Source organism: Thalassovita mangrovi (assembly GCF_009857745.1).
In the GTDB taxonomy this organism is placed as follows: Bacteria; Pseudomonadota; Alphaproteobacteria; order Rhodobacterales; family Rhodobacteraceae; genus Thalassobius; species Thalassobius mangrovi.
On the sequence record NZ_WWEN01000002.1, the window covers coordinates 509,954 to 565,714 of the forward strand.

The window sequence follows — 55,761 nt, forward strand, 5'->3', positions numbered from 1 at the left end:
TCGGGGAGTGTCAAATGCACAATTGGGAATGTTAGCAAAAGCGAAAAAAGACAACCGGAGGAATGGAAGGCCATTCCGCCGGGCCGGTTATTCCTGCGAAAACGGGTCCGCCGTTGGCAACGGGTCCGAGCTGCAGCGCCCTTGCGCTTTGCGCGTGGAACGCTGCAGCCCCGGAAGCACCGAACTCGTTACAATTCGGATGAACTGATTCATCCAAGGCACGGATATATGGGGAAACTCACCCCTGCTGCGCCGGAACCTCGACGCGCAGGCCGTCGTCTTCCTCGGTCAGGGTGATCTGGCAGGACAGGCGCGACCGGGTCTCGTCGGCTTCCCAGGCGAAATCCAGCAGGTCGGCTTCCTGCTCCTCTTTCGGCGGCAGCCGATCGACCCATTCGGGGTCAATGTAAACATGGCAGGTTGAACAGCTGCAGGCGCCGCCGCATTCGGCCAGGATGCCCGGCACATTGGCGTCGCGGGCGGCTTCCATCAGGGTCAGGCCGGGGTTGGCTTCGGTGGTGATTTCCGCCCCGTCGGCGGTGGTGAAGGTGATCTTGATCATAGTCTGTTCCGTCAGGCCGCAAGGCCGGTTGCGAGGGGAAGGGATTTCAGCGGGGTTTCGGGATCGGCCACGGCATCGCGCAGCGGCGAATTGCCCGCCTCGATCAGCCGCTTGCCGGTCATATAGGCGCGCGGGTCGTTCAAAGCGTCCACCGACAGCAGCCGGTCACCGGCGAAGTACCAATGGCTTTGGCTGCCCGGTTTGTCGCCGGGGCGGCGGATCACCGTGTCGAAGCCGGTGTTCAGCCCGGCGATCTGCAGCTTCACGTCGTATTGGTCGGACCAGAACCAGGGCCTGGGCACGTAAGGCACCCCCTGCCCCATGATGCTGGCCGCGACCGCTTCGGCGTGGTCGATGGCGTTGGGCACGCTTTCCAGCCGCAGCCGCCCGGTGCCGTAAGGGAACGAGGCGCAATCGCCCGCCGCAAAGATCCCGGCGGCGGAGGTTTCGCCGAACCCGTCGACGGCAATACCGTTCTCCAGCACCAGCCCGGCCGTTTCGGCCAGTTCCGTGGCGGGGCGCACGCCGATACCGGCGATCACGAAATCGACCTCGATCTGGCGCCCGTCGGACAGGGTTGCGGCGGTGACGCGGCCATCGGTGCCGGTGAGTCCGCTCAGCCCGGTGGATTCGAGGATCTCGACGCCGTGGCCTTCATGCAGGGCGCGGAAATAATCGGCGGTCTCGGCGGAGGCGACGCGGGCCAGGATGCGCGGGGCCATTTCGACCAGCGTCACCTTCAACCCCTTCGAGGCTGCGACCGCCGCCGCCTCCAGCCCGATATAGCCGCCACCGACGATCAGCACGTGACGGCCTGCCACGAATTCCGGCGCCATGGCATCGGCATCGGCCAGCGTGCGCATCACGTAAACGCCGCCCAGATCGCCACCAATGGCGGCAGGCAGGCGGATCGGCGGCGCGCCGGTGCACAGCGCAATCGCATCGCAGGTCAGGCTGTCACCGTTTTCCAGCACCAGAGTGCGGGTCGCGGCATCCAGACCGGACACCCGGCAACCGGTGCGCAGGTCGAACCCCTGCTCTGCATAAAAGCTTTCGGGCCGCAGGTAGAGCCGTTCCAGCGCCATGTCGCCCGACATGTATTTCTTGGACAGCGGCGGGCGCTGATAGGGCGGCGCGGTTTCTTCGCCGATCAGGCTGATCTGTCCGTCGAAGTTCAGCGCGCGCAGTTTCGCCGCCAGCGCCGCGCCTGCCTGGCCGGCGCCCACGATACCGATATGGGTCATGAGGGAATCTCCGGGTAGGTGCCAGGGGGCGGCAACCGCCCCCTGGCACAGGATCAGTACATCTTGTAGGGCAGGAACTTGCCGTCGAGCACGATCTTGACGCGGTCGCCCGCGGGGTTTTCTTCGCGCGAGATGTCCATGGTGAAATCGATCGCCGACATGATGCCGTCGCCGAATTCTTCCTCGATCAGCGCCTTCATGGTGGTGCCGTAGACGCTGATCACCTCATAGAGGCGATAGATCAGCGGATCGGTCGGCACGGCGGTCGGCAGCGACCCGCGATAGGGCACGGTCATCAGCAGCGCGACCTCTTCGTCCGAGAAGTTCAGACCCATGGCGTTGCCCGCCTTTTCGATCTGTTCCTTGGACAGCGAAATCTGACCCATCAGCGCGGCGGTGGTCCATTCCTTCGACTGACCGACAGCGGCGGCCACATCAGCCCACTTGATGTCGTTGAAGGTTTTGTGCGCGACGATTTTCTCGGTCAGTTCAGCACGTGTAGTCATTGGGGTAGTCTCCAGTCAGTAGTTAAGAATTCAGGGGATGATCAGCCCGTGAAGGGCAGACCTTCTTCGATTGGCAGGGACGGATCGCGCGACCATTCGTTCCACGACCCGAAGTAGATCGACACATCCTTCACCCCCGCTTCCTTCAGCGCGAGGAAGGTGTTCGAGGCCCGCGCGCCCTTGAAGCAATAGAGCTTCACCGGCGTGTCGGGGGTGATGCCCACGGTGGCGCATTCGGCCAGCACCTCGTCTTTCGACTTCAGCATCGAGCCAAGCGCGGTGGGTTTCATCATGCGGTACCATTCGATCCAGACGGCACCGGGGATGCGGCCCTTGCGCGGGCAGAAATCGACGCCATAGGGCGACGACGACGCGGCGATCCATTCGTCGATGTCGCGCACGTCCAGGATGACCGCGCCGTCATCTTCGATGGCGGCCTTCATGTCCTCGACATCCATCATGATCGACGCCGCCTCTTCGTCGATGTCGAACCCGGCGGGCACCGGCGCGACCGCTTCGGTCGACACCGGCATGGCTTCGGCTTCCCAGGCGGCGAAACCGCCATGCAGCACCTTGACCGCCGGGTAGCCGAGGAAGCTCAGCAGGTAAAAGCCGCGGCAGGACTGACCGAAACCGGTGTTCATCGACGCCTCATAGATCACGGCGGTCTTTTTGCCATCGAGGCCCGCTGCGCCGAATTCGGCGGCGAATTTGTCTTTCAGTTCCGCCATGCCCGAGGCGTCGGAAGTGGCGAGGAAGGTGAAGATGTCATGCATGTTCACCGCGCCGGGGATATGGCCCGCGGCATAGCTTTCGGGGTCGCGGGTATCGATCACAACGGCGACGTCGCCGTCGATCATGGGCTTGAGTTCTTCGGGAGTTACGAGTGCGCTAGTCATTGTTTTATTTCCCTTTTCTGGTCCCTGTTGGTTTAAAACCGTGACAATCGTTATCCGTTCCCCTGACGCGCCCGGGCGCGTCGGGGGGCAATTCGCACTCCTCCCTCCGGTGTTCGGCTCAGCCCAGTTCGGCCAGCATCTTGCGCAGGTGCTTGGTGGCCGGGGTCACGATGCCGACGAAATAGGCTTCGCGCATGCGCCGCTGCGCCGCGCCGTGGCTGACATAGCCGCGCGCCCCGCAATGCAGCATCGCGTAATGCGCCGCTTCCATCGCCAGCTCGCCGCCCGTCAGCCGCGCCTGCAGCACGCGCTTCCAGTAGTCGGGGCTTTCGTCATAGGGCGTCTTGGACAGGTCCAGCACCTCGGCCACCAGCGCGTCGTATTCGGCCTGGAAATCCTCGGGCTGCTTGTCGAGATACTGGTTCACATGGCCCAGCGGCGTCTTGACCTGCTCCATCAGGTCGATCGAGCTTTTGATCATGCCGGCGGCCATCCCGCATTGCAGCAGCACGAAACCGCCGCGGATGCGCTTGATGAATTCCGGCGCCGGGTCGCCGATGACCTGTTCGTCGGGGATGAACACGTCGCGGAACTGGATATTGGCGGTGGCGGTGCCGCCCATGGCGACGAATTCGTGGTCGAGCTTGAGCTTCACGCCCTTGGCTTCATCGGCATGGGCGATGGCCATGACGGTCTTGACCTTGCCGTCTTCCTCGACCGAGAACATGATCCCGAACCAGCCGTCCTCGGACAGGTTCGACACCCAGGGCAGGATGCCCTTGACCGAATAGCCGCCGTCGACCCGCTTGCCCTTGAGCCGCAGCGGTTCGATCTCGGCGATCGATTTCATCGGGTTCGACATGCCGGTGCCACCCAGGATTTCGCCGGTGGCAACCTTGGGCAGGACATTTTCTTTCAGCCAGTCGTTGTCGGAACTGGCGATATACCAGGCCAGCGCATCCTGGCACCACATGCAGAACCCGGTGGAGAGACATTTTTCCGACGCTTTCGCCATGGTGACGATGGCATCCGACAGGTCGGTCGCCGCATCGGTGCCGCCGATATGGGTGCCGTAGGCGCCTGCCGCGCCCATGGCGCGCATGATCTCTTCGGGATAGAAGCGCTCTTCGTCGATCTTGCGGGCGATGGAGGCGAGGTCGGTGGTTGCGATGCGCTCAATGGCATCGAAATCGGGCGCTTTGGGAGTGGTCGCGATGTTCATGAGGGAGGCTCCTGGTACGGGCATGACGATAGGTAGGGTGAGGGCCCGCCCCCCGCGTCGCGCGGCGCGGGGGACAGGGGGTGTGATCAGACCGCTTCGGCGATCATGTTCACGGGACGCGAGAAGGTATTGAACACCGGTGACCACTGGATGACGTGGTTGATCAGCGCGTCGATTTCTTCCTGCGGGCAGTCGGCTTTCATGTCGACCTTGATGCGCACATCGGTGAAGCCGACCGGCTTTTCCGAGGTGTCACCGGTGCCCCAGACGGCTGTGATGTTCAGGTCGCCTTCCAGTTCCAGTTCCAGCGACTGAACGGTGATGCCGCGGGCGATGGCGTTGGCGTGCAGGCCAACCGCAACGCAGGACCCCAGAGCGGCCAGCGAGGCCTCCGACGGGTTCGGCGCGGTGTCGTCGCCCAGCAGCGCCGGCGGTTCGTCCACGATGTAGGGTTCCAGGTTGCGGATGTAGTTCGCATGGCGGAACCGGCCTTCGGCGACGGTTTTGCATTTCAGCGTCTTGATCGCCTGCGGGTTTTCCTTGCCCTTTTCGATCAGGCCCTGCAGGCCGGATTTGTCGATCGGGTCGAGACCCGCGTCGGGAGCAAGGCAGCCAGTGAGTGCGGTTGCAGGTTCGGACATCTGAGTTCTCCTTTGGTAGTCAGATACTTGGTACAGTTGTGCGGATGCGCTTCAGTGATCTTCGCGCAGCCAGTTGAATTTCTTGATCGCCATCATGCAGAGGTAATCGAGGGTGAAACCGATCAGCCCGATCACCACCACCGTGGCCCCAAGCCGGGCATAGTCGAGAGTGTCGCGGGCATCGTTGATCGCGTAGCCGAGTCCCGAGGTGACCCCGAGATATTCGGCCGGCACCAGCACCACCCAGGCCACGCCGAGCGCCAGCCGGATCCCCGACAACACATCCACCGCGATCGCCGGCAAGATCACCACGAACAGCATGTGGAACGGGTTGGCGCCCAGATTGCGGGCCACCTTGAGCCAGGCCGGATCGATCCGGCGCACGCCCCCGGCGGTGGAAAACAGGATCGGCCAGACCGCGGCCATGGTGATCAGGAAGATGATCGCCCCATCCCAGGTGTCGAAGGCCATCACGGCGATCGGCATCCAGGCCAGCGGCGAAATCATCCGCAGGAACTGAAACGGCACGTTGGCCACTTCGTTCACCCGCTTCATCCGCCCGATGATGATCCCCACCGGCACCCCGATGATCACCGCATAGTTCAGGCCCAGCCCGACCCGCATCAGCGACGGGCCCGACATGTCCAGCACCTCGCCGGTCACGATCATGTCCCACAGCCGCGCCAGCGTCGGCGCCGGGGCGAAATCGGCGAAGGCGAACAGGTCGTCGTTATTGGCAACGATCCAGCCGCCGACCCACCACAGGGCCAGCAGAAGGCCGATGCCGAGGGCGGCGTTCACCGCCCCCCGGGCACGGCCCAGCCTTGGCAGGCTGAACAGTGCGGGGATGTCGGCAAGCGCGCTCATAGTCTCAGGATCTCCGTACGGGTGTAGGGATCGCCGGCGCTGACCGACGGGTCGTTTTTCCAGTCGGGGTATTTTTCCAGCGCGTTCTTGACGAACTCGTAGTTGACCAGGTCATTGGCGACGAATTCCGGGTCCAGCCCCTTGAGGAAGGTGGTATCGCCCGACACAACGGTCTTGTTCATCGCGCCGACGATCAGCTTGGTCGCCGAAGGGTAAGGCCAGGGCTGGAAGTCGATCCGGCCGTTGTGGAATTCGCCTTCGTTCTTGATCGCGCCGGTTTCCAGGTAATCGGCATTGTCGGCGTAAAGCGTCATCGCGCGCTTCACCACCGCGGCGGGCGCGGGCAGGTAACCGGCGCCGTCCTTGGACAGCAGTTCGGCAACTTCTTCCTTGTTCTGCGAGGCATAGACCGACGCCTTGACCACCGCGTTCATCACGCCCTGGGTCCATTCCGGTTTCGCCACCGTGGTCTCTTCGTTCATGCAGACCACGCAGCAGGGATGGTTTTTCCAGATGTCGCCGGTGAAGCGCAGCATCCGCGCGCCCGCCTTCAACTCGCCCAGGGCGTTGAAGGGTTCGGCGACGATGTAGGCGTCGATCTTCTTGGCGGCCAGCGCCGGCGGCATTTCCGGCGGCGGCAGGACCTGAAGGTTGCATTCGTCGGCTGCGATGGCTTCGCCCTGCGCCTTGATCACCGGTTTGATCCCGGCGGCACGCAGCGCGTATTGCAGCACGATATTGTGCATCGAGTACCAGAACGGCACCGCCACCTGCTTGCCGCCCAGACCAGCGAAATCGGCGATGTCGGTATGACGGCCAACCACCAGGGCAGACCCGTTGGTATGGGCCCAGGCCATCACCTTGACCGGGAAGTTGTTGTTGTAGCGCATCCAGACCGGGATCGGTTTCAGGAAGTGCACCAGGTTGAACTTGCCCGCGGCGAAGCCTTCGATCAGCGGCGACCAGCCGCGGATCAGGGTGGGTTGTTCGGCCTTGATACCTTCTTCTTCGAAATAGCCCTTGGCATGGGCCACCAGCAGCGGGGTCGCGTCGGTGATCGGCAGGTAACCGATGCGCAGCACGTCGTCGTCCTGGGCCCGCGCCATCTGCGGCAGGGCGCCGGTCATCCCGGCCAGCATGGATGCCATGCCGCCCTTGGCCAGCAGGTCCAGCGTGGAACGGCGGCCGGCGTCGAAGTCGGTTTCGCCGCCGCAGCACGCGCCATGCAGGTCATGGTCTTTCCCGTGCGAGCAGGTCTTGGTGTGGTGGTGATCGGTCATAGTTCCTTTGGTCCTCTCAGAGCTGCGCGAAATCATTTTCAGTAGGGGTGTCGCCCATGTCGGCGACGTCGGAATACACGCCCATCAGGCGCGAATGTTCTTTCTGGAAAGCCTCGTTACCGCCGTTACGTTCCTCTTCGGTCAGCGCGATCATGGTGTCTTCGGCGATGCGGCCGGGATTGGCGTCAAGCACCAGCACGCGGTCGGCCATGCGCACCGCCTCGCCCACGTCATGGGTCACGATGACCAGGGTCAGGCCCAGGTCCTTGGCGATCTTGCGCACGTCCTTTTGCAGGGCTCGGCGGGTGAAGGCGTCGAGCGCCGAGAACGGTTCGTCCAGCAGCAGCAGTTCCGGGCTCGGCGCCAGCGACCGCGCCAGCGCCACGCGCTGCTGCTGGCCGCCGGACAGTTCCTGCGCGTTGCGGTCGGCGAAATTGGCCAGGTCGACCAGCCCAAGAACTTCGGGCACGCGCTTGGCGATCTCGTCGCCGCGGCGGGTGAAACGCAGGCCGAGCGCCGCGTTCTGCGCCACCGTCATCCACGGATACAGCGACGGCGCCTGGAACATCATCACCCATTTCGGCGACGGGTCCCGCACGGTGTTGCCGTTGATCGCGACCTCGCCCTGGCTCGGCAGGGTCAGCCCCGACAGCATGTGCAACAGGGTGGACTTGCCGCAGCCCGACCGGCCCAGCAACGCCATGACTTCACCCGGGCGAACCTCGAAATTGATATCGTCGAGAACCGGACCGTCTGCTTTGCGGTAGGCGTGGCTCAGCCCCATGACTGCGATATGCGCACCGCGCGGAGCGATCTTATGGGCCTCTGCCTGGGCCTTCGTATCGGCGGTCGTCGCGATGGCGGCTCGAGAAGTCATGTCAGTAATCCACTCCTAAATAAGACGGACAGTTCTGTCTACATTTGGGAGAAAATCACCGTCCCCCGTCAAGCGGGGCATCGGAAAAAATCCCGATGTTCTTTCTCTGCCCATTTTTTAAACGTATTTTTGTTGAATAAAATCGCATTTTAATCGCTTTTCTGCTGCGCAGCACCAGAATCGGGACTTCGAGTGCAGTAAAGCAACAGGAATCGAGTGCGCGAACCGATCTGTCTACTTCTCTTGCTTTCGATGGCACCACCTGTAATAGTAGCTCAGCCATTTCATTGGATATCGATTCATGCACAGCACTCTCGAACAAACCTGTCCTATCCCCGAAACCGGCAGCTGGAGCCTGTCTCATGGTGAACCCCGCGCAGCGCGCGATCGCATTCTCGCGGCCGCCTCGGGGCTTTTTTGTCGCCACGGTTTCGCGGCAACGGGCATAGATACGGTGATCGAGAAGGCGGGAACGGCGAAGGCGACGCTTTATAAGCACTTCGCCTCCAAGCAGGATCTGATCGACGCGGTGCTGGAAGCGGAAGGCGCCGCCTGGCGCAACTGGTTCTTCGGCCGGTTGGCCGAGGTTCGCGGCCCCGCGGATCAACGGATGCTGGCGGTGTTCGACGTGCTGCAGGAATGGTTTTCCGACCCGGGCTTCTATGGCTGCCCCTTCATCAATGCGGTGGCCGAATTCGAAACCGGCGACAATTCCGTGCGCGCCGCCGCCGAGAGGCACAAATCGCACCTGATCACCTGGCTGACCGCTCAGGCGATCGAACTGAAACTGCCCGACGCCAAGGAAACCGCCCGCTCTTTCGCGGTGTTGATCGACGGCGCCATCGTGGCGGCGCAGCACGCCCGCGATGCCAGCTTCGCCCAGACCGCCCGCGCCATGGCCGAAATCCACCTGAATAACGTCCGCCCCTGATCCGCGCACGAATCACACTTTCCGCCTTCGACAGCGCGCCCTCGCGCCTGTAACGTTCCGGCACGGCAATCCCGACCCGCGATTGCCCCTGAAACGGCGACCATCGGAAAGGCAAGACCATGTCCCTATTTGACGAAGATCTGTTCCTGAAAGGGCTGGAGCAGCGCAAATCCACCCTCGGCGCGGAGTATGTCGAGAAATCCCTCGATGCCGCCGACGATTTTTCCCGCCCGTTTCAGGAAGCGATGACCGCCTGGTGCTGGGGTTTCGGCTGGGGCGACGACGTGATCGACGCCAAGACCCGGTCTATGATGAACCTCGCCATGATCGGGGCCCTGGGCAAGATGCATGAATGGGAACTGCACCTGCGCGGCGCGATCAACAACGGCGTCAGCAAGGAAGAGATTCGCGCCATCATCCATGTCATCGCGATCTATTGCGGCGTACCGCAGGGGGTGGAATGTTTCCGCTCCGCCCGCAAGGTGCTGGAGCCCGAAGGTTAAAGCACCAAGGCCACGATCAGCGGCGCGATCAGGCTGGTCAGGATCGCGTTCAGCGCCATGCCGATCCCGGCGAAGGTCCCGGCCAGTTCGTTGACCTGGAACGCCCGCGCGGTGCCGATGCCATGCGCCGCCACCCCCACCGCGAAGCCCCGCGCACGCCAGTCGGTGATCCCCATCGCGTTCATCAGCGGCGTCACGGTGATGGCGCCGATGATACCGGTCAGGATCACCAGAACGGCGGTCAAGGTCGGCAGACCGCCAAGCGCCTCGGAAATGCCAAGGGCGACGGGCGCTGTGGTGGATTTCGGGCTCAGCGACACGATCACCTGATCGGACAGGCCGAACGCCTTGGCCAGCCACACCGCCGACAGCGCCGCGACAACCGATCCGACCACCAGCGCGGCCAGGATCGGCCCTGCCGTCCGCGCCACCGTGCGCAGGTTGGCATGAAGCGGCACCGCCAGCGCCACCGTCGCCGGGCCCAGCAGGAAATGGATGAACTGCGCGCCTTCGAAATAGGTCTCGTACGGCGTGCCCGACAGCCACAGGATCGGCGCGATGATGAGGACGGAAAACAGCACCGGGTTGGCCAGCGCCCGCCGCCCCAGCCGCAGCGCGACCGCTTCGGCTCCGACATAGACCACGATGGTGCAGGTCAGCCAAAGCAGCGGCTCGGTGGACAGGTAGCTCCAGATTCGCGCGACGTCAGTCATGGCCGCCTCCGCTCAGGCGGTTGACGGCGAGGAAGGTCAGCACGCTGGCGATCATCGCGATCACCGTACTGACCACCAGCACCACCGCGATCGGGAACCAGTTGCGCGACAGCAGGTCCAGATTGCCGACGACGCCAACGCCTGCGGGCACGAACAGCAGCGACAGATGCGCCAGGATGCCCCGCGCGGTGCCGCCTATGGCCTCGGCCAGCGCCGGTCGCAGCATCAGAAGGATCAGCAGCAGGACGAAGCCCAGCACCGGCCCCGGCACCGGCAGCCCGAGGCCGCGCGCGGCCACTTCGCCCGCCAATTGGCAGGACAGGATGACGGCGATGGCGTTGATCATGCTTTCTGCTCCCCCTCTGCGACCCGCAGGCCCTTGAAATGTCACGATAGCCAGATGGATATTGCGAGGCGAGGGTTTTGTCTGTCGCCCCCCTGCCCCGCGCGCAAAAGAAAACGGCGCGCCCTGAAGGCACGCCGTTCCCGGATCAGTATGCGTTGCGGATCAGTTGACCAGCGTCGCCGCCGCAGCTTCGGCAATGCCTTCGATACCGAACATGTTGATGATGCCCAGCACCATCACCGCCGCCGAGGCCATCAGGAAGCCCCACAGGACCGGCGAACGGGTCTTGTCCAGCGGCTCGGATTCGGTGCCGAAATACATGTAGTAGACGATGCGCAGGTAGTAGAAGGCGCCGATCACCGAAGCGATCACGCCCAGCACCGCCAGCCATGCCAGACCGGCGTCATAGGCGGCCTTGACCACGTAGAACTTCCCGAAGAAGCCCAGCATCGGCGGCACACCGGCAAGCGAGAACAGCAGCACCAGCATCGCCAGCGCCTTGCCCGGCTCGGATTTGGAATACATGTTCAGCGCGTTGATGTCGGTCACCGGCGCGCCATCCTTTTCCAGCGACAGGATGAAGGCGAAGGTGCCGATGTTCATGGTGACATAGATCACCATGTAGATCAGCAGGGCTTGCACGCCGAAGGCGGTCCCGGCGGCCAGACCCATCAGCGCGTAGCCCATATGGGCAATCGAGGAATATGCCATCAGCCGCTTGAGGTCGCGCTGGCCGATCGCCGCCACGGCGCCGACGAACATCGACAGCAGCGACAGCAGCGCGATCACCTGGCTCCAGTCGGCGGTCACACCGCCGAAGGCGTCGTGCAGCACCCGCGCAAACAGGCCCATTGCGGCCATTTTCGGCGCGCTGGCGAAGAAAGCGGTGACCGGGGTGGGCGAACCTTCGTAGACGTCCGGCGTCCACATGTGGAACGGAACGGCGGAGACCTTGAAGGCCAGGCCCGAGATCATGAAGACCAGACCGAACAGCAGGCCGAGCGAGGCGTGACCGTCCGAGGCCGCCTCGATGATGCCCGAAAACAGCGTGGTGCCGGCATAGCCGTAAACCAGCGAGGCGCCGTAGAGCAGCAGGCCCGAGGACAGCGCACCCAGCACGAAGTATTTCAGGCCCGCTTCGGTCGATTTCACGCTGTCGCGGCGGATCGCGGCGACCACGTAAAGCGCCAGCGATTGCAGTTCCAGCCCCATGTACAGCGACATCAGATCGCCTGCGGACACCATCATCATCATGCCGACCGAAGCCAGCGACACCAGCACCGGGTATTCGAACCGCAGCATGTTGCGGCGCGACATGTAATCCTGGCTCATCACCAGAACGGCGGCAGCGGACAGCAGGATCGTCACCTTGGCGAAGCGCGCAAACGCATCGTCATGGAACATGCCGCCAAAGGCCACATGCGTCCCCTGCCCGCTCAGCCCGATCAGCGCGGCCAGCAGAACCATCACCACGGCGGTGACCCAGGTCAGCAGACCGGCCAGCTTGTCCTTGCCGGTATAGACAGCGGCAAGCAGGCCCAGCATCGCGTAAACCGCAAGCAGGATTTCGGGAAGGATAATGTTCAGATCGGCCTGGATCATCTCTCAGGGCTCCCGTTAGTGCGATGCGGCGACTTGGGTCGCGCCGGGCGCGTCCGCAAGGGCCATGTCATAGTGATGGATCAGCGCCTCGACCGAGGGGCCGGTGATATCGGTGACCAGCGACGGGTAGATACCCAAGAGCAGGGTCATGACAACCAGCGGCGCAAAGATGCCCTTTTCACGCGGGCTCATGTCCTGGATCGTCTTCAGGCTTTCCTTGATCAGGTCGCCGAACACCACCCGGCGGTACAGCCAGAGCGCATAGGACGCCGACAGGATCACGCCGGAGGTCGCCACCAGGGCCACCCAGGTATTGACCTGGAACACGCCCATTAGGGTCAGGAATTCACCGATGAAGCCAGAGGTGCCCGGCAGGCCGACATTGGCCATGGTGAAGAACATGAAGATCAGCGCATAGGCCGGCATCCGGTTCACCAGACCGCCATAGGCGTCGATGTCGCGGGTATGCATCCGGTCATAGATCACGCCGACACACAGGAACAGCGCGCCGGAAACGAAGCCGTGGCTCAGCATCTGGAAGATCGCGCCGTCGACACCTTGCTGGTTGGCGGCGAAGATGCCCAGGGTCACGTAGCCCATATGGGCGACGGAGGAGTAGGCGATCAGCTTCTTCATGTCCTCCTGCACCAGCGCGACGAGCGAGGTGTAGACGATGGCAATGGCCGACATCCAAAACACCAGCGGCGTCAGAACGTCCGATCCCACCGGGAACATCGGCAGCGAAAAGCGCAGGAAGCCGTAGCCGCCCATCTTCAGCATGATCGCGGCCAGCACGACCGACCCGGCGGTCGGCGCCTGCACGTGCGCGTCGGGCAGCCAGGTATGGACCGGCCACATCGGCATCTTCACCGCGAAGGAGGCGAAGAAGGCCAGGAACAACAGCGTCTGCATGCCGCCCACCACGTGGATGCCCAGCAGGCTGAAGCTTTCCGACCCGAACTGGTGGTTCAGCAGCGTCGGGATGTCGGTGGTGCCGGCATCGTTATACATCGCCACCATCGCCACCAGCATCAGCACCGAGCCGAGGAAGGTGTAGAGGAAGAACTTGAACGAGGCATAGATCCGGTTCTTGCCGCCCCAGATGCCGATGATCAGGAACATCGGGATCAGGCCTGCTTCGAAGAACAGGTAGAACAGCACCAGGTCCAGCGCCATGAACACGCCCAGCATCAGCGTTTCCAGCAGCAGGAAGGCGATCATGTATTCCTTGACCCGCTTTTCCACGCCCCAGCTGGCCCAGATGGTCAGCGGCATCATGAAGGTGGTCAGCATCACGAACAGAACCGAAATGCCGTCCACGCCCATCTTGTATTTAAAGCCCAGCAGCCATTCGCGTTCCTCGACATACTGGAACCCGGTGTTGGCCGGATCGAATTCCGCCAGGATGAACAGCGACACCAGGAAGGTGACCACCGTGGCGATCATCGCCAGCCATTTGGCGTTGCGTTGCGCGGCCGCATCTTCGCCGCGCAGGAAGATGGCGAGGATCGCCGCCGCCAGCGCGGGAATGAAGGTGACCAGAGAGAGCAGACTGTCGTTCATTAGTGCGCTCCTCCGCTGAGCGTCATCCAGGTGATCAGGACCACGATGCCGATCACCATGGCAAAGGCGTAAGTGAAGATGTAACCGGACTGCGCCCGGCCCGCGAGGCGGGTGAAGAAGGGAATGATCCCCATCGCCACGCCGTTGATGGTGCCGTCGATGACGTTGCCGTCACCGCGTTTCCAGAAGAAGCGACCGATCGCACGGGCGGGCTGGACGAAGATGAAGTCGTAGATTTCGTCGAAATACCACTTGTTCAGCAGGAAGCGGTACAGCACCGGGTTGGCCTCGGCGATCCGCGCCGGCATCGCCGGGTTCCAGATATAGAACCAAAGCGCGACCACGAAACCCAGCACCATCGCTATGAACGGGCTCAGCTTGACCCAGGTCGGCGCGTGGTGTGCGTCGTTCATCACCTGGTTGTCGGGATGCATGAAGATCGCACCCTGCGGTGCCATGGCGTGATCCGCCGCGGCGTGCTCCTCCGCCCCTGCCGGGGCAGCCTCGCCATGGCCGGTGTCGGCGGCGGCGTGGGTATCGGCTGCGGCGTGGGTGTCGGTCGCGGCGGCTTCGCCATGGCCTTCGGCCGCGGCTTCATGATGGACCGGGATGCCGAAGAAGGCGTTGACCTTGTTATGGTCGCCGAAGAACGACCCGTACCACAGCATGCCCGAGAACACCGCGCCAAGCGCCAGCACGCCCAGCGGCACCAGCATGACCTTGGGGCTTTCATGTGCATGTTCATGGGTGTGCTTGTTGCCGCGTGCCTCGCCGTAGAAGGTCAGGAACATCAGCCGCCAGCTGTAGAAGCTGGTGAACAGCGCCGCGATGACCAGCATCCAGAAGGCATAGCCGCCATTGGTGCCAGCCCAGGCGCTTTCGATGATCGCATCCTTCGACACGAAACCGGCAAAGCCGATCCAGCCGGTCAGCGGGATGCCGACACCAGTGATCGCCAGGGTGCCGATCATCATCGCCCAGAAGGTATAGGGCAGTTTCTTGCGCAGATTGCCGTAGTTCCGCATGTCCTGTTCGTGGTGCATGCCGTGGATCACCGAACCGGCGCCCAGGAACAGCATCGCCTTGAAGAAGGCGTGGGTCAGCAGGTGGAACATCGCCACCGAATAGACACCGACGCCAGCGGCCACGAACATGTAGCCGAGCTGCGAACAGGTCGAATAGGCGATGACGCGCTTGATGTCGTTCTGCACCAGCCCCACCGTGGCGGCGAAGAACGCCGTGGTGGCACCGAGGAAGGTGATGAAGGCGGTCGCTTCGGGCGCGTATTCCATCAGCGGCGACATCCGGCAGACCAGGAACACACCGGCGGTCACCATGGTTGCGGCGTGGATCAGCGCCGACACCGGGGTCGGGCCTTCCATCGCGTCGGGCAGCCAGGTGTGAAGAAGCAGCTGCGCCGATTTACCCATCGCGCCGATGAACAGCAGGAAGGCCAGCAGGTTCGCCGCGTTCCATTCGGTCCACAGGAAGCTCAGCTGGGTTTCCGCCAGTTGCGGCGCGCTGGCGAACACATCGTCGAAGCGGATGGAGTCGGTCAGGAAGAACAGACCCAGGATCCCCAGCAGGAAGCCGAAATCGCCGACCCGGTTGACCACGAAGGCCTTGATCGCGGCGGCGTTGGCCGAGGGTTTCTTGTAGTAGAAGCCGATCAGCAGGTAGGACGCGACGCCCACGCCTTCCCAGCCGAAGAACATCTGCACCAGGTTGTCGGCGGTCACCAGCATCAGCATGGCGAAGGTGAAGAAGGACAGGTAGGCGAAGAAGCGCGCCTTGTAGCTTTCGCCTTCTTTCCAGTTCTCGTCATGCGCCATGTAGCCGAAGCTGTAGAGGTGCACCAGCGCCGACACCGTGGTCACCACGATCAGCATGATCGAGGTCAGCCGGTCGAGCCGGATCGACCATTCCGCCGACAGCGAACCGGACTGGACATAGTCGAGGATATGGATGTGCTTCACCACCGCCGGGTCATGGGTCAGGAACACCACCCATGACAGCAGGCAGGCCAGGAACAGCAGACCCGTGGTCAGGTATTGCGCGCCCTTTTCGGAAATCACGCGCCAGCCGAAACCGGCGATCAGGGACCCGACGAGCGGAGCAAAGAGAATGATCGTTTCCATCGGGGTCAGCCTTTCATCACGTTGACGTCTTCGACGTCGATGGTGCCGCGGTTACGGAAGAAGCAGACCAGGATCGCAAGGCCGATGGCGGCCTCGGCGGCGGCCACGGTCAGCACGAACAGGGTAAAGACCTGCCCGACCAGATCGCCGAGGAAGCTGGAGAAGGCGACGAGGTTGATATTCACCGCCAGCAGCATCAGTTCGATCGACATCAAGAGGATGATGACGTTCTTCCGGTTCAGGAAGAGACCGAAAATGCCGATGACGAACAGCGCGCCGGCCACCGTCAGGTAATGTTCAAGTCCTATCATGTCTGTCCCTCCGGGCCCTGGCCCGTCTCTTCTTTGAGGCGCGCGGCCCCGTTTATTCAGTTTCCCCCTGGCGACGTCCCCGCCACCAGCGCAGCGCGACCCAGCCGAGCCCCGCCTTCACAATCCAGATCGCGGCGATCCCCGCCGCTCCGACCGCCCCGATGGCCGCCTTGGCCTGGACGATCAGATCAATCATGCCGCAGCCCCTTGGGCTTCGGCGAGGGAGGGGCTCAAAGCCCCTGCCCCGGTTTCACGTCCTTCAGCTCCATCGCCTTGGCCGGATCGCGCCACATCTGGGCCAGCACGTTCTGGCGCTTGACGTCCTTGCGGTGGCGCAGGGTCAGCACGATCGCACCGATCATCGCGACCAGCAGGATCAGGCCCGCCAGCTGGAACAGCAGGAAGTATTTGTCGTACAGCAGCATGCCGAGGGCGGCGGTGTTCTCCACCCCTTCGGGCGTCACCGCGGCGCGGGCATCCTGGGCGTGTTCGGCGTAATCCCACACGCCGTAGGCCAGGCCGAACTGCATCAGCAGTACAACACCGATCAGCAGCGCCAGTGGCATGTATTTCGCCATTTCCGCCTTCAGCTCGGCGAAATCGACGTCGAGCATCATCACCACGAAGAGGAACAGCACCGCGACCGCCCCCACATAGACGATGACCAGAAGCATCGCGACGAATTCCGCCCCGAGCAGAACGAACAGCCCCGCCGAGGACAGGAAGGCCAGGATCAGCCACAGCACCGAATGCACCGGGTTTCGGCTGATCACGGTGAACAGCCCCCCGGCGATGGCGCAGATCGCGAACAGATAGAATGCCAGCGCTGCAATCGTCATGTTTCTTTATCCTCTTTGTCGTCCATGACCTCACGGGCCAGTTCCATGCCCTTGGTCATGGCGGGAATGCCGGCAAACATCGACATCTGCGCGATGGTTTCGGCGATTTCATCCTTGGTGGCCCCGGCTTCGAGTGCGTGGCGCACCGTCATCCGGAACCCGGTTTCGTTCTGCGCGCCCTGCATGGTCAGCCCTGCAAGCGTCAGCAACAGCCGCGTCTTGGCGTCCAGCCCGTCCTTGCTAATGCCCTTGCCGAAGGCCATTTCCATCATGTCCTTGGGCATGGTGGGCCACAGCGCCTCGAACCCTTTCGGAGAAAAGGATTCCAGCGCCGGGTTGATGGCTTTCGCCATCGCCTGGGCCTGCTGCATCATCAGCTCGAAAGGGTTGGTGGGGTCGCTCATCTGTAGGGCGCGTCCAGTTCCAGGTTGCGGGCAATCTCGGCTTCCCAGCGTTCGCCGTTCTCCAGCAGCTTTGCCTTGTCGTAGAACAGTTCTTCGCGGGTTTCCGTGGCGAATTCGAAATTCGGACCTTCAACGATCGCATCCACCGGGCAGGCTTCCTGGCAGAAGCCGCAATAGATGCACTTGGTCATGTCGATGTCGTAACGCGTGGTACGGCGGCTGCCGTCGTCGCGCGGTTCGGCGTCGATGGTGATCGCCTGCGCCGGGCAGATCGCTTCGCACAGCTTACAGGCGATGCAGCGCTCTTCCCCGTTGGGATAGCGGCGCAGCGCGTGTTCGCCGCGGAAACGCGGGCTAAGCGGGCCCTTTTCATGCGGGTAGTTCAGCGTCGCCTTGGGGGCGAAGAAGTATTTCAGCCCCAGCCTGAACCCTTTCACGAAATCCGCGAGCAGGAAGTATTTGGCCGCGCGGCCGTAATCGATCTGAGTCATATCAGCCCCCAATCGCCCAGCGGGCATAGGCACCGCCGAAGGCTTCGAATTTTGCAAGGAAGGCCACGATCACCACCCAGCCCAGCGACAGCGGCAGGAACACTTTCCAACCGATCCGCATCAGCTGATCGTAGCGGTAACGCGGGGTGATCGCCTTGACCATCGAGAAGATGAAGAAGACGAACAGCATCTTGCCCACCATCCACAGGATGCCGTCGGGCAGGCCCGGGATCGGCGACAGCCAGCCACCGAAGAACAGCAGCGAGGTCAGCGCGCACATCAGCACCACGGCCACCAGTTCGCCGATCATGAACAGCAGGAACGGGGTCGAGCTGTATTCGACCTGATACCCGGCAACCAGTTCGCTTTCCGCTTCCGGCAGGTCGAACGGCGGACGGTTGGTTTCGGCCAGCGCCGAGATGAAGAACAGGAACAGCATCGGGAAATGCGGCACCCAGTACCAGCTGAACAGGCCATAGCTGCCGTCCTGCGCCCGCACGATGTCACCGAAGTTCATCGAGCCCGAGGAAATGATCACGCCGACGATGATCAGGCCGATCGACACCTCGTAGGAAATCATCTGCGCGGCAGAGCGCAGCGACCCCAGGAACGGGTATTTCGAGTTCGAGGCCCAGCCGCCCATGATCACGCCGTAAACTTCCAGCGAGGAGACGGCGAAGACATACAGGATCGCGACGTTGATATCCGACAGCACCCAGCCGTCGTTGAACGGGATCACCGCCCAGGCGATCAGCGCCATAACAAGGCTGATCATCGGCGCCAGCAGGAACACCGCCTTGTCGGCCCCGGCGGGGAACACGACCTCTTTGACGATGTATTTCAGGAAGTCCGCGAAGCTCTGCAGCAGGCCGAAGACGCCCACCACGTTGGGCCCGCGGCGCATCTGCACGGCGGCCCAGATTTTCCGGTCGGCATACATCAGGAAGGCCAGCGCCACCAGAAGCGGAATGACGATCAGGAAGACCTGCCCGATGATCACCAGCGCCATGCCTAGATATGTGTTCGCAAAGAAGTCTGCCATTTGGTCCTCACACCATCGGTATTCCGTTTTCCGCGCAATGCGCGGCGACGACTTCGGCGTCGATCGTCCGCGATCCACGGGGCAGCGCGGGCGAGATGGTATAAACCGCATCCGCCCGCCACAGGCCGCCTTGTTCATCGACATTCGTGCGCAGGTGGCGCGCGAAGCCATATCCCCGGATCAGCGTGTATTGCGCTGCCGCGCATTCCGCATAATCCGCCACATCCTCACCCGAACGGGCGCCGGTCATTTCCACGAAGAAATTGACCAGATCGCCGTCCAGCAGCCGCGTTTCCACACCCCGGTATTCGGGACGGAATGCCATTTCCTCCGGCTGCGCCTCGACGCAACCGGCGATCGGCATCGCCGCCAGAAGGGATATGAAAGCGGCGTTCCGCATTATTCGGCCGCCACCGGCGTTTCGCGCCGTGCTTTGGCATTGGCGGACAGTTCCGCCATCAGCGCGCTGGCCCGTGCGATCGGGTTGGTCAGGTAGAAATCGGCAATCGCCTCGTTGAAAGCGGCCGGTTTCAGCTTGGCCACTTCCAGCGGTTGCCATTCGTTTTCCACCACCTGGTCGATCTGGGTCAGATGCGGCACCTCGGCGACCAACGCCTGACGCAGCTGGGCCAGGTTGTCATAGGCCAGCGGCGCACCCAGCTCGGCGCTCAGCGCCCGCAGGATCGCCCAGTTTTCCTTCGCCTCGCCCGGCGCGAAACCGGCACGCAGCGCCAGCTGCGGGCGGCCTTCGGTGTTGACGAAAAGACCGTTTTCTTCGGTGTAGGCCGCGCCCGGCAGGATCACGTCGGCGCGGTGCGCGCCGCGATCGCCATGGCTGCCCTGGTAGATCACGAAGGGACCTTCGGCGATGTCGATCTCGTCGGCGCCGAGGTTGTAGACCACCTCTGCCCCGTCCAGCGCCTGGGTCATGCCGCCTTCGGTCACGGCCCCCAGATCCATCGCGCCGACGCGGCTGGCCGCCGTGTGCAGCACCATCATCTTGCCGCCCAGTTTCTGGGTCAGTTCCATCGCGCGGCCCAGCACGGCAGCGCCGTCGCCTTCGGTGATGGCGCCCTGGCCGACGATGACGATGGCGCCCTCGGTTGCCTTGGCGCTGTCGGCCAGGTCGTTCAGCGGCTTGCGGCCGGGGCCGTGCCATTCGAAATCATAGGTCAGATCCATGCCCTCGGTGCCAATGACATGCACGTTGGCGCCCTTGGTCCAGGCCTTGCGGATACGGGCGTTCAGCACCGGCGCCTCGACGCGCGGGTTCGACCCGATCAGATAGATTTCCTTGGCCGTATCGATATCCTCGATCGCCGCGGTGCCGACATAGGCCGACCGGTTGCCGGCGGGCAGGACCGCGCCGTTGGTACGGCATTCGATCTTGCCGCCCAGGCCCTCGGTGATCTGCTTGAGCGCGAACACGGCCTCGACCGGGGCCAGATCGCCGACCAGCGAGGCCACCTTCTTGCCCTTCATCGCGGCGGCGGCAGTGGCAAGCGCCTCGCCCCAGCTTGCTTTGCGCAGCTTGCCGTTTTCACGGATGTAAGGCGTGTCCAGACGCTGGCGGCGCAGACCGTCCCAGATGAAACGGGTCTTGTCGGAAATCCATTCCTCGTTCACGCCGTCATGGTTGCGCGGCAGGATGCGCATGACTTCGCGGCCCTTGGTATCGACCCGGATGTTCGAACCAAGCGCATCCATCACGTCGATGGTTTCGGTCTTGGTCAGTTCCCACGGACGGGCGGTGAAGGCGTAGGGTTTCGACACCAGAGCGCCCACCGGGCACAGGTCGATGACGTTGCCCTGCAGGTTGCTGTCGAGCGTTTCACCCAGGTAGGAGGTGATTTCGCTGTCCTCGCCGCGGCCGGTCTGGCCCATCTGGGTGATGCCCGCCACCTCGGTGGTGAAGCGCACGCAGCGGGTGCAGGAAATGCAGCGGGTCATGTGGGTTTCGACCAGCGGGCCGAGGTTCAGGTCGTCCGCCGCCCGCTTGGGTTCGCGGTAGCGCGAGAAATCGACGCCATAGGCCATCGCCTGGTCCTGCAGGTCGCATTCGCCGCCCTGGTCGCAGATCGGGCAATCCAGCGGGTGGTTGATCAGCAGGAATTCCATCACGCCTTCGCGCGCCTTTTTCACCATCGGCGAATTGGTCTTCACCACCGGCGGCTGGCCTTCCGGCCCCGGGCGCAGGTCGCGCACCTGCATCGCGCAGGACGCTGCGGGCTTCGGCGGGCCGCCGACCACTTCGACAAGACACATCCGGCAGTTGCCGGCAATCGACAGGCGTTCGTGATAACAGAAGCGCGGGATTTCCACCCCCACCTGTTCACAGGCCTGGATCAGGGTCATTGCCCCATCGACTTCGATCTCCTGGTCATCGATGACGATCTTGCGTAGGTCGGACATCTGGCCTCACTTTGCTTTCAACAGGACACCGATCTGGCTGCTGTTGGCAATCTCGGCATGGCCGAGGGTGCACAGGTCGCCAATATCGGCGGGGTCTAGCCCCTTGGATTTCATGTAGGCTTCGCCGCGTTCGCGCATGCGGGCCTTTTCGTCTTTGCTTTTGACATATGCGGTGATTTCCTCTTCGCTGTAGCCCATCGCCTTGGCGCGGTCCTTCAGCCGATTGAGGAACAAGAGCCCGCGCAGGGTGCGCGGCTTGATATCATCGCATTTGTCGCTGATCTCGATGGCCATCGCCACCCACAGCATGTTGTCGTCAATTTCCGGAACGTCGCGCAGCGCCGCCTTGGCGCTGACCGGATAGGCCAAGGCCAGCGAAAGGGCGGCGGCGGTGGTCAGGGTCGAAATCATACGCATGTCACATCTCCTTGCTTCACAGCGTTTCGCTGTGAAGAGATGCGGATGCCGCGCGCTGTTATGCAATAACAGCCCGTGCAACACGTTGATATGACCAGGAAGTTTCTCATCCGCGGCACCGTCCCGCCAAGTTGAGCGTATCGTCGGAAATCACCAGGGCGCCCAGCGGCGCATCCGGCCCGGCGGTCCAGTCGACCTCGGAATTGCCGAAGTTGTTGACGCAGTACTTGGTCGCCTCGTAGCGGCCCGCTTCGCGCGCGGCGGCGATATTCTGCGACGCCCCGGCAACGGTGACGGCAAAGGCCATGTTGTCGGCCTTGTCGGCGGTCAGGTGGGATTTGAAATAGATCCCGTCAAAGGCCACGCGATTGTTGTCGCCGCGGATTTTTTCCTTAACGCCGCAACCGGCCAGAAGCCCCGTCGCCAGAAGAAGGATGATTGCCTTGCGCATAGCGTCAAAGCCCCCTGACCGTGTTAGAAAACTGCAATTGCAGCAGCTGTCCGTCCGAGGTCGAGACAGTCACATAGGCCTGACCATCCGGGTAAACCGTCACCCCGGCGGACCGCGTGTTTTGCGGAATACGGGCGTTCACATCGGTAACGATCTGCCGCCCGTCGGGCAGGTTGCAGTAATAGGTTCCGACCTCGCCATATCCTTTCACATCGACCTTGGGATGTCCCTTTTTCTTGCCCAGCTTCACGTTTCCGGCAGCGCCGGACACACCGCAGACGGTGCCTTGGGGGAAGTTCTGGAACAGGATCGACACTTTCGTTTTCGGCCCTGCCGCGACAGGAGCCGCGAGACAGGCGAAAACCGCAGTGGATATGAGAAGGTTACGCATCGATCACTCCGCCGCCATCGCGCCGGTGCGGCCGGTTTTCTGAGCCTTGATACGGTCCTCGATTTCCTCGCGGAAATTGCGGATCAGGCCCTGGATCGGCCAGGCCGCCGCGTCGCCAAGCGCGCAGATCGTGTGGCCTTCGACCTGCTTGGTCACGTCCCACAGCATGTCGATTTCTTCCGGCTCGGCCTCGCCCTTCACCAGGCGGTCCATGACGCGCATCATCCAGCCGGTGCCTTCGCGACAGGGCGTGCACTGGCCGCAGCTTTCGTGCTTGTAGAATTTCGACAGCCGCCAGATCGCTTTGACGATATCGGTCGACTTGTCCATCACGATCACCGCAGCGGTGCCCAGGCCCGAGCCCAGTTCGCCGCGCAGGTAATCGAAATCCATGATCGCGTCGCGCATGTTTTCACCGCGCACGCAGGGCACCGAGGACCCGCCGGGGATCACCGCCAGCAGGTTGTCCCAGCCGCCGCGAATGCCGCCGCAATGTTTCTCGATCAGTTCCTCGAAGGAGATCGACATCGCTTCCTCGACCACGCAGGGGTTGTTGACGTGGCCCGAGATCGCGAACAGCTTGGTGCCCGCATTGTTGGGGCGGCCGAAACCGGCGAACCATTCCGGACCGCGGCGCAGGATGGTCGGCACGACGGCGATGGATTCCACGTTGTTCACCGTGGTCGGGCATCCGTAGAGGCCGGCACCGGCCGGGAACGGCGGCTTCATCCGGGGCATGCCCTTCTTGCCTTCGAGGCTTTCGATCAGCGCGGTTTCCTCGCCGCAGATATAGGCCCCTGCCCCGTGATGCAGGTACAGGTCGAAATCCCAGCCCGACCCGGCGGCGTTCTTGCCCAGCAGGCCCGCATCGTAGGCTTCGTCGATCGCGCGCTGCAGCGCTTCGCGTTCGCGGATATATTCGCCGCGGATATAGATATAGGACGCGTGCGCCCCCATCGCGAAGCTGGCGATCAGCGCGCCCTCGATCAGCGTATGCGGATCGTGGCGCATGATTTCGCGGTCCTTGCAGGTGCCCGGTTCGGATTCGTCGGCGTTGATCACCAGGTAGGACGGGCGCCCGTCGCTTTCCTTCGGCATGAAGGACCATTTCAGACCGGTCGGGAAGCCCGCGCCGCCGCGACCGCGCAGACCGCTGGCCTTCATCTGGTCCACGATCCAGTCGCGGCCCTTCTGGATGATGCCGGCAGTGCCGTCCCAATGTCCCCGGGCCTGTGCCCCCGCCAGAGTGCGGTCATGCATGCCGTAGATATTGGTAAAGATACGGTCTTGGTCCTTCAGCATCCCGTTTTACCCTTTGCTATTCTGACGCGCGCGCCAGATTTGAAAAATCATCACGATGGCCAGGATGAACCCGGCCAAGGCGATCAGGTCGAAAAGCGCGCGCACCCGCTGGCTCAGTTCCAGTTGGCCACCGACAAAGGTGGCCGCGATCCAGAACAGCGCCGTCCCGGCGATCACCAGGGCGGTGATGCGGCCCTTGCGGGCCAGGGCGATATCGCGCTTGTCGCTCACTCAGTCCGTCCTCAGTACACGTCGCCCTTGTCGACGCGCTTGGAAAATTCGGTGTCTTCACCCGCCGCCAGTTTACCGGCCTGTTCGACCCATCCGTCGCGGGCGATCCGGCCCTTGAACTTCAGCCGGCTGTCGACCCAGGCAATTTCCGCCTCGGTCCAGGCCGCGATCTGGTCGAAATGATAGAAACCCAGCTCGTTCAGCGTCTGCTCCAGCTTCGGACCGACGCCCTTCAGCTTCTTCAGGTCATCCGCACCGCCTTCGCGCGCGGCCTTCAGCAGCGCGGGTTCGGCCTCGGCCACATCAGCGGTTTCCGCCGGTTTCGCGGCTTTCGGCTTCGGTGCGGCCTTGGGCTTTTCTGCCTTGGGCGCGGCGGATTTCTTCGCTGCGGGCTTCGCCGCTGCGGATTTGCCGCCCAGCCACGGGGTCAGGATCGGCACTTCGGTACCGTCGATGCGCTTCACGGTATCGCCCAGATCGACCGCCAGCTGCGCGCTGGCGTTATACTGGGTCTTGCCGCTGTCGAATTCCTTCAGCGAGGTCAGGCCCGACTTGGGTTCCGCCGCGAAACGGCCGTTCTGCGGCCCCGGCACCGGCACCTTGCCAGCGGCCAGTTCGTCGAGGATCTCGGCGAAACGCTCGGCGGTCAGGTCTTCGTAGTAATCCTTGCCGATCTGCACCATCGGAGCGTTGGCGCAGGCGCCCAGGCATTCCACCTCTTCCCAGGTGAATTTGCTGTCAGCCGACAGGGTGAAGGGCTTGTCGGCGATCTTGTCCTTGCAGACGTCGATCAGCTTCTCGGCGCCGCAGATCATGCACGACGTGGTGCCGCAGACCTGGACATGCGCCACCGACCCGGTCGGGGTCAGCTGGAACATGAAGTAGAAGGAAGCCACCTCGAAGGCGCGGATATTGGCCATGCCCAGCATGTCGGCGACATATTCGATCGCCGGGCGGGTCAGCCAGCCTTCCTGTTCCTGCGCCCGCCACAGCAGCGGGATGACGGCCGATTGCGCCCGGCCCTCGGGATATTTGGTGATCTGCGCCTCGGCCCATTTCTGGTTCTCGGGCGTGAAAGCGAAGCTTTCGGGCTGATCGTGATAGAGACGGCGTAGCATCAGGCACAGGCTCCAATCGTCAGTTCATTTCCACTCATCACCGGTCGATCTCCCCGAACACGACGTCCATGGTGCCGATGATGGCGGCGACATCGGCCAACTGGTGGCCGGTGGCGACGTGATCCATCGCCTGCAGGTGCAGGTAACCCGGCGCGCGCAGCTTGGCGCGGTAGGGTTTGTTGGTCCCGTCGGATTTGATGTAGACGCCGAATTCGCCCTTGGGCGCCTCGACGGCGGCGTAGACTTCGCCCTCGGGCACGTGGAAGCCTTCGGTGTAAAGCTTGAAGTGATGGATCAAGGCTTCCATCGACTGCTTCATGTCCGACCGTTTCGGCGGGGTCAGCTTGCCGCGGGCCAGAATGTCGCCCGGGGTTTCGCGCAGCTTGGCCACGGCCTGACGGATGATGCTGGTCGATTGACGCATCTCCTCCATCCGCACCAGGTAGCGGTCGAAACAGTCGCCGTTCTTGCCGACGGGGATCTGGAAGTCGAATTCATCGTAGCATTCATAGGGCTGCGCGCGGCGCAGGTCCCAGGCCAGGCCCGACCCGCGCACCATCACGCCCGAGAAGCCCCATTGCTGGATGTCTTCCTCGGTCACCACGCCAATATCGACGTTGCGCTGCTTGAAGATACGGTTTTCGGTCAGCAGCCCGTCGATATCGTCCAGGACGGCGGGGAATTCGACCGCCCATTCCTCGATATCGTCGATCAATTCGTCGGTCAGGTCCTGATGCACCCCGCCCGGGCGGAAGTAGTTCGCGTGCAGACGCGCGCCACAGGCCCGTTCGTAGAAGATCATCAGCTTCTCGCGTTCCTCGAAGCCCCACAGCGGCGGGGTCAGCGCGCCGACGTCCATCGCCTGCGTGGTCACGTTCAGCAGGTGGTTCAGCACCCGGCCAATTTCCGAAAACAGAACACGGATCAGCGACGCGCGGCGCGGCACTTCAGTGCCGGTCAGCTTTTCGATCGCCATGCACCAGGCATGTTCCTGGTTCATCGGCGCCACGTAGTCGAGACGGTCGAGATAGGGCAGGTTCTGCAGATAGGTGCGGCTTTCCATCAGCTTCTCGGTGCCACGGTGCAGCAGGCCGATATGCGGGTCGCAGCGTTCGACGATTTCGCCGTCCAGTTCCAGCACGAGGCGCAAAACGCCGTGCGCCGCCGGGTGCTGCGGACCGAAGTTGATGTTGAAGTTGCGGATCTTCTGTTCGCCCTGCAGCGCGTCCACGCTGCCGTCGTCAAATTTGGAGCCGTCCATCATTTCGCCTCCCCTTTCTCATCGCCGGGCAGGATGTAATTGGCACCTTCCCAGGGGCTCATGAAATCGAACTGGCGGTATTCCTGAACCAGCTTCACCGGCTCATAGACCACGCGCTTGAGTTCTTCGTCATAGCGCACCTCGGTGTAACCGGTGGTCGGGAAATCCTTGCGCAGCGGGTGGCCGCGGAAGCCGTAATCGGTCAGCAGCCGGCGCAGGTCCGGGTGGCCCGAGAACAGGATGCCGAACATGTCGAAGACTTCGCGCTCGAACCAGTTGGCCGAGGGGTGGATTTCCACGATCGAGGGCACCATTTCGTCTTCGCGCACCGACACCCGCAGGCGGATGCGGTGGTTCTGGTACATCGACAGGAAGTGATAGACCACGTCGAACCGCTTGGCCCGCTCGGGGTAATCGACGGCGGTGATATCCACCAGCGAGGAAAACTTGCAGGTCTGGTCGGATTTCAGGAAGTCGACGAAATCGACGATATTGGCCGGGGCCACGTCGATGTTCAGCTCGCCATAGGCGATGTCCCAGCCGATCACGCAATCGGGCCGTTTCAGCTCGATATGGGTGGCCAGTTCGGTCAAGGCTTCGGTCATTACTGTCCCCTTCCCGCGATCAGCGCACGATGGTGCCGGTGCGGCGGATTTTGCGTTGCAGCTGCATGATACCATACATCAGCGCCTCGGCGGTCGGCGGGCAGCCGGGCACGTAGACGTCGACCGGCACGACGCGGTCACAGCCGCGCACCACCGAATAGCTGTAATGGTAATAGCCGCCGCCATTGGCACACGACCCCATCGAGATCACGTAGCGCGGTTCCGGCATCTGGTCGTAAACCTTGCGCAGCGCCGGGGCCATCTTGTTGGTCAGGGTGCCGGCGACGATCATCAGGTCCGACTGGCGCGGACTTGCGCGCGGCGCGGTGCCATAGCGTTCCAGGTCGTAGCGCGGCATCGAGGTGTGCATCATCTCGACCGCGCAGCAGGCCAGGCCGAAGGTCATCCAGTGCAGCGACCCGGTACGGCCCCAGTTCACGATGTCCTCGACCGTGGTCAGCAGGAAACCCTTGTCCTGCAGTTCGCGGTTCAGTTCCTGCGTCGCCACCTCGCGGTCGAAACCGGCGGTGTTGGACCCCGTCATCACTCCCATTCCAGGGCCCCTTTCTTCCACTCATAGGCAAAGCCTGCGGTCAGCACGCCCAGGAATACCATCATCGACCAGAACCCGACGGTGGTGATGTCCTTGAAGGCCACCGCCCAGGGGAACAGCATCGCGATTTCCAGGTCGAAGATGATGAACAGGATCGACACCAGGTAGAACCGGACATCGAATTTCATCCGCGCATCGTCGAAAGCGTTGAAACCGCATTCGTAGGCCGAAACCTTTTCCGGGTCCGGATTGCGGACGGCGAGAACGACAGCGGCGAGGATCAGGACAAGGCCAAGAACGATTGCAATGGCCAGAAAGACGAGGATGGGAAGGTATTCCCTCAGCATCTCTTCCACGGTGGCTCCTTTCATGCGCAAAAGGCGCAGTCAGTAGGCTGCTTCAGCTAGGCAGGGTTTACTCTTGCCCCCTGTCAGGGTCAACAGAACCAGAACATATTCAAGTTTATGCAAACGTTGCTAAAAATCCTTGTATGCAAAGGTACACGAGAGTTCGCCGTGCCGATCTGTTCCAGTAGACGGGATTTTTTTTGCTGCTGGCAACGATAATATTGTCGCGCCCGGCGCGCAGCCGATTCCGGAGAACGAAAATGTGATTCTTTTGGCGGCGGCGCGTGCTTCCCCATCAGGTGGAAAACAGCCGCCGGATGCGCGCGGGGAAAACCCCGCTGCGCAGGCCGTTCGGAAGGGCGCTCAGCCCTGCCAGGCGGGTTTGCGTTTGTCGAAGAAGGCGCCGATGCCTTCGGGTGCTTCGCCGCCTTCCCAGCAGGCGGCAAGCTCGGCCGCGGTGTGCTGGATCACCTCTTCGTCGATGCGCGGCCCCAGCGTGCGCAGCAGCGCCTTGGCCCGCGCCACCGCACCCGGCGCGCAATCCAGGTAGGGGGCGATTTCGGCCTCGACGGCGGCATCCAGGTCTTCGGGCGCGACGGATTTCGCCAGCAGCCCCAGTTCCACCGCTTCCGGCCCCTTGAAACGCCGCCCCGACATGAACACCCGGCGCGCCCGCGCCTCGCCCATCCGCGCACAGACATACGGCCCGATGGTGGCCGGGATCAGCCCCAGCCGGGTTTCGGTCAGCGCCATGGTGACTTCATCGGTGCCGATGGCGATATCGCAGACGCTGGCCATGCCGACGCCGCCGCCAAACGCGTTGCCATGCACCCGCCCGATCAACGGCTTCGGCAGCGTGTTGAGCGCCTGCAGCATCCGGGCAAGCTTGGTCGCCTCAGCCATGCGCGTATCGCGGTCGGCCTCGAACTGCTGCCGCATCCAGCCCAGATCGCCGCCGGCGCAGAAGGTTTTGCCCTTCGCCGCCAGAACCACCACCCGCACGCTGTCATCGGCGGCCAGAGCATCGGCCCCGGCATGGATTTCCGCGATCATCTGCGCTGACATGGCGTTGTGCTTTTCCGCCCGGTCCAGCCACAGGGTGGCAACGCCGCGGGCGTCGGTTGCGATCTCGATAGTGTCGTACATCCTGTCCTCCTTCGGCCCGTTCAGGCCGTCCCGATCATCACATAGGCCGCCAGCGCCAGCATCACAGTGGCAATCGGCGCCCAAAACATGCGTTCCTTGCGCGACGGTGTTATCCAGTTCAGCGTACTGGTCAGCGCCGACAGGCCCACCGCGACCCAGCCCGTCCAGCGCGGCCAGAAGCCCCCGGCAAATCCCACCGCCGACAGGATCGCCAGCGCCATGAACCCCAGCACCAGGATCGACAGCGCCGCCATCACCCGCCCGCGCGGGGGCAGCGCCCCCTTGTTCTGGCCGCCCTGGGTGTATTCACCCAGCGGCAGCCCCGCGATCAGCAGCAGCTGAAACACGATCACGCCCAGGCACAGCAGGGCGTAAAGCTGTGCCAGCAACTCCGTCATCCCACGCGCATCCCGCGCGCCATTTCCGCCGCGCGGGTCAATACATCGGTGTCGAGCCCAGTTTCATACCCCAGCTCGCGCAGCCGCGCATCGACCGCCTCGGTCGCCACGTTGCCCGCCGCGCCGGGCGCGTAGGGACAGCCGCCCAAACCGCCCACGGCGGCGTCGAACACCCGCAGGCCCTTTTCCAGCGACACCTCGATATTGGCCAGCGCCCGGCCCGCCGTGTCGTGGTAATGCCCCGCCAGCCGCTGCGCCGGGATCACGTTCAGCACCGCGTCGAGCATCGCCGCGATGGTTTCCGGCCTGCCCTGCCCGATCGTGTCGCCCAGGCTGATTTCATAGCAGCCCATCGCGTCCAGCGCCTCGGCCACCCGTGCCACCTGCGCCGGGTCGGTCGCCCCGTCATAAGGGCAGTCGGTCACGCAGGAGATATAACCGCGCACCTTGATCCCCGCCTCTTTCGCCGCATGTGCGACCGGCTCGAACCGGTCCAGGCTTTCGGCGATACTGGCGTTGATATTGGCCTTGGAAAACCCTTCCGAGGCCGAACCGAAAATCGCCACCTCGTCGGCCTTGGCCGCCAGCGCCCGTTCCAGCCCCTTCATGTTCGGGGTCAGCGCGGCGTAAGACACGCCCGGCTTGCGGGTGATCCCCGCCAGCACCTCGGCGCTGTCGGCCATCTGCGGCACCCATTTGGGGCTGACGAAGCTGGCCACCTCGATCCGCTTGAACCCGGCCTCGGACAGGCAATCGACCAGCGCGATCTTTTCCTCGGTGGGGATCAGCCGCTTTTCGTTCTGCAGCCCGTCGCGCGGGCCCGTTTCGAAGATTTCGACGTATTCACTCATGCGTCTTCCTCCTCCTCCAGCCGGATCAGCGCCGCGCCTGCCTCGACCTGCGCGCCCGCTTCGGCAAGAACCTCGGCCACCACGCCGTCGCGCGCCGCCAGCAGCGAATGTTCCATCTTCATCGCTTCCAGGATCGCCAGACGGTCACCTTCCTGCACCTGCTGCCCGGCCTCGGCAAAGACGGCCTTGACCAGCCCCGGCATCGGCGCCTCGATCACGTTGCCCGCAGCGCCGCCGCTGGCGGCGACGTCGAGCGGGTCGATGCGGGTGAAGCCCAGCCCCGCCTCGGCGAATACGGTGATCAGGTCGCCCGCCACCGACAGCCCCGGCGCCGGGATACCGTCGAGCGACCAGCGGCCCGCGATGCGTTTCGCCTCGACCGTGTCCTCGCCGATCGTCACGCTGTGATGGTCGGGGCCGTGGCTGCGGATATCGGCGTCGAACGGCTCACCGTCGAACTCCAGCGCCACGTGATGGGCCAGCGGTTCCCACAGGGTGAAGCCGGTGTCGTCGGCACCCTCCAGCAGTCCAAGCGCCGCCAGCGCCGCCAGCGCGCGGTGCTGCACGCTGGGCACCGGCGCGCCGGTCAGGCTGTCGATATCGCGGCCGATCAGCCCGGTATCGACCTCGCCTGCCGCGAAGCCCGGGTGATTGCAGAGCGCCGAGAGGAAACGCAGGTTGGTCACGGTGCCCGCCACCTCGCAACCCGCCAGCGCCGATTTCATCCGGCTGAGCGCGATGTCGCGGGTCGGGCCGAAGGTGATGATCTTGGCGATCATCGGGTCGTAGAACGGGCTGATCGTGTCGCCGGTCCGCACGCCGCTGTCGGCGCGGGCCTCGGTGGGGAATCCCAGATGCGCCAGCGTGCCGGTAGCGGGCAGGAAGCCCTTGGGCACGTCCTCGGCATAAAGCCGGGATTCGAAGCTGTGGCCGGTCAGGGTGAGCTCGTCCTGCCCTTTCGGCAGCGCCTCGCCCGCCGCGACGCGCAATTGCCATTCGACCAGGTCGACGCCGGTGACGGCCTCGGTCACCGGGTGTTCCACCTGCAGCCGGGTGTTCATTTCCATGAACCAGAACCCGTCGGGGCGCAGCCCCTTGGACCCGTCAACGATGAATTCGATGGTGCCCGCGCCCTTGTAGTTGATCGCCTCGGCGGCGCGCACCGCCGCCTGCCCCATCGCCGCGCGCATGTCCTCGGTCATGCCGGGCGCCGGGGCTTCCTCGATCACCTTCTGGTGGCGGCGCTGCAGCGAACAGTCGCGTTCATAGAGGTGGACGGCTTCTTGGCCGTCGCCGAAAACCTGCACCTCGATATGGCGGGGTTTCTGGATGTATTTCTCGATCAGCACGTCCGGGTTGCCGAAGGCGGTCTGCGCCTCGCTGCGCGCACTGTCCAGCGCTGCCATGAAATCCTTCGGGTCCTCGACCAGCCGCATCCCCTTGCCGCCGCCGCCGGCGACCGCCTTGATCAGCACCGGGTAGCCGATGGTATCGGCCGCCCCGGACAGGTGTTCGGGGTCCTGGTTGGCACCGTGATAGCCTGGAACGACCGGCACGCCGGCCTCTTCCATCAGCGCCTTGGCGGCATCCTTCAGTCCCATCTTGCGGATCGCGTCTGCCGAAGGGCCGATGAAGGTCAAACCCGCCGCTTCGACTGCGTCGACGAAATCGGGGTTTTCCGACAGGAAGCCGTAACCGGGATGGATCGCCTGCGCGCCGGTTTGCAGCGCGGCCTCGATGATACGGTCACCCTTGAGGTAGCTTTCGGCCGGGGCCGAGCCGCCGATATGCACCGCCTCGTCTGCGGCGGCGACATGGGCGGCGGAGGCATCGGCGTCGGAATAGACGGCAACCACCTTGACGCCCATGGCCCGGGCAGTACGCGCCACCCGGCAGGCGATTTCCCCGCGATTGGCGATCAGGATTTTGTCAAACATCTGTCTGGTCCTTTTGTCTTGGGTCCGGACCGGGGGCTGCCTGCCCCCGGACCCCCGGGGATATTTTTGAAAAGGAGAAGGATTACATCCGGAACACGCCAAACCGCGTGTCTTCGATCGGCGCGTTAAGCGAGGCGCTGAGCGACAGCGCCAGCACGTCGCGGGTCTTGCGCGGGTCGATGATGCCGTCGTCCCACAGCCGCGCGGAGGCGTAGAGCGGGTGGGATTGTTCCTCGAACATCTCGATGGTGGGGCGCTTGAATTCGGCCTCTTCCTCGGCCGACCAGCTGCCGCCCTGCCGTTCGATGCCGTCGCGCTTGACGGTGGCCAGCACACCGGCCGCCTGTTCGCCGCCCATCACCGAGATGCGCGAGTTGGGCCAGGTCCACAGGAAGCGGGGCGAATAGGCCCGTCCCGCCATGCCGTAATTACCCGCCCCGAAGGACCCGCCCACCAGCATGGTGATTTTCGGCACCTTGGTGGAAGCCACCGCCGTCACCATCTTGGCCCCGTGCCGCGCGATGCCTTCGTTTTCGTATTTGCGGCCCACCATGAAGCCGGTGATGTTCTGCAGGAACACCAGCGGGATCTTGCGCTGGCTGCACAGTTCGACGAAATGCGCGCCCTTCTGGGCGGCCTCGGAAAACAGCACGCCGTTATTGGCAACGATGCCGACCGGGCAACCCTTCACATGGGCGAAACCGGTGACCAGGGTTTCACCGAAACGCGGCTTGAATTCGTCGAAGCGCGACCCGTCGACGGTGCGCGCGATCACTTCGCGGATGTCGTAGGGGGTGCGCAGGTCGGCGGGCACGACGCCGAGGATTTCCTCGGGGTCATAGGCCGGGTCCTCGGGGCTTTGCCACTGCACCGTCTGCGGCTTGGCGCGGTTCAGATGGCTGACGGCGCGGCGCGCCAGCGCCAGCGCGTGGGCGTCGTCCTCGGCCAGGTAATCCGCCACGCCCGATAGCCGCGTATGCACGTCGCCGCCGCCCAGGTCTTCGGCGCTGACCACCTCGCCCGTCGCGGCCTTCACCAGCGGCGGACCGGCGAGGAAGATGGTGCCCTGTTCCTTGACGATGATGGTGACGTCGGACATCGCCGGCACATAAGCGCCGCCTGCGGTGCACGATCCCATCACGACGGCGATCTGCGGGATGCCCTTGGCCGACATGTTGGCCTGATTGTAGAAGATGCGGCCGAAATGATCGCGATCCGGGAACACCTCATCCTGCTGCGGCAGGTTGGCGCCGCCACTGTCGACCAGGTAGATGCAGGGCAGATGGTTCTGCTCGGCGATCTCCTGCGCGCGCAGGTGTTTCTTGACGGTCATCGGGTAATAGGTACCGCCCTTCACCGTGGCGTCGTTACACACCACCATGCATTCGATGCCATGCACCCGGCCGATCCCGGCGATGACACCGGCGGCGGGGGCGGCGTCGTCATACATGCCATGCGCCGCGGTGGCGCCGATTTCGAGGAAGGGCGATCCGGGGTCGAGCAGGTTCGCCACCCGGCGGCGCGGCAGCATCTTGCCGCGCGCCTCGTGCCGCTCGCGGGAGCGCTCGCCGCCGCCCAGACGGGCGGCCTCGGCAGCCTTGCTCACGGTTTCGAGCGCTTCGAGATGACCTTTCAGGTTAGACTGGAAGGCTTCCGAGGAGGGAAGAGCGTTAGATTTCAGTTTCATTTCAAGTCTCCTCCGACTCGCGCATCGCGCGCGCTTTCAATTCCTTGCGGATCACCTTGCCCGTCACCGTCATCGGCAGGGCGTCTAGGAAGGCGATTTCGCGCGGGTAGGAATGCTTTGCCACCCGTTCCTTGGCGTAATCCTGCAGCTCTTTCGCCAGCGCCTCGCCCGGTTCGACCCCCGGTTTCAGCACCACGTAGGCCTTGACGATCTCGGTGCGCAGCGCGTCGGGCTTGCCCACCACGCCGACGGTGGCGACGGCGGGGTGCTTCAGCAAACCATCCTCGATCTCTGAGGGCCCGATGCGGTATCCAGCCGAGGTGATCACGTCGTCCTCGCGCCCGACGAAGCGCAGGAAATCGCCGTCCCAGGTGCCCCGGTCGCCGGTCAGCATCCAGTCGCCGAAAAACTTCTCCGCCGTTTCATCGGGCCGGTTCCAGTATTCCAGCATCATGCTGGCCGCGCCCTTGCGGATAGCAATATCGCCCTCGCCGTCGAAGGGAGTGCCGTCGCCGTCCAGCACCGCGATGTCGAACCCCGGCGCGGGTTTGCCAAGGCAGCCCGGTTTCGGGTTGAACAGGGTACCGCAGGAAGACGCCACCATGTTGCATTCGGTCTGGCCGTAGAATTCGTTGATCTGAAGCCCGAAGGCGCGGCGGCCCCAGTCGAGCATTTCCGCCCCCAAAGGTTCGCCGCCCGACGCGACCGAACGCAGCCCGGAAATGGCGGCATCCTCGGCCTTCAGCATCCTGAGCGCGGTGGGCGGGAAGAACACGTTTTTCACCCCCGCCACGTCGACGATGCGCTGGCATTCGGCGACGGTGAACTTGTCCATCCGTGCCGCCACCACCGGCACGCCCAGCGCCAGCCCCGGCATCAACACGTCGAACAGCCCGCCGATCCAGGCCCAGTCGGCCGGGGTCCACAGGCAATCGCCGCCCTGGCCCAGGAAATCGTGACTGACCTCGACCCCCGGCAAATGCCCCATCAGCACCCGGTGCGCATGCAGCGCGCCCTTGGGCGCCCCGGTCGTACCGCTGGTATAGATCAGGACGGCGGGGTCCTCGGAGCCGGTATCGGCGGTCTCGAACCGGGCATCGGACAGATCGCAGCTTTCGGGAACCAGCGATTGCCGCCCTGCCCCTTTCAGCCATTCGGTCAGCCCTTCGGTGCCGTCCGGGTCGGCGACGACCAGTTCGACCCCGGCATCGTCCAGCCGGGTGATCAACGCCTCGACCCCGAACAGCTTGAACAGCGGGATCGAGATCGCGCCGAGCTTCCAGCAGGCGATATGCGCCGCCGCGGTCCAGGGTGATTGCGACCGCAGCACACCGACCCGGTCACCGCGCTTTACCCCGCGCACCGCCAGTTCATGCGCCAGCCCGTCGGCCATCTGCCGCAACCGGCCATAGCTGATCCGCCGGGCCGTGCCGCCGGTCATGTCAATGATCGCCACCCGGTCGGGGGTGCGGGCGGCCCAGTCGTCACAGACCTGCGCCGCCATGTTCAGCCGCTCCGGGATGTCCCAACGGAAATCCCGGATCAGCTCACCATAGGTTTCAGCACGCGGCAGCATGGCTCAGCGCATCGCCGCCATCAGTTCGCGGCCCACCAGCATGCGGCGGATCTCGGAGGTGCCGGCGCCGATTTCCATCAGCTTGGCATCGCGGAAGATCCGGCTGACCGCGCTGTCCGACAGGAAGCCCGCCCCGCCCATCGCCTGCACCGCCTGATGCGACACTTTCATCGCTTCTTCGCTGGCGTAAAGCACGCAGGCGGCGGCATCCTGACGGGTCACCTCGCCCCGGTCGCAGGACTTGGCCACCTCGTAGACATAGGCGCGGGAGGAATTCATCGACGTATACATGTCGGCGATCTTGCCCTGCATCAGCTGGAAATCCCCGATCGACTGGCCGAATTGCTTGCGCTCGACCATGTAGGGCATGACCTCGTCCAGGCAGGCGGCCATGATACCGGTGCCGATCCCCGACAGGACCACCCGTTCGTAATCCAGCCCCGACATCAGCACGCGCACGCCCTTGCCTTCCTCGCCCAGCACGTTTTCGAACGGCACCTCGACGTTTTCGAAAACCAGCTCGGCGGTGTTCGAGCCGCGCATGCCCAGCTTGTCGAAATGGTTCGAGGTGGAAAACCCGGTCATCGACTTTTCGATGATGAAGGCGGTGATGCCCTTCGACCCGGCATCGGGGTCGGTCTTGGCATAGACCACAAGGGTGTCGGCATCCGGCCCGTTGGTGATCCAGTACTTGTTGCCGTTCAGCACATAGTACCCGTTGCGCTTCTCGGCCTTCAGTTTCATCGACACCACGTCGGACCCGGCCGAGGGTTCGGACATCGCCAGCGCGCCGACATGGGTGCCGGAAATCAGCCCCGGCAGGTATTTCTGCTTCTGCTCCTCGCTGCCGTTCAGCTTGATCTGGTTGACGCAGAGGTTGGAATGCGCGCCATAGCTCAGCGACACGGAGGCCGACGCGCGGGCGATTTCCTCGACCGCGATCACATGCGCCAGATAGGACATGCCGGCGCCGCCATAGGCTTCCGGCGTGGTGATGCCCAGCAGGCCCAGCTCGCCCATTTCCTGCCACAGCTCGTTGGGGAATGCGTTGGAGCGGTCGATCTCGGCCGCCATCGGCTTGATGCGCTCCTGCGCCCAGCGATGCACCATCTCGCGCAGCGCATTCACATCTTCGCCCAGGTCGAAATTCATCACGGCGTTGAACATGGTCCGGCTCCTCCATCCCGGTTAATGAACACTTGTTCAATAAGTGTCACAGCCCCCGAGTCGCGTCAAGCATGCCGTTGCAAAACGCAGCCATCCACGCATCGCGACGCATCACGATCTTCTTCTTTTCAAAAATATCCCGGGGTGAATGCGTTGAAATTTCTTGGAAATTTCAACGGAGAGGGGCAGCGCCCCTAGCCCGCCTGCCACACCGCGCCGACCTCGGCCCGGATGATCCGGGCCAGCAGCGCGCAATCGTCCAGGCTGAAGGTCAACGGCAAACGCATGTCGACGATCCCCTTCAGCACCCGGTCGGTCTGCGGCATCGCCTCGCTCGGCGCATAGCGCCAGCTGTCATAGCGGCTGGTGAATCCCGAAGGCTCCGCGCCGCCGAACCATTTCAATTCGACCCCGCGCGCCAGGCAGCGGCGCAGCACCTCGGCGATCTTCGCCTCGGACCAGTCCAGCAGCAGGAACTGGATCGACGATCCGACGTACTCTTCCGCCTCGGGCCGTTCGATCACCGTCAGGCCGGGCGTTCCCCGCAACCCGTCCTCGACCACGCGGTAGCGGTCGTTCCAACGATCGCATTGCCGGTCCAGATCACGCAGCTGCACCCGCAGGATCGCGGCGCGCAGATGGTCCATCCGGCCCGAGATATTGGGCGTGTCGTATTTGACCGCCTCGAACACCTCTGGTTCCGGCGCAGCCAGATGCCGGTCGTACAGCATGTAGGACCCCGACAGCATCACCGCGCGGGCCATCACCTGCGGATCGTCGCAGATCAGGAACCCGCCCTCTCCGGAATTCAGATGCTTGTAGGTCTGGGTCGAATAGCAGCCGATGATGCCATCGGTCCCCGACAGCCGACCGCGCCAGCGCGCGCCCATCGTGTGGGCGCAATCCTCGATCACCTTGATACCCGCGGCATTGCAAATGTCCATCAGCCGGTCCATGTCGCACAGATGCCCGCGCATATGCGACAGCATCAAAACGTCGGCCTGATCCGCCTTGGCCGCCAGGTCGTCCAGGTCGATCACCAGGCCTTCGGTCACGCCGACGAAAACCGGCACCGCGCCGACCGATGCGATGGCGCCGGGCACCGGGGCCAGGGTGAAGGCGTTGGTCAGAACCTTGTCGCCGGGCTTCACCCCGATGGCGCGCAGGGCGCAAGCCAGCGCATACCCGCCCGAGGCCACCGCCAGCGCGTATTTCGCCCCCATCGCCGCGGCGAATTCCTGTTCCAGCAGCGCAACCTCGCCCGCCTCGCCCGGCGCCACGTTGTAGCGGTGCAGACGGCCGGTCTTCATCACCGCGACTGCGGCGTCGATCGCCTCGTCCGGGATCGGTTCCTGCTGGGTGAAATTGCCGGTGAATCTTTCGCTCATGGGGTATTTCTGGGCCTTTGCGCCTAGTCCGTCAATGCGGGCACGCCGATCAGCCGCCGTACCTCGCCCGGCAGGGCGTCGTAATGATCAATCATCCCCTCGGGATCCAGATCCGCAACCGCCCGGCCATCCGGCCCGAAGGTGACCAGGATGCAGGGCACGCCGAGGGCCCGCGCGGTCTGCCGGTCGGTGATCGTGTCGCCGACGATCAGCGATTGCGCCGGATCGCCGCCCGCCCGCAGTGCCGCTTCGCGCAGCGGCGCCGGATCGGGTTTGCGCGTCGGCAGGGTATCGGCCCCGATCAGCGAAGCGAACGCCTTGCGTATGCCGAGCCGCGACAGCAGCGTTTCGGCCAGCTTTTCGGGCTTGTTGGTGCAAATGCCGACCTTGTAGCCGGTGGCGCTCAGCACCCCCACCGCCTCCATCGCGCCGGGATAGATCGTGGTGTAGCGGTCGATATCGGCCTCGTAGGCGCTCAGCAGATGCGGATACCACTGATCGACCTGCCCGGCCACGTCGCCATGCGCGATCCGTTCCAGCCCCAGCGTCAACATCGCCCGCCCGCCCATGAAAGCGGTCGAGGCATCCACCAGCGGGTCAAGAACGTCGCCGCGCCCCATCGCCCGGAAACAGGCATTGGCCGCCGCGATCAGATCGCCGCTGGTATCGGCCAGCGTCCCGTCCAGGTCGAAGATCACCGTTTGCATGACTGCCTCATTCCTCTTGGCGCTTTTCCGCCCGCTTCTGTTGCACGCCGCAATCACACGTGATGCAACGCGGCCTTGCGCTCTTGTGCCAAGCAGATAAAACGGGCGCAACGCAAATAAGAAGAGAAACGGCATGAGCACGGCAATGGTCATCCTCGCCGCGGGCATGGGGACACGGATGAATTCGGACCTGCCCAAGGTCCTTCACAAGGTCGCGGGCGCCCCCCTTCTGGTCCACGCGATGAAATCCGGCGCGGCGCTCGATCCGAAAAAGCTGGTGATCGTGGCCGGTCACGGCGCCGATGAGGTGGCCAAGGCCGCGCGCGACTGGGACGACCGCGCCGAAGTGGTGCTGCAAGAAGAACAGCTGGGCACCGGTCACGCCGTGCTGCAGGCGCGCGCGGCGCTCGAGGGCTTCGACGGCGACGTGATCGTGCTTTACGGCGACACGCCCTTCATCCAGCCCGAAACCATCGAAAACATCGCCGCGGCGCGGGCCCGCAACGACGTGGTCGTTCTGGGCTTCGAGGCCGCCGATCCGGGCCGTTACGGGCGGCTGGTGATGGATGGCGACACCCTGGACCGGATCGTCGAATTCAAGGACGCGACCGAAGAGGAACGCGCGATAACCCTTTGCAATTCAGGCATTCTCGCGGCAGAAAAATCCACCCTGTTCCGGCTGTTGGACGAGGTCGGCAACGACAATGCGGCGGGCGAGTATTACCTGCCCGACATCGTCGCGCTGGCCCGCGCCGCAGGGCTGTCGGCCACGGCTGTGACCTGTGACGAGGCCGAAACGCTGGGCGTCAATTCCCGCGCCGAATTGGCCGGGGCCGAGGCCGCGTTCCAGGCCCGCGCCCGCGCCGAAGCACTGGACAACGGCGTCACGCTGACCGCGCCCGACACCGTGTTCTTTGCCCATGACACCGTCATCGGCCGCGACGCCATCGTTGAGCCCAACGTGATCTTCGGCCCCGGTGTCACGGTGGAATCCGGCGCGCTGATCCGCGCCTTTTCGCATCTCGAAGGCTGCCACGTGTCGCGCGGCGCCACCGTCGGCCCCTATGCAAGGCTGCGCCCCGGCGCAGAGCTGGCCGAAGATGTGCATGTCGGCAATTTCGTCGAAATCAAGAACGCAGTTCTGGATGAGGGCGCCAAGGCCAACCACCTGAGCTATATCGGCGACGCCCATGTCGGTGAGAAAACCAATATCGGCGCTGGCACCATCACCTGTAATTACGACGGGGTGATGAAGCACAAGACCGAGATCGGTGCGCAGGCCTTCATCGGGTCGAACACCATGCTGGTCGCCCCGGTCAAGATCGGCAACCGCGCCATGACCGGCAGCGGATCGGTGATCACAGCGGATGTCGAAGACGACGCGCTGGCCATCGCCCGCGGCACCCAGGTGAACAAGCCGGGGCTGGCGGCGAAGCTACGGGAAATATTGAAAGCCAAGAAGGCGAAACGGGATAAAGAGGCAGGATAATGTGCGGAATTGTCGGGGTCCTGGGCGACCATGAAGCAGCGCCCATTCTGGTGGATGCGCTGAAACGGCTGGAATATCGCGGCTATGACAGCGCCGGGATCGCCACGGTGAACGAGGGCCAGCTGGATCGCCGCCGGGCAGTGGGCAAGCTGGTCAACCTGTCCGACCTGCTGGTCCACGAACCGCTGCTCGGCAAGGCCGGGATCGGGCACACCCGCTGGGCCACCCATGGCGCGCCTTCGGTGATCAACGCCCACCCGCACAAGGCAGGCCCCGTGGCCGTCGTGCATAACGGCATCATCGAAAATTTCCGCGAACTGCGCGCCGAACTGGCCGGTCAGGGCATCGATTTCGCCACCGAAACCGACACCGAAACCGTCGCCCTGATGGCCCAGTATTACCTGGAACAGGGCAACAGCCCGGTCGAAGCCGCGCGCAAGACCGTGGCGCGGCTTGACGGCGCCTTTGCGCTGGCTTTCCTGTTCGAGGGCGAAAATGACTTGCTGATCGCCGCCCGCAAGGGCAGCCCGCTGGCCGTTGGTCATGGCGAAGGTGAAATGTTCGTGGGCTCCGACGCCATCGCTTTGGCTCCGATGACCGACAAGATCACCTATCTGGACGAAGGCGACTTCGCGGTGATCACCCGCGAAAGCCTGGAAATCCGTGACGCCAATGGCGAACTGGCCAATCGCGAAATGCGCACCATCCACCTGGACGACGCGCGGATCGACAAGGGCGGCCACAAGCATTTCATGGCCAAGGAAATCGCCGAACAGCCGCTGGTGATCGGCGAAGCGGTGCGCCATTACCTGTCTGCCGACGGCAATTCGGTCGAATTGCCCGAAGATATCGATTTCACATCCATCAACCGGCTGACCATGGTCGCCTGCGGCACCGCCTTCTATGCCTGCCTGACCGCCAAATACTGGTTCGAACAGCTGGCGCAAATGCCGGTCGAGGTCGATATCGCCAGCGAATTCCGCTACCGCGAACCGCCCGTTCCCGGCGGCACCATGGCGCTGTTCGTCAGCCAGTCGGGCGAAACCGCCGACACGCTGGCCGCGCTGCGCTATTGCGATGGCAAGGCCGACAAGATCGTGTCCGTGGTCAATGTCGCCGAAAGCTCCATCGCGCGGGAAAGCGACCTGGCGCTGCCGATCCTGGCGGGTGTCGAGGTCGGCGTCGCCTCGACCAAGGCGTTTACCTGCCAGCTGACGGTGCTGCTGATGCTGGCGCTGAAAGCCGCCGAACAGCGCGGCACGCTGAGCGCCGAGGACATCGCCGACAAGCTGAGCGCCCTGCGCGGATTGCCGGCGGCGCTGAACACGGCGCTGGAACAGGACGGCGTCATCGCGGCGGCGGCGCAGAAGCTGGCCGAGACCTCGGACGTTCTGTTCCTGGGCCGGGGCCTGATGTATCCGCTGGCCCTGGAAGGCGCGCTGAAGCTGAAGGAAATCAGCTACATCCACGCCGAGGCTTACGCGTCCGGCGAATTGAAGCACGGCCCGATCGCGCTGATCGACAAGACCATGCCGGTGGTCGTCATGGCGCCCTATGACGCGCTGTTCGACAAGACTCGGTCGAACATGCAAGAAGTGCTGGCGCGCGGCGGCAAGGTGGTTCTGATCACCGACCGCAAGGGCGCCGACGATACCTCGGGCGATTCCTGGCGCACCATCGTGATGCCCGAGATCGACCCGATCCTGACCCCGATCCTCTATGCGGTGCCGGCGCAGTTGCTGGCCTATCACACGGCGGAAGCCAAGGGCACCGATGTCGACCAACCCCGCAACCTTGCCAAATCGGTGACTGTCGAATGACGCTGGACGAGGCACTGGAGGCGCTGAAGGCGCAGGTGGAACCGGGCCGCGCCGAAGGCATGGCCGAGTATCACAAGGTGCCGCGGACTTACCTTGGCATCCCCAACCCGGCGCTGAACGATCTGGCGAAGGACTGGCGGCAACAGCTGACGGTGGACGAACGCGTCGCGCTGGCGCGCGCGCTGTGGGACAGCGATATTTTCGAGGCCCGGCTGGCGGCGGCGAAACTGCTGACCCAGGCGCGGATCAGGCCTGATCAAGAAGCTTGGGACCTGATCAAGAGCTGGGTTCCCGATTTCGACAGCTGGGCGATTGCCGATCACGCGATGATGGCAGGGCAGAAACGGCTGCAGGCCGATCCCGCGCGCATCGTCGAGGTCGAGGAATGGACCCGGTCGGACAGCCACTGGACCCGCCGCGCGGCGATGGTGATCACCCTTCCCTGGACCAAGCAGAACCACCCCAAACCGGCCGATGTCGAGATTCGCGAACGGGTGCTGGGCTGGGCCGGGGCCTATGTGAACGATCCCGAATGGTTCATCCAGAAATCGGTGGCCTGGTGGCTGCGTGAATTGTCGAAACACGATCCCGACCGGGTGATCGCCTTCCTGCGGGAACATGGCAAGGCGATGAAGCCCTTCGCCCGCAAGGAAGCGTCGAAATACCTGCCGCCGAAAGCGTAACGGCGTTTTCTGCAACAGAAAACACGGGCGAAATCTGTCTCAGATTTCGCCCGCTCTCAAATCAGTCCAGAAAAACCTCGACCTCGGGCAACCCGGCCACCGGCGCGTCGAGCAGGCGCATCGCGCCAAGCGACAAGCGGCTGCCGGCGGTGACCGGCCCCTGGATCGGGATCAGGTCGACCTTCACCTCGCGCCCGTTGGCCGGATAGCGCACCCGGCCCCGGCCCGGCGCCGACACCAGCGGCGTTTCGATCCAGAACCCATCGCGCGCCGGATCGCCCAGCGATGCCACCGTGGTGCCCAGAATTCCCGATGCGCCGGGCTGTGGCGGTTGGGCGGGCTGGTCCAGCGACGTGACCTGCACCGCGTCGGGGGCAGGCAGCGGATCGCCGATCACGGGGCGCGGCTCGCTCACCGGTGCGCGTTGCCAGGGCGGCGTGCCAAGCAGCGGGACGTCGGTACAGGCCGACAGGGCGAAAGCGGGCAGAAGGATCAGGGCAAGCTGTTTCATGGGCTCACGCTACGACCTTTCGGCGCAGCGATCAATCACATCCGCCCTTGTCGCGGCGGCTTTCCGCCCCTAGGTTCTGCACCATGAAAACGCCCCTGATAGACCCCTTCCAGCGCGCCATCACCTATCTGCGCCTGTCCGTTACCGACCGCTGCGATTTCCGCTGCGTCTATTGCATGTCGGAAAACATGACCTTCCTGCCGAAGAAGGAATTGCTGACGCTGGAGGAATTGGACCGGATGTGTTCCACCTTCATCGGGCTGGGCGTCGAAAAGCTGCGCATAACGGGGGGCGAACCGCTGGTGCGGCGCGGCATCATGACCTTCTTCAACGCCATGACCCGGCATCTGGACAGCGGCGCGCTGAAGGAACTGACGCTGACCACCAACGGATCGCAGCTGGAAAAATACGCCGCCGACCTGTGGGCGGCGGGGGTGCGGCGGATCAATATCTCGCTCGACACGCTGAATGAGGCGAAATTCGCCGACATCACCCGCTGGGGCCGCCTGCCGCAGGTGATCCGCGGCATCGACGCCGCGCAAAAGGCCGGCATGCGGGTCAAGATCAACACCGTGGCGCTGAAGGGCTTCAACGACGTCGAACTGTTCGACCTGGTCGAGTGGTGCAAATCGCGCGACATGGACCTGACCTTTATCGAGGTCATGCCGATGGGCGACATCGGCAACGAAGACCGGCTGGATCAGTATTGGCCGCTCAGCGATCTGCGGGCGCAGCTGGCCGAACGCTACACCCTGACCGATCTGGCCGAACGCTCGGGCGGTCCGGCGCGCTATGTGCGGCTGGAAGAAACCGGCCAGAAAATCGGCTTCATCACGCCGCTGACGCATAATTTCTGCGAAAGCTGCAACCGGGTGCGGCTGACCTGCACCGGCGAGATTTACACCTGTCTGGGCCAGGAAGGCATGCAGGACCTGCGCCCCGCCCTGCGCGATCACCCCGGTGACGACGCCCCGCTGGAAGCGGCGATCCGGGCGGCCATCGGGATGAAACCCAAGGGCCACGATTTCGACTATTCGCGGCAGGAAGTGTCGGGCAAGATGTCCCGCCACATGAGCCACACCGGCGGATGATACGTATCAGCGGCCTGATGCGGCTTTACCTGGGGCTGACCGCGCTGGCGCCTGGGCTGCTGACCCGCGCCGCGCGCAAGGCGCATGTCAAACAGGGCGGCGATCCGGGGCGTTTCGGCGAACGGCTGGGCCGGGCGACGGCGCAACGCCCCGAGGGACGGCTGATCTGGTTTCACGCGGCCTCGGTCGGTGAATTGCTGTCGGTGCTGAAACTGGCCGGGGATCTGGCTGCCGACACGGGCTCGCACCTGCTGTTCACCACCGCCACCACCACCGCTGCCGATCTGGCCGCCCAGCGGATGCCCGAAGGTGCGATTCACCAATATCTGCCCGTCGACAGCGCCGCCGCCGTCGACCGATTCCTCACCCACTGGGCGCCCAACATGGCCTGTTTCGTGGAAAGCGATCTGTGGCCTCGGCTGGTGCTGCGCAGCGCGGCGCGCGGCATTCCGATGGCGCTGATCAACACCCGCTTTTCGAAAAGCCGCGCCAGGACCCCGCGCACCTCTGCCGCACTGCTGGACCGGTTCGCCCTGATCACCGCGCAGGATGAAGCGGCGGCCGATCAGCTGCGCAGTCTTGGCGTCCCCCCCGCCCGCCCGCATGTGCCCGGCGATCTGAAAGCTGCGCTGCTGCCGCCGCCGGTGGATGCCGCCGCCCTGTCCGATCTGCAACAGGCAACAGGTACCCGCCCGGTCTGGATCGCCGCCTCGACCCATGCCGAGGACGAGCCCGAAATCCTGGCCGCCCATGCGGCGGCGCTGAACGAACGTCCCGACCTGCTGCTGATCCTGATGCCGCGCCACCCCGAACGGGCGGCTGAGATCGCGGCATTGCCGCAAATGGCCGGGATGCGATGGGCGCAGCGGTCGAAATCCCAGACGGTCACCGACGACACCCAGCTCTATCTCGCCGACACGCTGGGCGAGATGGGCGCGTTCCTGAGCCTGTCGCCCGTTGTCTTCCTCGGCGGCTCCTTCGGGAAACAGGGCGGCCACAACCCGTTCGAACCGGCGCAATTCGGCGCGGTGGTGCTGCACGGGCCGCATGTGGCGAATTTCGCCGAAAGCTATGCCGAAATGGCCGATGCCGGGATCGCGCATCAGGTGCCGGATGGCGCCGAACTGGGCCATGCCGTGTTGCATTGGCTGGAAGCCCCGGACCTGCCCGCGCGGCAGGCCGCCGCCCGCGCCTTCATGGCCGACAAGCAGCATATCGCCGAGGAAACCCGGGCGCTTCTGCGCGCGCTGCTGCTTGCCCATCCCGGCGCCGCCGCCTAGGGTCGCCCGCGCGAACAACCGGACGGACCCGCCCATGCTCAAAGCCGTTGTGATGAACGACACCGCGACCCGCTACCATCACGGCTGCGCCCGGGTGATGCGGCTGCTGGTTGGCGGTCTGCAAAAGCACGGGGTCGAGGTGATCGCCCGCAGCGCCGCGCGCAACGACTGGGATCAGGACGAAGCCTTCCTTTCAGCGCTGGCCGAGGCCGATGTGATCGTGATCAACGGCGAAGGCACCCTCCATCACGGCAAGCCGGATGGCGAGAAGCTGCTGAAGATCGCGCAGCACCCGGCCCGCGCAGGCAAACCCATCGCCCTGATCAACGCGCTTTACGAAGACAACCCCGATGACTGGGGCACCTACCTGCGAGACATCGACCTGATCGCGGCGCGCGACAGCGACAGCGCGCAGGCGATGCAGGCGGCGGCGTGCAAGGTGGTGCGCTGGCTGCCCGACCTGTCGCTGTCGGCCCCCGCCGATGTCGCCCCCCTGCCTCGCCACGGCATCCTCGTCGGCGATTCCGTGCGGTTCGAAAAGCGCCGGGTGCTGGCGCGGGCGGCACAGGCCCTGCCCGGCGCGCGGTTCATCCCGACCAAGACGCTGCGCGGCCGCATCTGGACCCTGCCGCTGATCGGGGCGCTGGCACGCGGGGCACTGTACCGGCTCTACAACGGGGTGATGCCGCTGCGCGCCCCCCGCTTCGAGATGGCACCTGATGAAGCCGCCTATTTGCGTGAAGTCGCCGGGGCCGAGCTGCACATCACCGGCCGGTTCCACGCGATCTGCCTGTCGATGCTGGTGGAAACGCCGTTCCTGGCGCTAAGTTCCAATGCCTCGAAAATCGAACGGCTGCTGCGCGATGCCGGGATGGATGCATCGCGGATCGTGGGCGAGGACGCGCTGCAAACGCCCCCCGAAACGGCACCATTTTCCGAAGATGAACTGCGCCTGATCCGCGCCTTCCGCACGAAAGCGCAGGCCGAGGCGGATCGGTTGTTCGAAGATATCGCCGCCTTGGCCTCGCGCTAGTCAGCGTTTTCCGCAATCGGAAAACGGGGCGAAACCTGCGTCAGATTTCGCCCCTCCGGCCTTAGGCTGCCGGCATCCGTTTTTCGACAACTTCGGCCCACCAGGAACACCCGGCCGGGATCGCGTCGTCGTTGAAGTTGTATTCAGGATGGTGAACCATCGCCGTGTCGCCGTTGCCCACGAGGATATAAGCGCCGGGGCGTTCTTCCAGCATGAAGGCGAAATCCTCGCCGCCCATCACCAGCGGTGCCTCGTCACACTGGCCGCTGATCGACCGGGCCACCTCGGCGGCGAAATCGGTCTGGTCCTCGGCATTCACCATCACCGGGTAATTGCGGTGGTAATCGAGCTTGGCGGTGCCGCCGAAGGTCGCCGCCACCCCGTTGCAAATCTCGCCGATCCGCTTTTCCGCCAGGTCGCGCATTTCGGCGCTCATCGTGCGCACGGTGCCCTTCAGCGTCACCCGCTGCGGGATCACGTTGAACGCCTTCGACGAGGTTTCGAACGAGGTCACCGAGACAACCACCTGATCGACCGGATCGGCATTGCGGCTGGCGATGGTCTGCAGCGACAGCACCGCCTGCGACGCCATTACCGTGGTGTCGACGGTTTCATGCGGTTTCGCGGCGTGGCCGCCGACACCTTCGAATTCGATTTCGAACACATCCGTTGCGGCGAAGAACGCGCCGGGGCGGATGGCGAAGCTGCCCACCGGGCGGCCCGGCCAGTTGTGCATGCCGTAAACTTCCTGGATGCCCCAACGGTCCATCAGCCCGTCGTCGCACATTTCCTTGCCGCCGGCGCCGCCCTCTTCGGCGGGCTGGAAGATGACAACCACGGTGCCGTCGAAATTGCGCGTCTCGGCCAGGTACTTGGCCGCGCCCAGCAGCATCGCGGTGTGACCGTCATGGCCGCAGGCATGCATCGCGCCGGGGGTTTTCGAGGCGTATTCCAGCCCGGTCTGTTCCAGGATCGGCAGCGCATCCATGTCGGCGCGCAGCCCGATCACCTTGCCCGATCCGGTTTCCTTGCCCTTGATCACGCCCACGACGCCGGTCCGGCCAATGCCGGTCACCACTTCATCACAGCCGAATTCCTTCAGCTTCTCGGCGACGATGGCGCTGGTCCGGTGGGTATCGTAAAGGATTTCGGGGTGTTCGTGCAGGTCGCGGCGCCAGACGGTGATTTCATCCTGCAATTCTGCAAAACGGTTCTTAACGGGCATAATACTGGTCCTTCTTTCTTCAGGCGCGCGGCAGGCGGCGTTCGATCAGTTCGGCGAAGAAGCTGCATCCCAGCGGGATCGCGGCATCGTCGAAATCATAGGCAGGGTGGTGGCACATCGGCGTATCGCCGTTGCCCAGGAAGATATAGGCGCCGGGGCGCGCTTCGAGCATGTAGGAAAAATCCTCGGCCGGCATGATCGGCGGGGTATCGGCATCGACCTTGGTCCCGACCGCCTCGGCGGCCTCGATGGCGTATTGGGTCTGCTCGGCGGCATTCACCGTCGGCGGGTAGCCGCGATGGTAATTGACCTCGGCGGTGGCGCCATAGGCCTCGGCGGTGGCCTTGGCCACGGCGGTCAGCCGTTCCTCGATCAGGTCGCGCACATCGGCGTCGAAGCAGCGCACCGTGCCGCGCAGCTTGGCAGTCTGCGGGATCACGTTCTGGGTGTCGCTTTCGGTCAGGAAGGTCGCCACGGTCAGCACCGCGTGTTTCACCGGGTCGACATTGCGCGACACGATGGAATTCAGCGCCACCACCACGTGGCTCGCCGCCAGCGTGGTATCGACCGCCTCATGCGGCACGGCGGCATGGCCACCCTTGCCGGTCACCTTGATGTCGAATTCATCGGCAGAGGCCATCATCGGCCCGGGACGGATGGCGAATTCGCCTACCGGCGTGCCGGGCATGTTGTGCAGGCCGTAGACTTCCTGCACGTTCCAGCGGTCCATCGCGCCGTCCTCGACCATCTTCAGACCGCCACCGCCGCCTTCTTCGGCCGGCTGGAACAGCAGCACCACGGTGCCGTCGAAATTGCGCGTCTCGGCCAGGTACTTGGCCGCGCCCAAGAGCATCGCGGTGTGGCCGTCATGGCCGCAGGCATGCATCGCGCCCGGCGTCTTGGAGGCGTAATCGAGCCCGGTGATTTCATCCATCGGCAGCGCGTCCATATCGGCGCGCAGCCCGATCACCCGGTCCGACGTCCCCGCCTTGATGACGCCGACGACTCCGGTGATGCCGATGCCCTCGACCACCTCGTCACAGCCGAATTCGCGCAGCTTTTCGGCCACCACGCCGGCGGTGCGGTGCACGTCGAACAGGATTTCGGGGTGTTGATGGAAATCATGCCGCCATTCGGTGATTTCACCATGCATTTCGGCGAAGCGGTTCTTGATCGGCATAGCGACCCCCTTACAGCCTGTCGAGCAGGCGTTTCATGAAATCGTGCCCGGCGTTGAACTGGGCCACGGTGATGTATTCGTCGGGCTGGTGCGCCTGTGCGATATTGCCCGGCCCGCAGACCACGGCGGAATATCCCGCGGCCTGGAAATGCCCGGCCTCGGTGCCGTAGCTGACCACGTGATTGCCGTTGTCGCCGGTGATCGCGCGGGCGATCGCCTCGGCCTCGCCCTGCTGTTCCGGGGCCAGGCCCGGCAGGCCGAATTTCTCGATGATCTCGATCCGGGTTTCAGGCACCACCGCCTGCATCTCGGCCTCGACCTCGGCGACCTTGGCGAGGAACAGTTCGCGCCACATTTCCGGGTCTTCGTCCGGCAGGATGCGGAAATCGACGCCGAATTCGCAATCCTTGGCGGTGATGTTATGGGCGGTACCGCCGGAAATCTGGCCGACATGCAGCGTGGTCCAGGGCGGTTCGAACAGCGAAGCGACATCCGACGGGTCGCGCGCCATGTTGTCGGCGTTCACCTGGTTGGCCCATTCGATCAGCTTGGCGCCATACATGATCGCGTTGACGCCGGTGTGCATGATGGAACTGTGCACCTCGAACCCGTGCATATGCACCCAGAAGGCGCGGCCGCCCTTGTGGGCCGTCACCGCCTGCATCACCGAAGGTTCGCCGACGATCACCGTCGCGGCCTTCGGCAGGACCTCAAGCATCCGTTCGATCATCGGCGGCGCGCCGGTGCAGCCGACTTCCTCGTCATAGCTCAGCGCCAGTTGCAGCGGCCGGGTCACGCCCTTGTACTTGGCCTCGACCAGGGCCCAGATCGACAGCGCGTCGAAACCCTTCATGTCGCAGCAGCCGCGGCCGTAATACTTGCCGTCGCGTTCCACCACGGTGAACGGGTCCGACGCCCAGGGCTGGCCGTCCACCGGCACCACGTCGGTATGGCCGGACAACACGATGCCGCCCTCTTCCTCGGGCCCGACATGGGCGAAGATCGCGGCCTTTTCGTTGTCTTCGTTGTAAAAACGATGGGCGGTGATGCCGTGGCTGTTCAGGTATTCCTCGACCCAGTCCACCAGCGGAAGGTTGGTGTCACGGCTGACGGTTGGAAAGGCGACAAGCCGTTCCATGATCTCATAGGGCGATAATCGCGCGGGCATTTTGGGACCTCAGTATCCACTGTCCGTGGTCAGCACGAAGTGACCCGGACTTACTTCTTGATATTCCGACGGGGCGGCCTCGTATCCGATCGGGTGGATCGGCGACGGGATCGGTTTGAAATTCAGCTCGCGTTCGGATTTGCGGGTGCGGGGATCGGCGATCGGAACCGCCTTCATCAGCGCCTGGGTATAGGGGTGCTGCGGGTTTTCGAACACCGCCTGGCGCGGCCCCATTTCGACGATCCGGCCCAGATACATCACGCCCACGTCGTGGCTGACCCGTTCGACCACCGCCATGTCATGGCTGATGAACAGGAAGGACAGGCCCAGCTCGGCCTGCAGTTCCATCATCAGGTTCAGCACCTGCGCCTGCACCGACACGTCGAGCGCCGAAACCGCTTCGTCCGCGATGATCAGTTTCGGGTTCAGCGCCAGGGCGCGGGCGATGGCGACGCGTTGCCGCTGGCCGCCGGACAGTTCGTGCGGATAGCGGCGCATGAAGCTGCGCGGCAATTCGACACGGTCGAACAGCATCGCCACGCGGTCTTCGCGTTCGCTGCCCGAATGGGTGCCGAAATTCTTCATCGGCTCCGCCACCGCCGCGCCCAGTTGCATCTGCGGGTTGAGCGAGGCGAACGGGTCCTGGAAAATCATCTGCATGTCGCGCCGCGCATCGCGCAGCTGACCGTGATCCAGCGCCATGATGTCGGTGCCGTCCAGGTCGATCTGCCCCGACATCGGTTCGACCAACCGCAGGATCGAGCGGCCGCAGGTCGACTTGCCGCAGCCCGATTCGCCGACCAGCGACAGGGTGCGGCCCTTGTTGAGGGTAAACGACACATCCTCGACCGCGTGCACATTGGCGATGGTGCGGCGGAAGAACCCGCCCTTGACCGCAAACCGGGTCACCAGGTTCTTCACCGTCAGCAACGGCTCGTCGGTGCCGGGAATGGGCTTGATCTCTCCCTGTTCGCGGCCCAGAAGCTTCATCGGTTCGGGCAGCGGCTTGCCGGTCATTTCGCCCAGCTTGGGCACCGCGGCCAGCAGCGCCTTGGTGTATTCGTGCTGCGGGTTCTCGAAGATCTGTTCGACCGTGCCTTCTTCGACCTTGTTGCCGCGGAACATGACCACGACGCGGTCGGCCATCTGCGCCACCACCGCCATGTCATGGGTGATGAACATCACCGCGGTGCCGGTTTCGCGCTTCAGCCGGTCCATCAGCGCCAGGATTTCCGCCTGGATCGTCACATCCAAGGCGGTGGTCGGTTCGTCCGCGATCAAAAGCCGCGGTTCGCAGGCCAGCGCCATCGCGATCACCACCCGCTGCCGCATGCCGCCCGACAGTTCGTGCGGATATTGCTTCAGCCGCCGTTCCGGTTCCGGGATACGCACCTGTTTCAGCAGTTCCAGCGCGCGCGCCTCGGCCTCGTCGCGGGTCATGCCCTTGTGCAGGCGCAGACCCTCGGTCAGCTGCCGGCCAACGGTGAAGACCGGGTTCAGCGCCGTCATCGGCTCCTGGAAGATCATGCCGATTTCGTTGCCGCGGATGGTGCGCATCAAATTCTGGTCGGTTTTCGACAGATCGAGCTCTTCGCCATCTTTTCGGTCAAAAATCAGCCGACCGCCTGCAATTTCACCGCCGCCGAATTCCACCAGCCGCATCAAAGACAGGCTCGACACCGATTTGCCGGACCCGGATTCGCCCACGATGCAGACGGTTTCCCCGGGATTCACGTTGAAGGAAACATCCTCAACCCCAACGACGGGGCCGTCTTTCGTTTGAAATTCGACCCGTAAATTCTCGATCCTGGCGATCGGTTGGTCCAGCATCGCGCCCATCCCGCTATTTTTTGATCATTACCCGACGACGCTACAGACAGGTCCGTCCCGGTGTCAAACCGGTAACGTCGCTGCCCCCGGGTCAGCAGACCGCCCCCTTGCATTTTTTAAACAATACGTTTGAACTGCCTTCAGTCGTGGAACGGACGGGGCCGAATTCACCAATAAACTTGTGTGAATAACAGTCCCGACCCACCTCCGCAGACAGAATCAAAACCATCGCCGGGGCGGCTTATGCGGTCTTGTCGGTGGCAAAGCGGGGAATAACTCCGCGCCCAACAAGGAGACGAAGATGAAAATTAAATCGGTTTTGCTAGGCGCAGTCGCTGCGACCGCCCTGGCCCCTGCCGCATTCGCCGAGCGCGGATCGGACGGCCATGTCAATGTTATCTATTGGCAGGCGCCCTCGATCCTGAACCCCTATCTGTCGAGCGGCACCAAGGATATCGAATCCTCGTCGCTGGTGATCGAACCGCTGGGCCGCTATGACCCCACCGGTGCGCTGGTTCCCTATCTGGCCGAAGAAATCCCCACCGTTGAAAACGGCGGCGTGTCCGAAGACCTGACCTCGATCACCTGGAAACTGAAGCCGGGCCTGAAGTGGTCGGACGGGTCGCCCGTGACCTCGGCCGACGTGAAATTCACCGCCGATTACTGCATGCATCCCGAAGGCGGCTGCGCCCAGCTGGCCAAGTTCGAAGGCATCAGCAGCATCGACCTGATCGACGACCTGACCGTCAAGGTCAACTTCTCGGAACCCAAGCCGAATCCCTATGGCGCCTTCATGGGTGGCCAGTCGCCCATCCTGCAGAAAGCGCAGTTCGAAAACTGCATGGGCGCCAAGGCCCCGGAATGCACCGACGCGAACTTCGGCCCGATCGGCACCGGCCCCTTCGCGGTCACCGAATTCCGTCCCAATGACGTGATTTCGATGGTAGCGAACCCGAACTACCGCGACCCGGCCAAGCCGGCCTTCGCCACCCTGACCTTCAAGGGCGGCGGCGACGCCACCGCGGCGGGCCGTTCGGTTCTGGAAACCGGCGAATTCGACTACGCCTGGAACCTGCAGCTGGCCCCCGACGTCATCGCCAAGATGGAAGAAGCCGGCAAGGGCAAGACCGTGGCGGCCTTCGGTTCGCTGGTGGAACGGATCGAAATGAACATGACCGATCCGTCGCCGTCGCTGCCCGAGGGCGAGCGTTCGACCGCCAAGCATCCGCACCCGGCGCTGTCCGAACTGGCCGTCCGCAAGGCGCTGTCGATGGCGATCGACCGCGAACTGCTGGTGGAAATCGGGTATGGCAAGGCCGGCCGCGCGACCTGTAACCTGGTCCCCGCCCCGGCGATGTATGCCTCGGACAACACCGACTGCATGACCCAGGACATCGAAGGCGCCAAGGCGCTGCTGGAAGAAGCGGGCTGGAAAGTCGGCGCCGGCGGCATCCGCGAAAAGGACGGCGTCAAGCTGAGCCTGCTGTACCAGACCTCGACCAATGCCGTGCGCCAGGACTTCCAGGCGCTGATCAAGCAGTGGTGGAGCGAAATCGGCGTCGAAACCGAGCTGCGCAACATCTCGGGTTCGGTGTTCTTCGGCGGTGACCCGGGCTCGCCCGACACCTTCCAGAAGTTCTATGCCGACGTGGAAATGTACGCCAACAACTTCGACGGCACCGACCCCGAAGCCTATCTGGCGCAGCACACCTGCGAAAAGGCACCGAAACCGGAAAGCCAGTGGCAGGGTGAAAACATCAACCGCTTCTGCGATCCCGAATATGACAAACTGGTCGCCGAGCTCGGCAAGACCGGCATCCTGTCGGAACGCGGTGCAATCGCCAAGAAGCTGAACGAGATGCTGACCAAGGACAGCTATGTCGTGGTGCCGCTGGTCGACCGTGGCCGCGTGTCGGCCCATTCCAACACTCTGGGCGGTGTCGTGCTGAACACTTGGGACTCGGAGCTGTGGAATGCAGCAGATTGGTACCGGATTAAGTAATTCGGACCATTTTTACCCCGGCCTGACCAAGGCCGGGGTTTTTCTGGCCCTCTGTTCGGTGTTACTCTCGGACAGATAATAAGACCAAGCCGCAAAGGCCTCCGTATATGCTCACCTTTACCGTCCGACGACTGGTGTTGGCCGTCCCGACACTGCTGTTCATCAGTCTCGTCATCTTCCTGTTGCTCGAACTCGCCCCAGGCGACCCGATGGCGCAGGTTCCCCTCACCGTTCCCCCCGAAGTCAAAGAAAAGATGCGCGAAGCGCTTGGCCTGGGCCAGCCCGTGCATATCCGTTTCCTGAAATGGCTGGTGCAGTTCTTCTGGATCGAACCGCAAATCCTGATCGACAATATCTTCGGCACCGGCTTGGCCGAAGGCAAGCTGCGCGTGCTCAGCTGGCAGACCCGCAGCCCGGTGATGGATATCGTCGTCCAGCGGATGCCGCAGACCCTGTGGGTGGTCGGCATGTCCTATATCATCGGCGTGCTGATCGCGCTGCCGATCGGGATTTATTCCGCTTATAAGCAATATTCGATCTTCGACCAGGTCGGCACCTTCGTGTCGATGGTCGGCTTCTCGGTACCGACCTTCTTCACCGGGGTTCTGCTGATCGTGATCTTCTCGGTCAACCTGGGCTGGTTCCCGTCGATCTACGACACCACGCACAAGGTCACCGACTGGTCCAGCTTCGTGTTCCAGCTGCGCCAGATGGCGATGCCGGTCTTCGTGCTGGCGCTGTATAACGCGGCGCAGATCAGCCGGTTCATGCGTGCCTCGATGCTCGACAACCTGAACCAGGATTACGTCCGCACCGCCCGCGCCAAGGGCCTGGGCGAAAAAGCCGTGGTGCTGGTGCATGTGCTGCGCAACTCGATGATCCCGGTGGTCACCGTGATCGCGCTTGGCGCACCGCAGGTATTCGGCGGCGCGATCATCACCGAACAGGTGTTCAAGGTGAACGGGCTGGGCCAGCTGCTGATCGGCGCGATCGAGGCCAACGACCTGCCGATGGTGCAGACGCTGACCTTCATCTTCGCGCTACTGATCGTGCTGTTCAATATTATCGCTGATGTCCTCTACGGCATCCTGGACCCGAGGATCCGCTATGACTGAGGCTCCTGAAAAAGTCATCCCCGCCGCAGGCGGCGCCACCCCGGCCGGTGCTCTGGCCGATCCGATCCCCGTCGCCCCGCCGCGCAGCCAGTGGCGCGCGGTCTGGCAGCAGTTCAAGACCCACCGCGGCGCGCTGCTGGGCGGGATCATCTTCCTGGTGATCGTGCTGGCGGTGTTCATCGGGCCGCTGGTCTGGCCCTATGACGCCACCTATATCGACATCCGCGCTCGCAACCAGGGCCCCAGTTTCGCCCACCCTCTGGGCACCGACCAGCTGGGCCGTGACACGCTGGCCCGGATGATGGCGGGCGGTCAGACCTCGGTGGCGGTGGGCATCACCGCGATGCTGCTGGCGCTGTTCCTGGGCAGTCTTGTTGGCGTGGTCGCAGGCTACTTCAAGCGGCTCGA

58 protein-coding genes (1 of these 58 running past the window's edge) are annotated in these 55,761 nt (G+C 63.9%); 11 read left to right on the forward strand and 47 right to left on the reverse strand.

What is annotated here, in order from left to right:
• Positions 1-238 precede the first annotated feature (238 nt).
• The 10 genes from GR167_RS04205 to GR167_RS20105 all read right to left on the reverse strand — a co-directional run bounded on the left by GR167_RS04205 (position 239) and on the right by GR167_RS20105 (position 8,462).
• On the reverse strand, positions 239-562 hold the full coding sequence (locus tag GR167_RS04205; protein WP_160972183.1) for a 2Fe-2S iron-sulfur cluster-binding protein: 324 nt from the start codon (positions 560-562) through the stop codon (positions 239-241).
• A gap of 11 nt (positions 563-573) precedes the next feature.
• Complete coding sequence (locus tag GR167_RS04210; RefSeq protein ID WP_160972184.1) at positions 574-1,806, reverse strand: NAD(P)/FAD-dependent oxidoreductase; 1,233 nt, start codon at positions 1,804-1,806, stop codon at positions 574-576.
• Positions 1,807-1,859: 53 nt separating this feature from the next.
• Positions 1,860-2,312 (reverse strand): cyanase, encoded by a 453-nt coding sequence (cynS, locus tag GR167_RS04215; RefSeq protein ID WP_160972185.1) that lies wholly within the window; start codon positions 2,310-2,312, stop codon positions 1,860-1,862.
• 41 nt (positions 2,313-2,353) lie between these two features.
• Entirely contained in the window at positions 2,354-3,211 is an 858-nt protein-coding gene (locus GR167_RS04220; protein ID WP_160972186.1) for a sulfurtransferase, read from the reverse strand.
• A gap of 118 nt (positions 3,212-3,329) precedes the next feature.
• A complete protein-coding gene (locus tag GR167_RS04225; RefSeq protein WP_160972187.1) occupies positions 3,330-4,433 on the reverse strand; it encodes an acyl-CoA dehydrogenase family protein in 1,104 nt (367 codons plus the stop codon).
• Positions 4,434-4,519: 86 nt separating this feature from the next.
• Positions 4,520-5,074, reverse strand: coding sequence for an OsmC family protein (locus GR167_RS04230; RefSeq protein ID WP_160972188.1), 555 nt, complete (start codon positions 5,072-5,074; stop codon positions 4,520-4,522).
• A gap of 51 nt (positions 5,075-5,125) precedes the next feature.
• Positions 5,126-5,941 carry an ABC transporter permease gene (locus GR167_RS04235; RefSeq protein ID WP_160972189.1) on the reverse strand — a complete coding sequence of 272 codons (816 nt, stop codon included), beginning with the start codon at positions 5,939-5,941 and terminating at the stop codon, positions 5,126-5,128.
• Positions 5,938-7,221, reverse strand: a complete 1,284-nt coding sequence (locus GR167_RS04240) for an ABC transporter substrate-binding protein (RefSeq protein ID WP_160972190.1) — start codon at positions 7,219-7,221, stop codon at positions 5,938-5,940. The genes GR167_RS04235 and GR167_RS04240 overlap by 4 nt, the downstream gene beginning before the upstream one ends.
• 16 nt (positions 7,222-7,237) lie before the next feature.
• Complete coding sequence (locus GR167_RS04245; protein ID WP_160972191.1) at positions 7,238-8,098, reverse strand: ABC transporter ATP-binding protein; 861 nt, start codon at positions 8,096-8,098, stop codon at positions 7,238-7,240.
• Between the two features lie 55 nt (positions 8,099-8,153).
• Positions 8,154-8,462, reverse strand: coding sequence for a hypothetical protein (locus GR167_RS20105; protein WP_212769871.1), 309 nt, complete (start codon positions 8,460-8,462; stop codon positions 8,154-8,156).
• On the opposite strand from GR167_RS20105, the gene GR167_RS04250 reads away from it, so the two are divergent.
• Both GR167_RS04250 and GR167_RS04255 read left to right on the forward strand, forming a co-directional pair.
• Positions 8,400-9,029 (forward strand): TetR/AcrR family transcriptional regulator, encoded by a 630-nt coding sequence (locus GR167_RS04250; protein WP_160972192.1) that lies wholly within the window; start codon positions 8,400-8,402, stop codon positions 9,027-9,029. The two genes, GR167_RS20105 and GR167_RS04250, sit on opposite strands and share 63 nt — an antisense overlap.
• Positions 9,030-9,148: 119 nt before the next feature.
• Positions 9,149-9,532, forward strand: coding sequence for a carboxymuconolactone decarboxylase family protein (locus GR167_RS04255; protein WP_160972193.1), 384 nt, complete (start codon positions 9,149-9,151; stop codon positions 9,530-9,532).
• Here the strand turns inward: GR167_RS04255 and GR167_RS04260 are convergent.
• The 32 genes from GR167_RS04260 to GR167_RS04415 form a co-directional block, all read right to left on the reverse strand.
• Positions 9,529-10,245 carry an LrgB family protein gene (locus GR167_RS04260; RefSeq protein WP_160972194.1) on the reverse strand — a complete coding sequence of 239 codons (717 nt, stop codon included), beginning with the start codon at positions 10,243-10,245 and terminating at the stop codon, positions 9,529-9,531. The two genes, GR167_RS04255 and GR167_RS04260, sit on opposite strands and share 4 nt — an antisense overlap.
• A complete protein-coding gene (locus GR167_RS04265) occupies positions 10,238-10,591 on the reverse strand; it encodes a CidA/LrgA family protein (RefSeq protein ID WP_160972195.1) in 354 nt (117 codons plus the stop codon). Before GR167_RS04265 ends, GR167_RS04260 begins: the two co-directional genes overlap by 8 nt.
• 162 nt (positions 10,592-10,753) lie before the next feature.
• On the reverse strand, positions 10,754-12,193 hold the full coding sequence (nuoN, locus tag GR167_RS04270; RefSeq protein WP_160972196.1) for an NADH-quinone oxidoreductase subunit NuoN: 1,440 nt from the start codon (positions 12,191-12,193) through the stop codon (positions 10,754-10,756).
• A 15-nt stretch (positions 12,194-12,208) separates the two neighbouring features.
• Complete coding sequence (locus GR167_RS04275; protein WP_160972197.1) at positions 12,209-13,756, reverse strand: NADH-quinone oxidoreductase subunit M; 1,548 nt, start codon at positions 13,754-13,756, stop codon at positions 12,209-12,211.
• On the reverse strand, positions 13,756-15,894 hold the full coding sequence (gene nuoL, locus GR167_RS04280) for an NADH-quinone oxidoreductase subunit L (RefSeq protein ID WP_160972198.1): 2,139 nt from the start codon (positions 15,892-15,894) through the stop codon (positions 13,756-13,758). Before nuoL ends, GR167_RS04275 begins: the two co-directional genes overlap by 1 nt.
• 5 nt (positions 15,895-15,899) lie before the next feature.
• Complete coding sequence (gene nuoK / locus GR167_RS04285; RefSeq protein ID WP_160972199.1) at positions 15,900-16,205, reverse strand: NADH-quinone oxidoreductase subunit NuoK; 306 nt, start codon at positions 16,203-16,205, stop codon at positions 15,900-15,902.
• Positions 16,206-16,257: 52 nt separating this feature from the next.
• On the reverse strand, positions 16,258-16,401 hold the full coding sequence (locus GR167_RS04290) for a hypothetical protein (RefSeq protein ID WP_160972200.1): 144 nt from the start codon (positions 16,399-16,401) through the stop codon (positions 16,258-16,260).
• A gap of 34 nt (positions 16,402-16,435) precedes the next feature.
• The gene (locus GR167_RS04295) at positions 16,436-17,044 is read right to left on the reverse strand and encodes an NADH-quinone oxidoreductase subunit J (RefSeq protein ID WP_160972201.1); all 609 of its coding nucleotides are present in this window, start codon (positions 17,042-17,044) and stop codon (positions 16,436-16,438) included.
• The gene (locus tag GR167_RS04300; protein WP_160972202.1) at positions 17,041-17,448 is read right to left on the reverse strand and encodes a carboxymuconolactone decarboxylase family protein; all 408 of its coding nucleotides are present in this window, start codon (positions 17,446-17,448) and stop codon (positions 17,041-17,043) included. The genes GR167_RS04295 and GR167_RS04300 overlap by 4 nt, the downstream gene beginning before the upstream one ends.
• On the reverse strand, positions 17,445-17,939 hold the full coding sequence (nuoI, locus tag GR167_RS04305) for an NADH-quinone oxidoreductase subunit NuoI (protein ID WP_160972203.1): 495 nt from the start codon (positions 17,937-17,939) through the stop codon (positions 17,445-17,447). The genes GR167_RS04300 and nuoI overlap by 4 nt, the downstream gene beginning before the upstream one ends.
• Position 17,940: 1 nt before the next feature.
• Complete coding sequence (nuoH, locus tag GR167_RS04310; RefSeq protein WP_160972204.1) at positions 17,941-18,981, reverse strand: NADH-quinone oxidoreductase subunit NuoH; 1,041 nt, start codon at positions 18,979-18,981, stop codon at positions 17,941-17,943.
• 7 nt (positions 18,982-18,988) lie between these two features.
• Complete coding sequence (locus tag GR167_RS04315) at positions 18,989-19,345, reverse strand: YNQ4 family lipoprotein (RefSeq protein ID WP_235915837.1); 357 nt, start codon at positions 19,343-19,345, stop codon at positions 18,989-18,991.
• Positions 19,346-19,380: 35 nt separating this feature from the next.
• Positions 19,381-21,393, reverse strand: coding sequence for an NADH-quinone oxidoreductase subunit NuoG (gene nuoG / locus GR167_RS04320; RefSeq protein WP_160972206.1), 2,013 nt, complete (start codon positions 21,391-21,393; stop codon positions 19,381-19,383).
• 6 nt (positions 21,394-21,399) lie between these two features.
• A complete protein-coding gene (locus GR167_RS04325) occupies positions 21,400-21,810 on the reverse strand; it encodes a DUF5333 domain-containing protein (RefSeq protein ID WP_160972207.1) in 411 nt (136 codons plus the stop codon).
• Positions 21,811-21,916: 106 nt separating this feature from the next.
• Positions 21,917-22,261, reverse strand: a complete 345-nt coding sequence (locus GR167_RS04330; protein WP_235915838.1) for a hypothetical protein — start codon at positions 22,259-22,261, stop codon at positions 21,917-21,919.
• 4 nt (positions 22,262-22,265) lie between these two features.
• Positions 22,266-22,652: a hypothetical protein gene (locus GR167_RS04335; protein WP_160972208.1), complete on the reverse strand. Its 387-nt coding sequence runs from the start codon at positions 22,650-22,652 to the stop codon at positions 22,266-22,268.
• Positions 22,653-22,655: 3 nt separating this feature from the next.
• Positions 22,656-23,954, reverse strand: a complete 1,299-nt coding sequence (nuoF, locus tag GR167_RS04340) for an NADH-quinone oxidoreductase subunit NuoF (protein WP_160972209.1) — start codon at positions 23,952-23,954, stop codon at positions 22,656-22,658.
• Positions 23,955-23,960: 6 nt separating this feature from the next.
• Positions 23,961-24,185, reverse strand: coding sequence for a DUF5337 domain-containing protein (locus GR167_RS04345; RefSeq protein ID WP_160972210.1), 225 nt, complete (start codon positions 24,183-24,185; stop codon positions 23,961-23,963).
• A gap of 11 nt (positions 24,186-24,196) precedes the next feature.
• On the reverse strand, positions 24,197-25,303 hold the full coding sequence (gene nuoE / locus GR167_RS04350) for an NADH-quinone oxidoreductase subunit NuoE (protein WP_160972211.1): 1,107 nt from the start codon (positions 25,301-25,303) through the stop codon (positions 24,197-24,199).
• Between the two features lie 37 nt (positions 25,304-25,340).
• Positions 25,341-26,564, reverse strand: coding sequence for an NADH-quinone oxidoreductase subunit D (locus tag GR167_RS04355; RefSeq protein ID WP_212769858.1), 1,224 nt, complete (start codon positions 26,562-26,564; stop codon positions 25,341-25,343).
• Entirely contained in the window at positions 26,564-27,169 is a 606-nt protein-coding gene (locus GR167_RS04360; RefSeq protein ID WP_160972213.1) for an NADH-quinone oxidoreductase subunit C, read from the reverse strand. Before GR167_RS04360 ends, GR167_RS04355 begins: the two co-directional genes overlap by 1 nt.
• A gap of 19 nt (positions 27,170-27,188) precedes the next feature.
• Entirely contained in the window at positions 27,189-27,722 is a 534-nt protein-coding gene (locus GR167_RS04365) for a NuoB/complex I 20 kDa subunit family protein (RefSeq protein ID WP_212700783.1), read from the reverse strand.
• Positions 27,713-28,078: an NADH-quinone oxidoreductase subunit A gene (locus GR167_RS04370; RefSeq protein ID WP_160972643.1), complete on the reverse strand. Its 366-nt coding sequence runs from the start codon at positions 28,076-28,078 to the stop codon at positions 27,713-27,715. The genes GR167_RS04365 and GR167_RS04370 overlap by 10 nt, the downstream gene beginning before the upstream one ends.
• A gap of 354 nt (positions 28,079-28,432) precedes the next feature.
• Positions 28,433-29,215 (reverse strand): crotonase/enoyl-CoA hydratase family protein, encoded by a 783-nt coding sequence (locus GR167_RS04375; protein ID WP_160972214.1) that lies wholly within the window; start codon positions 29,213-29,215, stop codon positions 28,433-28,435.
• A gap of 20 nt (positions 29,216-29,235) precedes the next feature.
• Entirely contained in the window at positions 29,236-29,613 is a 378-nt protein-coding gene (locus GR167_RS04380) for a hypothetical protein (RefSeq protein ID WP_160972215.1), read from the reverse strand.
• Positions 29,610-30,464 (reverse strand): hydroxymethylglutaryl-CoA lyase, encoded by an 855-nt coding sequence (locus tag GR167_RS04385; protein ID WP_160972216.1) that lies wholly within the window; start codon positions 30,462-30,464, stop codon positions 29,610-29,612. The genes GR167_RS04380 and GR167_RS04385 overlap by 4 nt, the downstream gene beginning before the upstream one ends.
• Positions 30,461-32,401, reverse strand: coding sequence for an ATP-binding protein (locus GR167_RS04390; RefSeq protein WP_160972217.1), 1,941 nt, complete (start codon positions 32,399-32,401; stop codon positions 30,461-30,463). Before GR167_RS04390 ends, GR167_RS04385 begins: the two co-directional genes overlap by 4 nt.
• An 82-nt stretch (positions 32,402-32,483) precedes the next feature.
• Positions 32,484-34,088 carry a carboxyl transferase domain-containing protein gene (locus GR167_RS04395; protein WP_160972218.1) on the reverse strand — a complete coding sequence of 535 codons (1,605 nt, stop codon included), beginning with the start codon at positions 34,086-34,088 and terminating at the stop codon, positions 32,484-32,486.
• Position 34,089: 1 nt separating this feature from the next.
• Positions 34,090-35,664 carry an AMP-binding protein gene (locus GR167_RS04400; protein ID WP_160972219.1) on the reverse strand — a complete coding sequence of 525 codons (1,575 nt, stop codon included), beginning with the start codon at positions 35,662-35,664 and terminating at the stop codon, positions 34,090-34,092.
• A gap of 3 nt (positions 35,665-35,667) precedes the next feature.
• A complete protein-coding gene (locus GR167_RS04405) occupies positions 35,668-36,831 on the reverse strand; it encodes an isovaleryl-CoA dehydrogenase (protein WP_160972220.1) in 1,164 nt (387 codons plus the stop codon).
• 194 nt (positions 36,832-37,025) lie between these two features.
• The gene (locus tag GR167_RS04410; protein ID WP_160972221.1) at positions 37,026-38,219 is read right to left on the reverse strand and encodes a DegT/DnrJ/EryC1/StrS family aminotransferase; all 1,194 of its coding nucleotides are present in this window, start codon (positions 38,217-38,219) and stop codon (positions 37,026-37,028) included.
• Positions 38,220-38,242: 23 nt separating this feature from the next.
• On the reverse strand, positions 38,243-38,926 hold the full coding sequence (locus GR167_RS04415) for an HAD-IA family hydrolase (RefSeq protein WP_160972222.1): 684 nt from the start codon (positions 38,924-38,926) through the stop codon (positions 38,243-38,245).
• A gap of 133 nt (positions 38,927-39,059) precedes the next feature.
• Between GR167_RS04415 and glmU the strand changes: the two genes are divergently transcribed.
• Genes glmU through GR167_RS04430 form a run of 3 tightly spaced genes read left to right on the forward strand, consistent with a single transcriptional unit; the run spans position 39,060 to position 42,918 of the window.
• The gene (gene glmU, locus GR167_RS04420; protein WP_160972223.1) at positions 39,060-40,415 is read left to right on the forward strand and encodes a bifunctional UDP-N-acetylglucosamine diphosphorylase/glucosamine-1-phosphate N-acetyltransferase GlmU; all 1,356 of its coding nucleotides are present in this window, start codon (positions 39,060-39,062) and stop codon (positions 40,413-40,415) included.
• On the forward strand, positions 40,415-42,235 hold the full coding sequence (glmS, locus tag GR167_RS04425) for a glutamine--fructose-6-phosphate transaminase (isomerizing) (protein ID WP_160972224.1): 1,821 nt from the start codon (positions 40,415-40,417) through the stop codon (positions 42,233-42,235). Before glmU ends, glmS begins: the two co-directional genes overlap by 1 nt.
• A complete protein-coding gene (locus GR167_RS04430) occupies positions 42,232-42,918 on the forward strand; it encodes a DNA alkylation repair protein (RefSeq protein WP_160972225.1) in 687 nt (228 codons plus the stop codon). The genes glmS and GR167_RS04430 overlap by 4 nt, the downstream gene beginning before the upstream one ends.
• A gap of 61 nt (positions 42,919-42,979) precedes the next feature.
• Here the strand turns inward: GR167_RS04430 and GR167_RS04435 are convergent, their stop codons facing one another.
• On the reverse strand, positions 42,980-43,429 hold the full coding sequence (locus GR167_RS04435) for a hypothetical protein (RefSeq protein WP_160972226.1): 450 nt from the start codon (positions 43,427-43,429) through the stop codon (positions 42,980-42,982).
• A gap of 83 nt (positions 43,430-43,512) precedes the next feature.
• Here GR167_RS04435 and moaA point away from each other — a divergent pair, with 83 nt between their 5' ends.
• From moaA to GR167_RS04450, 3 genes are read left to right on the forward strand one after another with little or no spacing between them, the layout of a single operon-like run.
• Positions 43,513-44,520 carry a GTP 3',8-cyclase MoaA gene (gene moaA / locus GR167_RS04440; RefSeq protein WP_160972227.1) on the forward strand — a complete coding sequence of 336 codons (1,008 nt, stop codon included), beginning with the start codon at positions 43,513-43,515 and terminating at the stop codon, positions 44,518-44,520.
• Positions 44,517-45,800, forward strand: coding sequence for a 3-deoxy-D-manno-octulosonic acid transferase (locus GR167_RS04445; protein WP_160972228.1), 1,284 nt, complete (start codon positions 44,517-44,519; stop codon positions 45,798-45,800). The genes moaA and GR167_RS04445 overlap by 4 nt, the downstream gene beginning before the upstream one ends.
• A 34-nt stretch (positions 45,801-45,834) precedes the next feature.
• Positions 45,835-46,833, forward strand: coding sequence for a polysaccharide pyruvyl transferase family protein (locus GR167_RS04450; RefSeq protein WP_160972229.1), 999 nt, complete (start codon positions 45,835-45,837; stop codon positions 46,831-46,833).
• Between the two features lie 61 nt (positions 46,834-46,894).
• On the opposite strand, the gene GR167_RS04455 is transcribed toward GR167_RS04450, so the two are convergent.
• The 4 genes from GR167_RS04455 to GR167_RS04470 are packed head-to-tail and all read right to left on the reverse strand — an operon-like array spanning position 46,895 to position 52,236.
• Positions 46,895-48,058 carry a M20 aminoacylase family protein gene (locus tag GR167_RS04455; RefSeq protein WP_160972230.1) on the reverse strand — a complete coding sequence of 388 codons (1,164 nt, stop codon included), beginning with the start codon at positions 48,056-48,058 and terminating at the stop codon, positions 46,895-46,897.
• Positions 48,059-48,077: 19 nt separating this feature from the next.
• Complete coding sequence (locus GR167_RS04460) at positions 48,078-49,238, reverse strand: M20 aminoacylase family protein (RefSeq protein WP_160972231.1); 1,161 nt, start codon at positions 49,236-49,238, stop codon at positions 48,078-48,080.
• 10 nt (positions 49,239-49,248) lie between these two features.
• Positions 49,249-50,406 (reverse strand): acetylornithine deacetylase, encoded by a 1,158-nt coding sequence (gene argE / locus GR167_RS04465; protein ID WP_160972232.1) that lies wholly within the window; start codon positions 50,404-50,406, stop codon positions 49,249-49,251.
• A gap of 9 nt (positions 50,407-50,415) precedes the next feature.
• Complete coding sequence (locus tag GR167_RS04470; RefSeq protein WP_160972233.1) at positions 50,416-52,236, reverse strand: ABC transporter ATP-binding protein; 1,821 nt, start codon at positions 52,234-52,236, stop codon at positions 50,416-50,418.
• A 301-nt stretch (positions 52,237-52,537) separates the two neighbouring features.
• Here GR167_RS04470 and GR167_RS04475 point away from each other — a divergent pair, with 301 nt between their 5' ends.
• The 3 genes from GR167_RS04475 to GR167_RS04485 all read left to right on the forward strand — a co-directional run.
• On the forward strand, positions 52,538-54,238 hold the full coding sequence (locus tag GR167_RS04475) for a peptide ABC transporter substrate-binding protein (RefSeq protein ID WP_160972234.1): 1,701 nt from the start codon (positions 52,538-52,540) through the stop codon (positions 54,236-54,238).
• A gap of 107 nt (positions 54,239-54,345) precedes the next feature.
• Positions 54,346-55,353: an ABC transporter permease gene (locus GR167_RS04480; protein WP_160972235.1), complete on the forward strand. Its 1,008-nt coding sequence runs from the start codon at positions 54,346-54,348 to the stop codon at positions 55,351-55,353.
• Positions 55,346-55,761, forward strand: the 5' end (the start) of a protein-coding gene (locus GR167_RS04485; protein WP_160972236.1) for an ABC transporter permease. 547 nt of this gene lie beyond the right edge of the window; only the first 416 of its 963 coding nucleotides appear in the window; the start codon lies at positions 55,346-55,348; its stop codon lies beyond the right edge, outside the window. The genes GR167_RS04480 and GR167_RS04485 overlap by 8 nt, the downstream gene beginning before the upstream one ends.

Excerpts from the sequence above, each read along its gene's own strand:
- glmU (WP_160972223.1), top strand. The coding sequence starts at position 39,060 with ATGAGCACGGCAATGGTCATCCTCGCCGCGGGCATGGGGACACGGATG.
- GR167_RS04255 (WP_160972193.1), top strand. The coding sequence starts at position 9,149 with ATGTCCCTATTTGACGAAGATCTGTTCCTGAAAGGGCTGGAGCAGCGC.
- GR167_RS04235 (WP_160972189.1), bottom strand. The coding sequence starts at position 5,941 with ATGAGCGCGCTTGCCGACATCCCCGCACTGTTCAGCCTGCCAAGGCTG.
- GR167_RS04210 (WP_160972184.1), bottom strand. The coding sequence starts at position 1,806 with ATGACCCATATCGGTATCGTGGGCGCCGGCCAGGCAGGCGCGGCGCTG.
- cynS (WP_160972185.1), bottom strand. The coding sequence starts at position 2,312 with ATGACTACACGTGCTGAACTGACCGAGAAAATCGTCGCGCACAAAACC.
- glmS (WP_160972224.1), top strand. The coding sequence starts at position 40,415 with ATGTGCGGAATTGTCGGGGTCCTGGGCGACCATGAAGCAGCGCCCATT.
- GR167_RS04290 (WP_160972200.1), bottom strand. The coding sequence starts at position 16,401 with ATGATTGATCTGATCGTCCAGGCCAAGGCGGCCATCGGGGCGGTCGGA.
- GR167_RS04455 (WP_160972230.1), bottom strand. The coding sequence starts at position 48,058 with ATGCCCGTTAAGAACCGTTTTGCAGAATTGCAGGATGAAATCACCGTC.
- GR167_RS04220 (WP_160972186.1), bottom strand. The coding sequence starts at position 3,211 with ATGACTAGCGCACTCGTAACTCCCGAAGAACTCAAGCCCATGATCGAC.
- nuoG (WP_160972206.1), bottom strand. The coding sequence starts at position 21,393 with ATGTCCGACCTACGCAAGATCGTCATCGATGACCAGGAGATCGAAGTC.
- nuoE (WP_160972211.1), bottom strand. The coding sequence starts at position 25,303 with ATGCTACGCCGTCTCTATCACGATCAGCCCGAAAGCTTCGCTTTCACG.
- nuoH (WP_160972204.1), bottom strand. The coding sequence starts at position 18,981 with ATGGCAGACTTCTTTGCGAACACATATCTAGGCATGGCGCTGGTGATC.
- nuoL (WP_160972198.1), bottom strand. The coding sequence starts at position 15,894 with ATGGAAACGATCATTCTCTTTGCTCCGCTCGTCGGGTCCCTGATCGCC.
- nuoN (WP_160972196.1), bottom strand. The coding sequence starts at position 12,193 with ATGATCCAGGCCGATCTGAACATTATCCTTCCCGAAATCCTGCTTGCG.
- GR167_RS04300 (WP_160972202.1), bottom strand. The coding sequence starts at position 17,448 with ATGAGCGACCCCACCAACCCTTTCGAGCTGATGATGCAGCAGGCCCAG.
- GR167_RS04480 (WP_160972235.1), top strand. The coding sequence starts at position 54,346 with ATGCTCACCTTTACCGTCCGACGACTGGTGTTGGCCGTCCCGACACTG.
- GR167_RS04390 (WP_160972217.1), bottom strand. The coding sequence starts at position 32,401 with ATGTTTGACAAAATCCTGATCGCCAATCGCGGGGAAATCGCCTGCCGG.
- GR167_RS04355 (WP_212769858.1), bottom strand. The coding sequence starts at position 26,564 with ATGGACGGCTCCAAATTTGACGACGGCAGCGTGGACGCGCTGCAGGGC.
- GR167_RS04410 (WP_160972221.1), bottom strand. The coding sequence starts at position 38,219 with ATGAGCGAAAGATTCACCGGCAATTTCACCCAGCAGGAACCGATCCCG.
- GR167_RS04475 (WP_160972234.1), top strand. The coding sequence starts at position 52,538 with ATGAAAATTAAATCGGTTTTGCTAGGCGCAGTCGCTGCGACCGCCCTG.
- GR167_RS04400 (WP_160972219.1), bottom strand. The coding sequence starts at position 35,664 with ATGCTGCCGCGTGCTGAAACCTATGGTGAGCTGATCCGGGATTTCCGT.
- GR167_RS04315 (WP_235915837.1), bottom strand. The coding sequence starts at position 19,345 with ATGCCGATCGCCGGTTGCGTCGAGGCGCAGCCGGAGGAAATGGCATTC.
- GR167_RS04260 (WP_160972194.1), bottom strand. The coding sequence starts at position 10,245 with ATGACTGACGTCGCGCGAATCTGGAGCTACCTGTCCACCGAGCCGCTG.
- GR167_RS04435 (WP_160972226.1), bottom strand. The coding sequence starts at position 43,429 with ATGAAACAGCTTGCCCTGATCCTTCTGCCCGCTTTCGCCCTGTCGGCC.
- GR167_RS04460 (WP_160972231.1), bottom strand. The coding sequence starts at position 49,238 with ATGCCGATCAAGAACCGCTTCGCCGAAATGCATGGTGAAATCACCGAA.
- GR167_RS04225 (WP_160972187.1), bottom strand. The coding sequence starts at position 4,433 with ATGAACATCGCGACCACTCCCAAAGCGCCCGATTTCGATGCCATTGAG.
- GR167_RS04335 (WP_160972208.1), bottom strand. The coding sequence starts at position 22,652 with ATGCGTAACCTTCTCATATCCACTGCGGTTTTCGCCTGTCTCGCGGCT.
- GR167_RS04295 (WP_160972201.1), bottom strand. The coding sequence starts at position 17,044 with ATGACGATTGCAGCGCTGGCATTCTATCTGTTCGCGATCTGCGCCATC.
- GR167_RS04230 (WP_160972188.1), bottom strand. The coding sequence starts at position 5,074 with ATGTCCGAACCTGCAACCGCACTCACTGGCTGCCTTGCTCCCGACGCG.
- argE (WP_160972232.1), bottom strand. The coding sequence starts at position 50,406 with ATGCCCGCGCGATTATCGCCCTATGAGATCATGGAACGGCTTGTCGCC.
- GR167_RS04275 (WP_160972197.1), bottom strand. The coding sequence starts at position 13,756 with ATGAACGACAGTCTGCTCTCTCTGGTCACCTTCATTCCCGCGCTGGCG.
- moaA (WP_160972227.1), top strand. The coding sequence starts at position 43,513 with ATGAAAACGCCCCTGATAGACCCCTTCCAGCGCGCCATCACCTATCTG.
- GR167_RS04330 (WP_235915838.1), bottom strand. The coding sequence starts at position 22,261 with ATGCGCAAGGCAATCATCCTTCTTCTGGCGACGGGGCTTCTGGCCGGT.
- GR167_RS04380 (WP_160972215.1), bottom strand. The coding sequence starts at position 29,613 with ATGACGGAGTTGCTGGCACAGCTTTACGCCCTGCTGTGCCTGGGCGTG.
- GR167_RS04325 (WP_160972207.1), bottom strand. The coding sequence starts at position 21,810 with ATGCGTATGATTTCGACCCTGACCACCGCCGCCGCCCTTTCGCTGGCC.
- GR167_RS04245 (WP_160972191.1), bottom strand. The coding sequence starts at position 8,098 with ATGACTTCTCGAGCCGCCATCGCGACGACCGCCGATACGAAGGCCCAG.
- GR167_RS04250 (WP_160972192.1), top strand. The coding sequence starts at position 8,400 with ATGCACAGCACTCTCGAACAAACCTGTCCTATCCCCGAAACCGGCAGC.
- GR167_RS04265 (WP_160972195.1), bottom strand. The coding sequence starts at position 10,591 with ATGATCAACGCCATCGCCGTCATCCTGTCCTGCCAATTGGCGGGCGAA.
- GR167_RS04415 (WP_160972222.1), bottom strand. The coding sequence starts at position 38,926 with ATGCAAACGGTGATCTTCGACCTGGACGGGACGCTGGCCGATACCAGC.
- GR167_RS04360 (WP_160972213.1), bottom strand. The coding sequence starts at position 27,169 with ATGACCGAAGCCTTGACCGAACTGGCCACCCATATCGAGCTGAAACGG.
- GR167_RS04450 (WP_160972229.1), top strand. The coding sequence starts at position 45,835 with ATGCTCAAAGCCGTTGTGATGAACGACACCGCGACCCGCTACCATCAC.
- GR167_RS04430 (WP_160972225.1), top strand. The coding sequence starts at position 42,232 with ATGACGCTGGACGAGGCACTGGAGGCGCTGAAGGCGCAGGTGGAACCG.
- GR167_RS04205 (WP_160972183.1), bottom strand. The coding sequence starts at position 562 with ATGATCAAGATCACCTTCACCACCGCCGACGGGGCGGAAATCACCACC.
- GR167_RS04395 (WP_160972218.1), bottom strand. The coding sequence starts at position 34,088 with ATGAAACTGAAATCTAACGCTCTTCCCTCCTCGGAAGCCTTCCAGTCT.
- GR167_RS04375 (WP_160972214.1), bottom strand. The coding sequence starts at position 29,215 with ATGTACGACACTATCGAGATCGCAACCGACGCCCGCGGCGTTGCCACC.
- nuoK (WP_160972199.1), bottom strand. The coding sequence starts at position 16,205 with ATGATAGGACTTGAACATTACCTGACGGTGGCCGGCGCGCTGTTCGTC.
- GR167_RS04240 (WP_160972190.1), bottom strand. The coding sequence starts at position 7,221 with ATGACCGATCACCACCACACCAAGACCTGCTCGCACGGGAAAGACCAT.
- GR167_RS04365 (WP_212700783.1), bottom strand. The coding sequence starts at position 27,722 with ATGGGAGTGATGACGGGGTCCAACACCGCCGGTTTCGACCGCGAGGTG.
- GR167_RS04405 (WP_160972220.1), bottom strand. The coding sequence starts at position 36,831 with ATGTTCAACGCCGTGATGAATTTCGACCTGGGCGAAGATGTGAATGCG.
- GR167_RS20105 (WP_212769871.1), bottom strand. The coding sequence starts at position 8,462 with ATGAGACAGGCTCCAGCTGCCGGTTTCGGGGATAGGACAGGTTTGTTC.
- GR167_RS04445 (WP_160972228.1), top strand. The coding sequence starts at position 44,517 with ATGATACGTATCAGCGGCCTGATGCGGCTTTACCTGGGGCTGACCGCG.
- GR167_RS04470 (WP_160972233.1), bottom strand. The coding sequence starts at position 52,236 with ATGCTGGACCAACCGATCGCCAGGATCGAGAATTTACGGGTCGAATTT.
- nuoF (WP_160972209.1), bottom strand. The coding sequence starts at position 23,954 with ATGCTGAAGGACCAAGACCGTATCTTTACCAATATCTACGGCATGCAT.
- GR167_RS04385 (WP_160972216.1), bottom strand. The coding sequence starts at position 30,464 with ATGAGTGAATACGTCGAAATCTTCGAAACGGGCCCGCGCGACGGGCTG.
- nuoI (WP_160972203.1), bottom strand. The coding sequence starts at position 17,939 with ATGACTCAGATCGATTACGGCCGCGCGGCCAAATACTTCCTGCTCGCG.